Source organism: Pseudoalteromonas sp. McH1-42 (genome assembly GCF_022347845.1).
GTDB classification, from domain to species: Bacteria; Pseudomonadota; Gammaproteobacteria; order Enterobacterales; family Alteromonadaceae; genus Pseudoalteromonas; species Pseudoalteromonas rubra_D.
In genome coordinates this window covers 1-57,671 of sequence record NZ_JAKRFU010000032.1, presented here as the reverse complement: position 1 = coordinate 57,671, position 57,671 = coordinate 1, and the positions used below count along the sequence as shown (strand labels likewise).

At 48.8% G+C, this 57,671-nt stretch carries 45 protein-coding genes and 3 tRNA genes (1 of these 48 running past the window's edge); 26 read left to right on the top strand and 22 right to left on the bottom strand.

The features are described from left to right. Nucleotides 1–564: the 5' end (the start) of a TonB-dependent receptor gene (locus MHN31_RS22180; protein WP_125562810.1), read on the bottom strand. It extends 1,764 nt beyond the left edge of the window; only the first 564 of its 2,328 coding nucleotides appear in the window; its start codon is at nucleotides 562–564; its stop codon lies beyond the left edge, outside the window. A 206-nt stretch (nucleotides 565–770) separates the two neighbouring features. Between MHN31_RS22180 and MHN31_RS22175 the strand changes: the two genes are divergently transcribed. The 6 genes from MHN31_RS22175 to MHN31_RS22150 all read left to right on the top strand — a co-directional run bounded on the left by MHN31_RS22175 (nucleotide 771) and on the right by MHN31_RS22150 (nucleotide 8,880). Further along, nucleotides 771–1,412 carry a LysE family translocator gene (locus tag MHN31_RS22175; RefSeq protein ID WP_239445349.1) on the top strand — a complete coding sequence of 214 codons (642 nt, stop codon included), beginning with the start codon at nucleotides 771–773 and terminating at the stop codon, nucleotides 1,410–1,412. A 407-nt stretch (nucleotides 1,413–1,819) separates the two neighbouring features. Beyond that, a complete protein-coding gene (locus MHN31_RS22170; protein ID WP_194867941.1) occupies nucleotides 1,820–5,119 on the top strand; it encodes a glycosyl hydrolase in 3,300 nt (1,099 codons plus the stop codon). A 202-nt stretch (nucleotides 5,120–5,321) separates the two neighbouring features. After that, nucleotides 5,322–5,777, top strand: coding sequence for a GNAT family N-acetyltransferase (locus tag MHN31_RS22165; RefSeq protein WP_239445348.1), 456 nt, complete (start codon nucleotides 5,322–5,324; stop codon nucleotides 5,775–5,777). Between the two features lie 114 nt (nucleotides 5,778–5,891). Then, on the top strand, nucleotides 5,892–6,539 hold the full coding sequence (locus MHN31_RS22160) for a GNAT family N-acetyltransferase (RefSeq protein WP_239445347.1): 648 nt from the start codon (nucleotides 5,892–5,894) through the stop codon (nucleotides 6,537–6,539). Nucleotides 6,540–6,601: 62 nt separating this feature from the next. Beyond that, complete coding sequence (locus tag MHN31_RS22155; RefSeq protein ID WP_125562802.1) at nucleotides 6,602–6,979, top strand: MmcQ/YjbR family DNA-binding protein; 378 nt, start codon at nucleotides 6,602–6,604, stop codon at nucleotides 6,977–6,979. 62 nt (nucleotides 6,980–7,041) lie between these two features. Beyond that, nucleotides 7,042–8,880 carry a winged helix-turn-helix domain-containing protein gene (locus MHN31_RS22150; RefSeq protein WP_239445346.1) on the top strand — a complete coding sequence of 613 codons (1,839 nt, stop codon included), beginning with the start codon at nucleotides 7,042–7,044 and terminating at the stop codon, nucleotides 8,878–8,880. Nucleotides 8,881–9,014: 134 nt separating this feature from the next. Here the strand turns inward: MHN31_RS22150 and MHN31_RS22145 are convergent, their stop codons facing one another. Continuing rightward, entirely contained in the window at nucleotides 9,015–9,758 is a 744-nt protein-coding gene (locus MHN31_RS22145; protein ID WP_239445345.1) for a DUF1295 domain-containing protein, read from the bottom strand. A 44-nt stretch (nucleotides 9,759–9,802) separates the two neighbouring features. Further along, nucleotides 9,803–11,071 (bottom strand): sterol desaturase family protein, encoded by a 1,269-nt coding sequence (locus tag MHN31_RS22140; protein ID WP_239445344.1) that lies wholly within the window; start codon nucleotides 11,069–11,071, stop codon nucleotides 9,803–9,805. 387 nt (nucleotides 11,072–11,458) lie between these two features. Between MHN31_RS22140 and MHN31_RS22135 the strand changes: the two genes are divergently transcribed. Next, entirely contained in the window at nucleotides 11,459–12,994 is a 1,536-nt protein-coding gene (locus MHN31_RS22135; RefSeq protein WP_239445343.1) for a hypothetical protein, read from the top strand. A gap of 95 nt (nucleotides 12,995–13,089) precedes the next feature. Here the strand turns inward: MHN31_RS22135 and MHN31_RS22130 are convergent, their stop codons facing one another. From MHN31_RS22130 to MHN31_RS22115, 4 genes are all read right to left on the bottom strand, one after another. After that, nucleotides 13,090–13,461 carry a hypothetical protein gene (locus MHN31_RS22130; protein ID WP_138538612.1) on the bottom strand — a complete coding sequence of 124 codons (372 nt, stop codon included), beginning with the start codon at nucleotides 13,459–13,461 and terminating at the stop codon, nucleotides 13,090–13,092. A 329-nt stretch (nucleotides 13,462–13,790) separates the two neighbouring features. After that, nucleotides 13,791–15,449 carry an SUMF1/EgtB/PvdO family nonheme iron enzyme gene (locus MHN31_RS22125; RefSeq protein WP_239445342.1) on the bottom strand — a complete coding sequence of 553 codons (1,659 nt, stop codon included), beginning with the start codon at nucleotides 15,447–15,449 and terminating at the stop codon, nucleotides 13,791–13,793. Nucleotides 15,450–15,713: 264 nt separating this feature from the next. Continuing rightward, entirely contained in the window at nucleotides 15,714–17,306 is a 1,593-nt protein-coding gene (locus MHN31_RS22120) for an ABC-F family ATPase (RefSeq protein WP_239445341.1), read from the bottom strand. Nucleotides 17,307–17,379: 73 nt separating this feature from the next. Further along, nucleotides 17,380–18,132 (bottom strand): HAD-IIB family hydrolase, encoded by a 753-nt coding sequence (locus tag MHN31_RS22115; protein WP_239445340.1) that lies wholly within the window; start codon nucleotides 18,130–18,132, stop codon nucleotides 17,380–17,382. Between the two features lie 95 nt (nucleotides 18,133–18,227). Here MHN31_RS22115 and MHN31_RS22110 point away from each other — a divergent pair, with 95 nt between their 5' ends. Beyond that, nucleotides 18,228–19,067 carry an AraC family transcriptional regulator gene (locus tag MHN31_RS22110; protein WP_239445339.1) on the top strand — a complete coding sequence of 280 codons (840 nt, stop codon included), beginning with the start codon at nucleotides 18,228–18,230 and terminating at the stop codon, nucleotides 19,065–19,067. On the opposite strand, the gene MHN31_RS22105 is transcribed toward MHN31_RS22110, so the two are convergent. The 6 genes from MHN31_RS22105 to MHN31_RS22080 form a co-directional block, all read right to left on the bottom strand. Beyond that, nucleotides 19,064–21,553: a hypothetical protein gene (locus MHN31_RS22105; RefSeq protein ID WP_239445338.1), complete on the bottom strand. Its 2,490-nt coding sequence runs from the start codon at nucleotides 21,551–21,553 to the stop codon at nucleotides 19,064–19,066. The two genes, MHN31_RS22110 and MHN31_RS22105, sit on opposite strands and share 4 nt — an antisense overlap. Nucleotides 21,554–21,598: 45 nt before the next feature. After that, a complete protein-coding gene (locus MHN31_RS22100; protein ID WP_049863537.1) occupies nucleotides 21,599–22,099 on the bottom strand; it encodes a DUF4402 domain-containing protein in 501 nt (166 codons plus the stop codon). Nucleotides 22,100–22,117: 18 nt separating this feature from the next. Then, the gene (locus MHN31_RS22095; protein WP_125562784.1) at nucleotides 22,118–22,618 is read right to left on the bottom strand and encodes a hypothetical protein; all 501 of its coding nucleotides are present in this window, start codon (nucleotides 22,616–22,618) and stop codon (nucleotides 22,118–22,120) included. Next, nucleotides 22,618–23,382, bottom strand: coding sequence for a hypothetical protein (locus MHN31_RS22090; protein ID WP_125562782.1), 765 nt, complete (start codon nucleotides 23,380–23,382; stop codon nucleotides 22,618–22,620). Before MHN31_RS22090 ends, MHN31_RS22095 begins: the two co-directional genes overlap by 1 nt. A 135-nt stretch (nucleotides 23,383–23,517) precedes the next feature. Further along, a complete protein-coding gene (locus MHN31_RS22085; protein WP_239445337.1) occupies nucleotides 23,518–24,957 on the bottom strand; it encodes a hypothetical protein in 1,440 nt (479 codons plus the stop codon). A 223-nt stretch (nucleotides 24,958–25,180) separates the two neighbouring features. Next, on the bottom strand, nucleotides 25,181–25,675 hold the full coding sequence (locus MHN31_RS22080) for a DUF1993 family protein (protein WP_239445336.1): 495 nt from the start codon (nucleotides 25,673–25,675) through the stop codon (nucleotides 25,181–25,183). A gap of 379 nt (nucleotides 25,676–26,054) precedes the next feature. Here MHN31_RS22080 and MHN31_RS22075 point away from each other — a divergent pair, with 379 nt between their 5' ends. From MHN31_RS22075 to MHN31_RS22050, 6 genes are all read left to right on the top strand, one after another. After that, entirely contained in the window at nucleotides 26,055–26,744 is a 690-nt protein-coding gene (locus MHN31_RS22075; RefSeq protein ID WP_010386899.1) for an ABC transporter ATP-binding protein, read from the top strand. An 8-nt stretch (nucleotides 26,745–26,752) separates the two neighbouring features. Further along, the gene (locus MHN31_RS22070; protein ID WP_239445335.1) at nucleotides 26,753–28,084 is read left to right on the top strand and encodes an ABC transporter permease; all 1,332 of its coding nucleotides are present in this window, start codon (nucleotides 26,753–26,755) and stop codon (nucleotides 28,082–28,084) included. Nucleotides 28,085–28,093: 9 nt separating this feature from the next. Continuing rightward, on the top strand, nucleotides 28,094–29,299 hold the full coding sequence (locus MHN31_RS22065; protein ID WP_194867930.1) for an FtsX-like permease family protein: 1,206 nt from the start codon (nucleotides 28,094–28,096) through the stop codon (nucleotides 29,297–29,299). Nucleotides 29,300–29,441: 142 nt separating this feature from the next. Next, nucleotides 29,442–30,776 (top strand): ABC transporter permease, encoded by a 1,335-nt coding sequence (locus MHN31_RS22060; RefSeq protein ID WP_125562772.1) that lies wholly within the window; start codon nucleotides 29,442–29,444, stop codon nucleotides 30,774–30,776. A 10-nt stretch (nucleotides 30,777–30,786) separates the two neighbouring features. After that, nucleotides 30,787–31,995, top strand: a complete 1,209-nt coding sequence (locus MHN31_RS22055) for an FtsX-like permease family protein (RefSeq protein ID WP_125562770.1) — start codon at nucleotides 30,787–30,789, stop codon at nucleotides 31,993–31,995. Between the two features lie 163 nt (nucleotides 31,996–32,158). Then, entirely contained in the window at nucleotides 32,159–32,533 is a 375-nt protein-coding gene (locus tag MHN31_RS22050; RefSeq protein ID WP_010386894.1) for a hypothetical protein, read from the top strand. Nucleotides 32,534–32,546: 13 nt separating this feature from the next. Here the strand turns inward: MHN31_RS22050 and pbpC are convergent, their stop codons facing one another. After that, on the bottom strand, nucleotides 32,547–34,739 hold the full coding sequence (gene pbpC / locus MHN31_RS22045; RefSeq protein ID WP_239445334.1) for a penicillin-binding protein 1C: 2,193 nt from the start codon (nucleotides 34,737–34,739) through the stop codon (nucleotides 32,547–32,549). A gap of 20 nt (nucleotides 34,740–34,759) precedes the next feature. Continuing rightward, entirely contained in the window at nucleotides 34,760–39,265 is a 4,506-nt protein-coding gene (locus MHN31_RS22040) for an MG2 domain-containing protein (RefSeq protein WP_239445333.1), read from the bottom strand. A gap of 254 nt (nucleotides 39,266–39,519) precedes the next feature. Here MHN31_RS22040 and MHN31_RS22035 point away from each other — a divergent pair, with 254 nt between their 5' ends. Then, complete coding sequence (locus MHN31_RS22035; RefSeq protein ID WP_239445332.1) at nucleotides 39,520–40,956, top strand: mannose-1-phosphate guanylyltransferase/mannose-6-phosphate isomerase; 1,437 nt, start codon at nucleotides 39,520–39,522, stop codon at nucleotides 40,954–40,956. Further along, the gene (locus tag MHN31_RS22030) at nucleotides 40,943–42,394 is read left to right on the top strand and encodes a phosphomannomutase (protein ID WP_239445331.1); all 1,452 of its coding nucleotides are present in this window, start codon (nucleotides 40,943–40,945) and stop codon (nucleotides 42,392–42,394) included. Before MHN31_RS22035 ends, MHN31_RS22030 begins: the two co-directional genes overlap by 14 nt. Here the strand turns inward: MHN31_RS22030 and MHN31_RS22025 are convergent. Then, the gene (locus MHN31_RS22025; RefSeq protein ID WP_239445330.1) at nucleotides 42,372–43,247 is read right to left on the bottom strand and encodes an AraC family transcriptional regulator; all 876 of its coding nucleotides are present in this window, start codon (nucleotides 43,245–43,247) and stop codon (nucleotides 42,372–42,374) included. The genes MHN31_RS22030 and MHN31_RS22025 overlap by 23 nt on opposite strands. Nucleotides 43,248–43,446: 199 nt before the next feature. Here MHN31_RS22025 and MHN31_RS22020 point away from each other — a divergent pair, with 199 nt between their 5' ends. Then, nucleotides 43,447–44,001, top strand: a complete 555-nt coding sequence (locus tag MHN31_RS22020; protein ID WP_125562760.1) for a zf-TFIIB domain-containing protein — start codon at nucleotides 43,447–43,449, stop codon at nucleotides 43,999–44,001. 23 nt (nucleotides 44,002–44,024) lie between these two features. Here MHN31_RS22020 and MHN31_RS22015 read toward each other — a convergent pair whose 3' ends face one another. The 4 genes from MHN31_RS22015 to MHN31_RS22000 all read right to left on the bottom strand — a co-directional run bounded on the left by MHN31_RS22015 (nucleotide 44,025) and on the right by MHN31_RS22000 (nucleotide 47,823). Next, entirely contained in the window at nucleotides 44,025–45,095 is a 1,071-nt protein-coding gene (locus tag MHN31_RS22015) for an acyltransferase (RefSeq protein ID WP_239445329.1), read from the bottom strand. 276 nt (nucleotides 45,096–45,371) lie between these two features. Next, nucleotides 45,372–46,418: an MBL fold metallo-hydrolase gene (locus MHN31_RS22010; RefSeq protein ID WP_194867992.1), complete on the bottom strand. Its 1,047-nt coding sequence runs from the start codon at nucleotides 46,416–46,418 to the stop codon at nucleotides 45,372–45,374. A gap of 168 nt (nucleotides 46,419–46,586) precedes the next feature. After that, a complete protein-coding gene (locus MHN31_RS22005; protein WP_239445328.1) occupies nucleotides 46,587–47,402 on the bottom strand; it encodes a sterol desaturase family protein in 816 nt (271 codons plus the stop codon). Next, entirely contained in the window at nucleotides 47,389–47,823 is a 435-nt protein-coding gene (locus MHN31_RS22000; protein ID WP_125562753.1) for an SRPBCC family protein, read from the bottom strand. The genes MHN31_RS22005 and MHN31_RS22000 overlap by 14 nt, the downstream gene beginning before the upstream one ends. Before the next feature lie 75 nt (nucleotides 47,824–47,898). Between MHN31_RS22000 and MHN31_RS21995 the strand changes: the two genes are divergently transcribed. After that, nucleotides 47,899–48,912, top strand: coding sequence for an AraC family transcriptional regulator (locus tag MHN31_RS21995; RefSeq protein ID WP_239445327.1), 1,014 nt, complete (start codon nucleotides 47,899–47,901; stop codon nucleotides 48,910–48,912). A gap of 63 nt (nucleotides 48,913–48,975) precedes the next feature. On the opposite strand, the gene MHN31_RS21990 is transcribed toward MHN31_RS21995, so the two are convergent. Beyond that, the gene (locus tag MHN31_RS21990) at nucleotides 48,976–49,149 is read right to left on the bottom strand and encodes a hypothetical protein (protein WP_239445326.1); all 174 of its coding nucleotides are present in this window, start codon (nucleotides 49,147–49,149) and stop codon (nucleotides 48,976–48,978) included. Between the two features lie 184 nt (nucleotides 49,150–49,333). Beyond that, nucleotides 49,334–49,855 carry a flavodoxin FldB gene (gene fldB, locus MHN31_RS21985; RefSeq protein WP_125562749.1) on the bottom strand — a complete coding sequence of 174 codons (522 nt, stop codon included), beginning with the start codon at nucleotides 49,853–49,855 and terminating at the stop codon, nucleotides 49,334–49,336. A gap of 108 nt (nucleotides 49,856–49,963) precedes the next feature. Between fldB and xerD the strand changes: the two genes are divergently transcribed. From xerD to MHN31_RS21945, 8 genes are all read left to right on the top strand, one after another. Next, nucleotides 49,964–50,860, top strand: coding sequence for a site-specific tyrosine recombinase XerD (gene xerD, locus MHN31_RS21980; protein ID WP_125562980.1), 897 nt, complete (start codon nucleotides 49,964–49,966; stop codon nucleotides 50,858–50,860). 61 nt (nucleotides 50,861–50,921) lie between these two features. Further along, nucleotides 50,922–51,653: a bifunctional protein-disulfide isomerase/oxidoreductase DsbC gene (gene dsbC / locus MHN31_RS21975; RefSeq protein WP_125562747.1), complete on the top strand. Its 732-nt coding sequence runs from the start codon at nucleotides 50,922–50,924 to the stop codon at nucleotides 51,651–51,653. A 130-nt stretch (nucleotides 51,654–51,783) separates the two neighbouring features. Next, nucleotides 51,784–53,508, top strand: a complete 1,725-nt coding sequence (recJ, locus tag MHN31_RS21970) for a single-stranded-DNA-specific exonuclease RecJ (protein ID WP_194867920.1) — start codon at nucleotides 51,784–51,786, stop codon at nucleotides 53,506–53,508. 187 nt (nucleotides 53,509–53,695) lie between these two features. Beyond that, a protein-coding gene (gene prfB, locus MHN31_RS21965) for a peptide chain release factor 2 (RefSeq protein WP_125562743.1) occupies nucleotides 53,696–54,794 on the top strand; the annotation gives its coding sequence in 2 pieces (ribosomal slippage) (nucleotides 53,696–53,770 and nucleotides 53,772–54,794; 1,098 coding nt in all). 27 nt (nucleotides 54,795–54,821) lie between these two features. Continuing rightward, nucleotides 54,822–56,363 carry a lysine--tRNA ligase gene (gene lysS / locus MHN31_RS21960; protein ID WP_010386862.1) on the top strand — a complete coding sequence of 514 codons (1,542 nt, stop codon included), beginning with the start codon at nucleotides 54,822–54,824 and terminating at the stop codon, nucleotides 56,361–56,363. 559 nt (nucleotides 56,364–56,922) lie between these two features. Further along, nucleotides 56,923–57,015, top strand: a tRNA-Ser gene (locus MHN31_RS21955). Between the two features lie 194 nt (nucleotides 57,016–57,209). Further along, nucleotides 57,210–57,286, top strand: a tRNA-Arg gene (locus MHN31_RS21950). Between the two features lie 64 nt (nucleotides 57,287–57,350). Next, nucleotides 57,351–57,427: transfer RNA gene (locus MHN31_RS21945), tRNA-Arg, on the top strand. Nucleotides 57,428–57,671: the final 244 nt, after the last annotated feature.

Below are 57,671 nucleotides of genomic sequence, written 5' to 3'. Positions count from 1 at the left end.
CAGACCCATGCCCCCGGCAAAGGCATACTCTTGCTGGCCATGTTGACCCACCGTTGCTTTTAGCTTTGCACTTGGTTCATAAGTTGGGTCTTGTGAGCGCATCATGATGGCACCCGCCAGCGCGTTGCGCCCTTGTAGGGTTGATTGTGGACCACGGAATACTTCAACCTGTGCCAGATCCCACACAGACAAACCGCCGCTTTTTACCATGCGAAACGGCAGTGGTGCACCATCCAGGTACATACTGGTCAAAAAGCTGTTACCCCCACCGGACACTGAGAATGAATCGACGCCACGGATACTGAAACCCTGGTTAAAGTCACCGGCGACATTTGGCATCATTGCAAATACATCATTGATATTCTGCAAGTTATTCTTTTCCATATCTTTGCTGGTAACAACCGCAACACTACTTGGGGTTTCCTGCAAAGTACGGTCAATCTTCTGACCTTGTACTACGATAACATCCAGTTCTTTTGCTTCGTCTGCAATGGCTGAAGTTGATGCCGTGGCGGCAGAGATCAGCGCCAATCCGACAGATTTAGCCAAAATATTCAGTTTCATACGTCACGCTTCCAGAGAGTAAGAGAGTTATAAATAATTTTTCCCGGGAATAATACTGGATTATTCTAAAAATACAAATGATATCCAATATCATTTGCGTATATGGACCCAAATAGGCTTTTTCTTTCTCTGGTTGATATGTAATCGATTGACGCGATGTCCCGATAAGATATAGGCTCAGTAAACACCCACGATAAGGAGCTTGTATGTTTCCTCTTGATGTTTTCCTGACCTACACCCTGGCATGCCTGCTATTAGTGATCTCACCGGGACCAGACAATTTATTGGCGATAGCGCGCGGTTTGAGTCAGGGGCGGCTGGCGGCCATTGTGTCCGGGCTATCGTCAGGTGCCGGGATCTTGTTTCATGTTCTGGCTGCAACCTTTGGCCTGACTTTGCTGATCCAAACCTCGGAGATAGCCTTTTATGCGGTCAAGCTGGTTGGCGCGGCTTACCTTATTTGGCTGGGTGTGAAGGTGCTCCGGACCCGCCAGTTGTTTTCGCTGCACGATGCGCCAGCTCAGCCATTGCTACGAATCTTCTCAACGGGTTTTTTATCTGCCGCACTAAACCCTAAGCCGGGTATTTTTGTGCTGGCGTTTGTGCCGCAGTTTGTGAACCCTGAATTGGGCTCAGTAACAACTCAGATGCTCGGCTACGGTGTCTGGTTCGCTTTGCTGACAGCGGCTGGGTTTGCACTGATGGGGATTTTTTCATCGCATTTATCGGTGTGGTTACAACAGAAACCTCGTTTTGTGTTGGGCCTGAACGTGGGAGCCGGTGCGACATTTATCGCCTCTGGTCTGGCTGTAGCCTTGATGAAACAAAAGCAGCCAGCTGGTGTTTAGAGTGTGCCCGTACTAATACCTGTCTTTGTTCGGGTATGCGGAGTTCAACCATTCAGGCGCTGCTGAGCCATTGCTCGGACTAATTAACAGTAATTTACAAAATCGGTCGCACCAGGCGCTACCGAATCTGAGAGGGGCAGCAAGAAGCTGCTAAGATAGACTTGGCCCAATATAATGCGCACTTTCCCTATAAGAGTTACTTTTCTAGTTAAATCATGCCTATAAATACCATTTTGTTGTATAGAACTAACCTTTAGGTTTCTTGCCTCGGGCTTTTATCGCGTTTTATTTGAGCGCCAACGCACACTTATTGCACCAATCAAGGAAGTAACATACGGTTAATAAGTTTCTCAAAGTGTTATGTTGTAACACTCTGGGTAATCCAAAAATAAAAATAGGGAAAATGTATGCATCAACTAAAACTTGGCCGCACTATGCGTATCGCATTGTTCGGTGCAGCCACTGCGCTCTGTAGCTTACCTGGGCTAGCTGCCAAAGGAGACGAAGGGGTACTCTCTGCAGCCACTTTTAAAGGGTTAGAGCTGAGAAATATTGGCCCTGGCTTTATGTCAGGTCGTATTGCTGATATCGCCATTGATCCCCAAGATACTAGTGTCTGGTATGTAGGGGTTGGCTCCGGCGGAGTATGGAAAACGCATAATGCAGGCGTGACCTGGCAACCCGTTTTTGATGATCAGCCCGTTTACTCAATCGGTGCAGTAGTGTTGGACCCAAATAATAGTAATACCGTTTGGGTAGGCACGGGTGAAAACGTCGGCGGTCGCCATGTCAGCTTTGGTGATGGTATCTATGTCAGCCATGATGGTGGCGCAAACTGGACCAATATGGGGCTGAAAAACTCCGGTCATATTTCTGAGATCATTGTACATCCAACGGACTCAAATACACTCTGGGTTGCTGCACAGGGCCCACTGTGGAGCAAAGGTGGTCAACGTGGTCTGTACAAAACCACCGATGGCGGAAAAACCTGGGATAAAGTGCTGGGTGATAATGACTGGACCGGCGTGACCGATGTGGCCATCGACCCACGTGATCCTAACGTATTGTATGCTGCTACCTGGCAACGGCACCGTACCGTCGCTGCCTATTATGGCGGTGGTCCGGGTTCCGGCTTACATAAATCCACAGATGGTGGCAAAACCTGGCAAAAGTTGGCGCAAGGGTTACCGAAAGGAGAAATGGGCAAGATAGGCCTTGAAGTTTCCCCAATAGACCCGGATGTCGTGTACGCCGCCATTGAATTGAATCGCCGTACAGGCGCCGTGTATCGTTCGGCTGATCGGGGTGCGTCTTGGGTTAAAGGAGCCGATGCCGTTGCTGGTGGTACCGGACCACATTACTATCAGGAACTCTACGCCAGCCCTCACCATTTTGATCATATCTACCTGGCTGGTGTACGTTTGCATGAGTCCAAAGACGGTGGCAAATCTTTTAAACGGATGGAAGAAAAGGATAAGCATGGTGATAACCATGCCATGGAATTTATTGCCGGTGATAAGAACTACATGATGGTGGGGTCCGACGGTGGTTTATATGAAAGCTTCGACAGTGGTGTGCACTGGCGCTACCACGAAAATCTGCCGGTGACTCAGTACTATAAGCTGGCGCTGGATGACGATAAGCCGTTTTACAATATTTACGGTGGGACACAGGACAATAATACACAGGGTGGCCCGTCTCGTACTCTAAACAGCCACGGTATTCTCAACACTGACTGGAAAGTGGTGTTGTTTGGTGATGGTCACCAGCCAGCCACAGAGCCGGGTAACCCGGATATTGTGTATGCGCAATGGCAGCAGGGCAACCTGACCCGCTACGATCGCACCACAGGTGAGATAGTTTATATTAAGCCTCAGCCGGGTAAGGGGGAAAAGCCTGAACGCTTTAACTGGGATGCCCCCATTCTGGTTAGTCCACACAAACCTTCACGGTTGTACTTTGCCTCACATAGGGTTTGGCAGTCGGAAGACCGTGGTGACAGCTGGACACCTATCTCGGGTGATCTGACTAAGAATCGAGAACGAATTCATCAGCCTATCATGGGTGGTAAGCAGGGCTGGGATGGTGCCTGGGACATGTTTGCGATGTCACAATACAGCACTATTACATCCTTGTCTGAATCTCCCCTGGTGGAAGGTCTGCTGTATGCCGGTACCGACGATGGCCATATTCAGATCACTGAAAATGGGGGTAAGTCCTGGCGTAAAGTGGATGTTAAGCGATTGCCTAAGGTACCAAATACGGCATTTATCAATGACATCAAAGCCGACTTGTTCGATCCTGACACGGTTTATATTGCGCTGGATAACCACAAGTTCGGCGACTATAAGCCTTACTTACTAAAAAGTACTAACCGTGGTAAGTCCTGGAAGTCAATTGCTAGCAATTTACCTGACAAGCACCTGGTTTGGCGTGTAGTACAAGATCATGTCGACCCGGATCTGCTGTTCGCTGGGACTGAATTTGGTTTGTTCTTTACTGTCGATGGCGGTAAGCGTTGGGTGGAGCTGACGGGTAATGTTCCGACGATTTCGTTCCGCGACTTGGCTATCCAGCGTCGTGAAAATGACCTGGTGGGGGCCAGCTTTGGCCGGGGTTTCTTTGTTCTGGATGACTATCGGGCGTTGCGTAACCTGTCAGAAGACAAGCTGGAGCAGGGATCTTTACTATTCCCAACCCGTGATGCGCTATGGTATATCGAGCGCAGCCCGCTCGGTGGTGGTGAAGTGGGCACTCAGGGTGGTAACAAATACCGTGCACCGAATCCGGATTTTGGCGCCACCTTTACCTACTATCTGAAAGACGACATCAAGAGTCTCAAGGCACAGCGCCAGGCAACAGAAAAAGCACTGAAAGAAGACGATAAGTCGGTGGGTGTACCAGCATGGGAAAAACTTGAAGCTGAGGTGCGTCAACAGCAACCTGCCATTTGGTTCACTATTCGTGATGAGCAGGGTAATGTGATCCGTAAGGTACAGGGTAAGGCCAAAAAAGGCCTGCATCGGGTTAACTGGGATCTGCGTTGGCCTGCGCATCAGGCCATAGGCGTACAGGGCAATTATTTCTCACCTGACCCGCAAGGCCCACTTGTGACGCCGGGCACTTACAGCGTTAGCATGAGCAAAGAGGTTGATGGCCAAATCACCCAATTAGAGGCACCACAAACCTTTAAAGTGGTGCAGCTGCACCAGCGTAATGCCCTAAAGGCCATTGATGGCGAAAAAGTGGCCGCATTCTGGAAAGAGTTGGCTAATGTACAGCGCGTAGCCAGCGCTACTGGTCAGGCATTGGGTAAAGCCGTGAAGCGACTGGATATGCTTGAACAGTCGCTGGATCGTACCTCAGTCGCCCCTGGTGAGTTTGATAGCCAGTTTGCGACTATCCGCAGCCAGTTACTGGCACTGGATAGCCGCCTGAATGGTAACCCTGCTAAAAACCAGGTGGGTGCCTGGAATGACGAGGCCACAGTAGGTGACCGTTTGTTCCACGCACTGATTGGCACCAGTTACTCGACGTACGGTCCGACCCCTGCTATTCGTACTAGTGTGGATCTGGCAACGGAAGAACTCAGAGCGATCCGCAATGAACTGCAGACTATTCTGAGCGAGACTATTCCTGCGTTTGAGCAGCAATTGCAAGCCAAAGGGGCACCTTGGGTCCCAGGTCAGTCATTGCCAAAGATTTAATCTGTCACTACATTTAGAAAACGAAGAAAAGGGCTCAGCTGAGCCCTTTTCTTTTATCACGTGAAGGAATACATCTGTGTACATGTTCAGCTCGAGTTGGTTAAATTAATAGTCGCTCTGTTAAGTAAATCAGAGTCCTGTGGTGCTTTTACTGGCCTGGGACACACGCTTACTGAAATTAAATTAAGGACGAGGTGCAAAAATGACAAACATCCGATTGGCAACACAGCAAGATTTATCCGGTATTGTGAAATTGTATAAAGAGTTACGTGGACATGATCCTCATATGAGCGAGCAGGTGCTTGAATCGACTTGGGCTGAGATGCTGAATAACCCGGGAGTGAGTATCGTGGTTGCTGAGGTAGACGGCCAGCTGGCATCAACTTGTCAATTGGGTGTGGTACTGACACTTACCAACGGGTGCCGCCCATTTGGCATCATTGAACATGTCATTACCGCGGAGTCGTTTCGTCGTCAGGGGCTTAGTGAGCAGGTGCTCGAAAAGGCGTTGTCGTGTGCCTGGGAGCAGGATTGTTATAAGGTGATGTTGTTGTCTGGCGCGACCAGAACCAGCGCGCATAAGTTGTATGAAAAGGTGGGATTCAAATCGGGTGTAGAAAGTGGGTTTGTTATTAAGAGCCCGGTTCAGACAGCGTAAGACTCTGCTACGTTGTTGCTATGTGGCATGGATGTGTCACTCGGTGTGTGGCATAAATTTGTCTGTATGATGTTCGTCTCATAGGTGTTATCCGCCAAAGTTACTATTTTATTTATGAATATCTCAAATTTATGGTCCACCGGACTTGAGCAGGACAAACCCCAGGAAATGGGGGCCGTGCTGGCCGAGTATTTTAACCCTTATTTAAATAAGCAATTTGCACTCAAGCTGATCAGCCCCGATGATTTGCCCCGCTTTTGCCGCTGGATGAATGATCCCCGGATTGCGCATTTCTGGCAACAGGCCTGGAGTGAAGAAAAACAATGGCAGTACTTGAGTGACAAATTAGCCGATGCCCACACTTTGCCTTTGATAGGATACCTTGACGAGCAGCCTTTCGCTTATCTGGAGGTATATTGGGCGGCGAAAGACAAGCTGGCACACTACTATGAAGCCGACACTTATGACCGCGGGATACATTTGTTAGTGGGTGAGCAAAGTTGCCGAGGACCAAATAATTTTCGAGGCTGGATGACCAGCCTCAGTCATCTGATCTATCAAAGTCAGCCACAGACTCAGCGCATTGTGCTGGAACCCAGAGCCGACAATGCGCGCCTGATGACCCGCATGGCAGAGCTCGGTTATGACAAACAATTCGAGTTTGATTTCCCCCATAAACGTGCTGCATTATTGATGGCTCATAAAGCGCATTTCTATGAACATATCTTCGCGGCATACGGTGCGTGCGAACCTGCTGTTTAGAACATTGGCATACGCTATGTGAATGTGTATGGTGTGCTTATATATCTGTAAAGGAATCGATCATGGACCATACACAAGCCCACACTTACCTGCTCAATAAACCCTTTTCTTCTGTCGGGCAACCCTTTGGACCAGGTGTGGATGTGTTTAAAGTGAAAGACAAAATGTTCGCCACCTTGTCACCGGGCAGATATAACGAAGGTGAAACGTGCCATTGGTGGCTAAATTTGAAGTGTGACCCGGATGAAGCACAGGCATTGCGGGATATTTTTGAGGCTGTGATCCCCGGTTATCATATGAATAAGCGACTTTGGAATACGGTGATCCTGGACGGCTCAGTGCCCCGCGGAGAAATTGAGCGCATGATCGATAACTCATTTCTACTGGTGGTGCAGAAGATGTCCAAAAAACAGCGAGAGGCTGTATTGCTGCACCTTTAGTGTTTTAATCACAATTGGGTTATTCTTGTTTCCGAGTAGGATAATAACAATTACATAACACTATGCGCTACCAGTTCGATGACTTTGAGTTCGACAGTATTGATTTGATATTGCTTCGTGCGGGCACCGCACTTGCTATTCGCCACAATGAAGCAAAATTACTGGCTCTGTTACTGGCAAATACCCACAGAGTGTTGAGTAAAGAGGAAATTCTGGATCAGGTCTGGCAAGGCAAAGTCGTCTCTGAACAGGCGGTGTTTCAGAATATCAGTCATTTACGCGCCTTATTTGGCAACGATGCGATCAAAACCTTTGCTAAGCGAGGTTACCAGTGGCAGCGCCAGGTAACAGCGGTGAACGCCGCCCCGATATCACGCCCTCTTACCACTGCGGACACTGTTCATACGCCTGTGACCGCGACACCCGCTGACGCTCCATCACGCCACAGAGTCAGCAACTGGCTGGGGGTATCACTTATTTCCTTATTGGTGTTGCTGGCGGTTATCTTTGTGATGCAGCGCGATGAAGCGCAATCGACAAACTTTTCAATAACTTATTTGCCATTTGAAGGCACAGAACCTGAGCTGTGGCAACTACAAGACACCACACAGCTGAATTTTACGTCCCTTACTACGCTTTCTGCGGCGCATTTCAGGACATCGCAGGAACTGGTGTATCCAGAGGTGGCAGAGCAGCATCCGGTGATCCTCACAGCCAGTGCGCGTCAGATTGATGCGCTTTGGTATCTGACTTTCTGGCTCAAAGGCCCGGCAGGTCAGTGGCAGGGGGGGCTGCATGGTGCAACCCCAAAAGCCGTGCAGCAGAAGCTCTATCAGCATCTCAGTCAGCCGGTCGTTGCATCTTTGTTGCAACATGCCCATTCACCTGACCTTAAGCTGGCCATGCTGACGCAGGCCCATCAGCGGACACCTGAAGATTTGATCCTATTGGGGGCATTGGTCAATGCGTATCTGGATGTACAGGAATTAGAGAAGGCGATGGCCATGGCTGAAAAACTGGCCGTGCTGGCCAAAGCACAGACTAATTCACAGCAAGAGGGTCGCGCTCTGGCGTATCAGGGTGAGATTTTGTTACGCAAAAACCTGGTCGACCTCAGTCTGATAAGACTGGACGCCGCATTGCAGGCGCTGGAGATCAGCCAGGATCTGAGAGCTCAGGCAGACGTCTTGCACAGTCGTTCCTGGTTGCATCATTTGCAGCGGGATTATGAGCAGGTTAAAGCGAGCCTGCTGCATTCCGCACAACTGGCCCGACAGACACAGGACATTGCCAGAGAGTTAGATGCGCTGACTTACTTGTCGATAATGGCGAGTAAAAACCAGCAAGATGATGATAAGTATCTTTATTTAAGGCTGGCAGAGGAAAAAATGCGGCACTATGAGCTGCCGGTTTACCACTTTGCTAAAGTGCCTTTCCACTATGCTATTTTTGCAGACAAGCCCGCTGACAAAGAACCACACTATCGGCGCGTGCTGGAATATACGGCACTGACACCGAATCATTGGGTGGCTCAGTCCAGCCGTAAATTTTTGGTTCGTTATTATTTGCGTGAAGCGCGTTTTGAGGAGGCTGAATCACTGATCTCCAGTGTACGTCAGGATAATGCAGAAAATGCTTATCTGTCAGTCATGTACGCGGCAGCCGTGCAAACTCAGGCTGAACTTTTGCCCCTGGCGTTGCGTGCCTTTGAGCTGGCTCAGTTGTCAGGAGATCGCCGGATTGGTCTCGATGTGGCGTTGCTGTTATGTCAGATGCCAGTTGAGTCTGGTGTGAATAGCGATTTTTATGCGCAGTATATCAGTGAGCATGCGACGTCAGACTGGCGAACGCAGAATGAAGCACAGTTGCTGGCACTCAATTTGATGGCCGCAGGCAGATAGGTAGGGGATGTACATGTCAGACTCAGAGACAATGAGAGTTTCTCATTTAGAACAACTAAATAGCAAAATTTTTGCCTTGTTATCGACCCTATTTTCTCGCCTCAAAATAGATCACTTAATTAAGCAAATTGGTATTAGTAGACAAAGGGGATCAGCTTTTTGGTTTTGGCTGAGTATTGGTCGAATTTCTCGCCATAACGCTCAGACAAGTAGCCATCAAGTGCCGGAATATGGAAACTGATAAACGAGTACGCCATAAAAAAGGGCAGCAACAGCGTCCAGAAGTTATAGCTGAGTAAGCACCAGCCCGTGAACAGCACGACATCACCAAAGTAGTTGATGTGCATTGAATACTTGAACAGACCCTCTGTGTAGCATTGGCCTTTGTTTGCTGGATTTTGTTTCCACCATTTTCGTTGGATCTCAGAACCACTGTTCAGATATGAGCCAACGGCCAGCAGAACCAGCGCCACGATGTCCAGAGTACCAAATGGGATCACTTCGCTTCTGAATGCACCACCGCCGACCAGTAACAGGCCTATTTCGAAAAAGGCCATGAAGCACAGCAAACCCAAAGCTTCTCCCCAGTCAATTCTGCGTTGCAGCAGGTAGAGTACTGTAATGGCATGGCGCAACCAGTAGACAAACACACAGGCCAGCATGAGCAGGGCTCTGTCGTTATCAACCAGCGTCCATTGTTGGCCAAATACTTGGCCAATCAGAGTCCAGCCGTCAGCTACTGCCAGCCAGGCACAGAAGAGCACTAAGCCAAAGTGCAGGCCGACAAAGGTCCACCTTTGCGCTATGGTGCGGCCATGCTCGCGATTGACACCACCACCGGCACTTTGACTGTCCGAGTTCTGATTTATTGTTTCCATATTTTTTCCTTCAATCATATTAACTTAGCTTTAGTCGATATCATCTACTGGAGCTCTGCGCTGAGTTCCACTGGCGCAGTTGGACGGGTGCGATAGATGACGTAGTTACACAGAGATATTAGTGCCAGTGTGGCAGTCCCTAGGGTGATCCAGGCCGCTTGACCGGTCTCGATGGCCCAGTACAAAATGAGGCCATATAACACTTGTGTGACGGCCTCCATAGGCAGGCCTAGCTTGGCGCCATCGAACACTAAGCCGTTAAAGTGACAGAGCCAGAAAAACAGCAGGGACAGGCTCACTAAAGGCAATGTGGGTAGCTCGCCAAAATAACTCATCAGATAGGTAAACAGCACCACAATACTGCTAAAGCGCACGAAGGCAGTCCATTTGGTGCGTTTACAGATGTAAGGGTCTTTTGGCTTAAAGTCTTTGGACTTTACTTTGGCGGTGAGCGAGTAGAAATCGGCTTTATTGGCGTTTTTAGGAAGCCAGGCTGGTGGCGCAAAAATAGAGCACAACACCTCAAACACAGAACGTGAGCATTTAATTTTTTGCCAGATGGTTTTGAGGTAATAAGAGTTGATCACCAGTGGACTAAAGCTTGGGTATGATTCACGCACACCGTACACCACCGGATCGCTCTCCAACTCTCGCTGATAGGTGCCAAACAGGCGATCCCAGATGATTAAGATGCCCCCATAGTTTTTGTCGATATACTGACGGTTACGCGCATGATGGACGCGGTGCAAAGAGGGGGTATTAAAAATTTTGTCTGCGCGAGGGGTTTTTTTCAGGTATTTGGTGTGAATACAAAATGCCCAGATAATTTGGGTATAGCTGGCGGCCAGAAATACTTCCAGCGAAATGCCCATAAATGCCATAGGGATAAAGGTCATCCACATGGTCAGTTCGGTGAAATAGCTGATCCGAATGGATACGCCAAAATTAAAATTCTCCGCCGTATGGTGTACCAGATGGTCGGCCCAGAATAGCCCTATCATATGATGGAAGCGGTGGTTCCAGTAATACAAAAAGTCATAAACTAAGAATGCGAGTAAATAAATCAGCGGGTTGCTCTGATCCAGATCGACCAGTCTGTACTCGTTGTAGACCAGGGTGTACAGGGCAACCACGGCGAGCAAAAAGATAAACGACAAGCCCAGATTGCCCAGTGCAATGGTGGCATTGGTTAGGGTGTCATTGAGGCGGTAGTTTTTTTGCTTTCGCAAAAAATTGATGGTTGCCAGAATAAAAAGCGGGCCCAGATAAAAGGGCAGGGTATACATTACTTCTTCGGTAAAGTTGAGATCCATGTTAATCCCTTAGTGTGTTGTCTTAATTAGTTGAGGGCAGCAGCCAACAGGCTTGCTGTCTTTTTATGATGCATATGTCATAAGCATCGACATATGGAATAAAATAACTTTGTAAATTTATATTAACATTGATTTATCCTTAATTTCACTAATTTTGTTTGCTGTTCCTTGCCATTACACCTTACCCCCTTTGTATACAGGGGTTGTAGGCGAATGCCCAATAGAAAATGGTGGTTAACATTGTGTTTTTTAAATGTGAATAGAAAATGGATGTGGAATAAAGAATCCCTGCTGTTTTATGCTCAGGAATAAAAATAGAGTGTTTGCTCAATGTTTTTCAGTTCAGGCCGATACGGTGTGCGGGATATAAAAAAGGAAATGAAAACAATGACTAAATATGTATTACCTCTGCTAGGGTTGATGGCGTCTGCCGCAGCGGTTCAGGCTTCAGACACAACAACACTGGTCAGTCAGAATTTTGATGATGGCTATGTCGGTTTGTTTGTAGCAGACGGCGCATTGAGCCAGTTTGCAGCAACTCCGCTGTCACCCATCAGCGGCGCAAAGAGTCTGGCGATGACCAGCGAAGGCCATTATCGGGTCGGTACTGAGGCGCTGATCATGCGAACGCTCCCCGAGGTGAGTCGTTTGAATGCGTCGTTTGATATTGCGATGCCACTATCCGATAGTGAAAGCCGCAACCCCTACACCCTAGTGCAGTGTGTGTTTGAGATAGAATATGCCGATGGCAATGTGTACGAGTCTTATGTTTCACGTAATGATGAAGTACCCACGTATCAGGACAGTATTTATTCTCATGACTGCCAGGTAACCTTGCCAGCGGGCAAAGCCATTCACAAAGTTACTTGGTTTCTTGACAGCTACGCTTTACCCAATGAAATCGTCTACCTGGACAATCTTGAGATAACACTCGAAGAGGGGAGCCATCAAAGCAATGCCGAAGTGGAATTGTTCTCACCAGGGCAAGACTTCTCGACGCTCACCGAGGCGCAGGTTGACGCCTTTTTTAGTCATGCTCCCACTTTGACGCATGCTAATGGGGTGGCAAGTTTGCGTTTAAACCAGACTGCATCCGGCAGTTATGCTACGCGCTTTCACCTTGCTGCGCCTGACTTCTCTCATACTCACCCTGAGTATATGATCTATCAGGCTAGCATTACCAACCCAGGTTCGCAGCCGGTAAATGCGCAGCTTTATAGCAGTGCCAGTTATCAAAAGCAGTTCCGCAATGTTGATCACAGTGCTGCCTTTGCGCCTAGTTATTACATTGCACCAAATAGTACCACCGTGGTGCCGATTATTGTTGACCTGGGTAGTGATGGCTTGACCACAGAGATTACCTCTACTGAGCTGCGTATTACCGCGGACGGAGCTGTGTCCTTAAATAGTCTGACGCTGCTTTCCGGTACCAGCTTGTCGGATGGTTTGGTGACGATCTCGACGTCAGGGTTTGAAACTGATACCGGCGGATTTACAACACGTTCGCCGCAAGACGTTACCCTGAGCAATCAGAATCTTCAGGTCATCAGTGGTGAGCAAAGCCTGGGGTTTGAGATGAGTCCGTGGCGCCAGGCTAGCTTTACACATTACTTTGGCTGGGGCGAAAAATATTATGCGGATAAAGTCTATACCCAGTTGGCTGTACAGCTGATGGAAGCGCAAAAAGACACGCCCGTCAGAGTGTGTACAGACGTATATTACATGAATGGTGCACATGATAGCCATTGTGAAGAGCGCATGCTGGGGGTGGGCAGTTTTCAACTGCATGAAGTTTACCCGGTCGACTCTTCGCGGCCGCTTTATCGCATGATTGTCCGGGTTCGGTCCTATGGTAGCGTTAGTATTAAAGGGGAAATGGATAATTTTGTGCTTGGATACTGGCCTGCAATCCCACCGCAGTAATCGTGGATCCTGTAAACGGGCACAGGTAAGTGTGTGCCCTTTTACCTACAGCATGGTTATCACAACGCCCTGCTGAGCGCGAGCCTGATTACCCTTCACTGAATTTTATGGTAGATACCATAAAATAGCGTTTCCCAGGACTTGCCCTCATTGCCTGAGGACTGCCAGTGCTGGTGTACTGTGTTATTCTTTTTGGGTTGCCAGGTGATGCGGTGTAAAACAGGCTTGCCTTCACTGTCCAGCCCCGGGCCTTGCAATACCATGCCGTCATTGTAGCGGTTGCCATTGAGTTGCAGCAGCAAACCGGCATTGTCGGTCCAGCTTTGATGCCAGTGTTGCTGTTGTTTATCGAAGATATTTAAACTCTTACCTTTATACCCGGAAACTGCCTGATATTCCTCTAAAATGACACAGCCGTTGAGTATTTTGGTGATTTTACTATTGCCTGCAAACTGCCCCTTTGACATGACTCGCCATTCCCCTATCCAGAAATCAAAAGCATGATACTGAGGACTGTCACAGAGCGAGCGTGCACCTATGCTTGATGAACAGAGAAAGAGGGTGAGTAAGAGGCAATATTTGATTAGCATGTTAAGTCATAGTCCATACAGTCTGCTGGTTAATCAAAGTTAGAAACGCTTTTTCAGGCCTATGTTAAAAAGTAGCGCTTATTTCAATGAATGGGCAAACTTATGGGGCGCGTTTTCGTTATGTTATTGCAATTTGTGGAGGAATACTGACCTTAACAGAGCAGATTGCAAGTGCGGGGGAAACTTAGTTTCCCCCGCTTTAATGGTTAGTCGCGATTCAGCGCTAGCCAGTTGAGTTTCCAGTTGGTGTCGTGGGACTGAAGTTTCAGCGTATGCTCGCCTGCACTCAGGTAAACACGCTCTCCTTGTTGGGTTTGCCAGTCATGATAGCCACCGGTGCCCCTGACCGCGTGTTTTGAGACCGTTTTCCCGTTGATTTTGACAGAAAAGCCTTTGCCATCGCGTGGTCCGGCAATCCGATAACTCAGACGATAGTGACCACTTTGATTGACTGTGATCTGGTAGTCAATCTCAGCACCTTCGGCAATGCCACCGCCACCGGTCAGATTGAATCTCCCCTCCGTATCTGAGGTTCTGTCGGTATTCGCGCCAGTGACGGTGTGCGCATATTCAGCTTCGATGCGGCCCGGAACTGTAAGCGCTTTACCTTGGGTTTTGACCAGATTACTGTAGTTGCTTTGCAGGTTGCGACGTACGGCTACCACAGCATATTCGTAAATATTGGGCGAGGCATTGGCATCGATAAACTGCGTGTCGATGACGTTGTCGGCAATCAGTTCAAACATAGAGCCTGCGCTGTAATTACGATAAACCCGGTAGCCAAAAATATCTGTTTCTTTGCTACTATCCCAGCTGAGCATCGCTTTACCATCGATTTGGGAAAGCGTCAGGTTAGTAACAGGCTGGGGATAAGCAAACTGCTGATCCCGGCGTTTTTGTTCCTGCTGTTGCGCAAAGGCAAGCTGCCGCTCGAATTGACGAGTTGCTTTGCCGGGCTTGGGCGCCTGGCCATCCAATGCGATGCGAAAGCCCTCGGCGGCACCCGCAAAGTCTTCAGGCATCCCACCGCGTTGTGTTACAGGCCAGATATTCCAGTGCCAGCTACTGCCGCGTGTAGAGCGTGTTTCACACTGGTCTGACTGGAATGTTCGACCATCAGAGTGGGCATTATTGTAGTTGTCTTGATAGCAGTCACCCATAAACTCTGCGACATTGCTCAGCATGTCATGCAGACCATATGGGTTGGGTTTGTACATGCCGACGACGCTGGCATAGGTCGCATGATCAACACAATCGGCAAAGCCATCAACGAAGTTGACATAAGAGCTGTTAGTGGAGCGTTGTAGCTCATTTTCTCCGCTCAGGTCGGCGGTGTTCTCATATTGACAAACAGAAGGGTGTTTCGGGTCATTGCCAAAATAAAATCGGCTTGTGACAGCGCCGCGAGCTGCATATTCCCACTCTGCTTCACTGGGCAAACGGTAGGGTTTCCCGGTCGTTTTTGCTAACCAGTCAACATAGGCTTTTGCACCTGCCCAGCTTACGCAGATAGCAGGCTGAAATTCATTGTGGGTCAAGCTGTTATTATCCCAGCTACCGGGCGTATTGCCGATGAACCAGTTGTCCAGTTGGTGATAACAGGCCTGTGGAGCCTCAAAGCCGGTGGCCTTTATAAAGCGTCGATACTCTCTGACGGTGACCTCGTATTTCCCCAGGCTGAACTCGGGCAGGGTAACAGTACGGACGGGTTGACTGTTTTCGTTTTCTTTACTGCCCATGTCAAAGCTGCCCGCCGGGACAGTCACCATGATGGGTTCAATGGGAGTAAGGGGTTTGCCAGCTAGTGCGGGTACACTGGCCAGTAGCACTAAGCAGGTAGAATAGGGAAGAGTCGCTTTCATCATTATTTTTCCTGTAAAAAAGACGGCTTCACCATGCCTAACCTGAACGGGAGAAATCCTAGCGAATTTTTACAAAGTGAGGAAAATAGAAATATTCTAGAACGATTTGGCGATAAGGCTGGGTTTAAGTTTTTGACTTTTATTCTTATTTTTATTTAACACACATGGTGAAAACGAAATGGAAAGTGGGACGGAAATGGCAGGAGTGCAATTGAAAAGTGATTTGTGTGGAGAGTCTGGCCGCAGGGCGCGGCCAGACAGTCCTTTTTATTGCTCTGCGGCCTGCTTCGCCAGGTACTCGTCGTACGTGCCCTGGAAGTCAATGATCTGACCGTCTTTGATTTCCCAGATACGAGTCGCCAAAGAGGAGACGAACTGGCGGTCGTGCGATACGAAGAACAAGGTGCCTTCGTATTGCTCCAGTGCCATATTCAGTGATTCGATAGATTCCATGTCCATGTGGTTAGTTGGCTCATCCATCAGCAGAATGTTTGGCTTGTGCATCATCAGTTTGCCAAACAGCATTCGGCCCTGCTCACCTCCGGAAATCACTTTCACTGATTTCTTAATGTCGTTTTGCGAGAACAACATACGACCGAGGAAACCGCGAACCACCTGCTCGTCGTCACCTTCCTGTTGCCATTGCTCCATCCACTGGAACAGGTCCAGGTCTTTCTCGAACTCGTCCGCGTGATCCTGAGCATAGTAACCAATGTTGGCATTTTCTGACCATTTAAACGCCCCCGATTTTGGCGCCATGCGGCCAGCCAGGGTATTCAGCAGGGTGGTTTTACCCACGCCGTTTTCACCGATGATCGCGATTTTTTCACCCACCTCAACCAGGCCATTGAGGCCGCTGAACAGCACGTCTTCATAGCCTTGTGACAGGGTTTCCAGCTCCAGTGCATTCCGGAATAGCTGCTTGGACTGTTCGAAGCGAATAAACGGATTCTGACGGCTCGACGCTTTAACTTCTTCCAGCTGGATCTTGTCAATTTGCTTGGCACGCGATGTAGCCTGCTTCGCTTTTGAAGCGTTTGCCGAGAAGCGTGATACAAACTGTTGAAGTTCAGTTATCTGGGCTTTTTTCTTAGCGTTGTCAGCTAGCAGACGTTCCCGCGCCTGAGTGGCTGCAAGCATATATTCGTCGTAGTTGCCCGGATAAATGCGTAACTCGCCGTAGTCGATATCAGCCATATGCGTACACACAGAATTCAGGAAGTGACGGTCGTGCGAGATGATGATCATGGTGCAGTCGCGCTGGTTTAGTACATCTTCCAGCCACTTGATGGTATAGATGTCGAGGTTGTTGGTTGGTTCGTCGAGCAGCATGATGTCCGGTTCGGCAAACAGTACTTGTGCCAGCAGCACTCGCAGTTTCCAGCCCGGTGCCACTTCTGACATAGGTCCGTAATGTTGTTCTGTCGGAATGCCCACGCCTAACAGCAGCTCACCCGCTTTGGCTTCAGCCGCATACCCATCCATTTCGGCAAATTGGGTTTCCAGATCCGCCACTTTCATGCCGTCTTCTTCACTCATCTCCGGCAAAGCATAAATGCGATCACGTTCTTGTTTGATTTCCCACAGCTCTTTGTGGCCCATGATAACGGTATCGACCACTGAGAATTCTTCGTAGGCAAACTGATCCTGGTTCAGCTTGGCAATGCGCTCATTCGGGTCATAAGACACGTTACCTGCGCTGGCTTCAAGCTCTTTGCTGAGGATCTTCATAAAGGTTGATTTACCACAGCCATTGGCGCCGATAAGACCATAGCGATTACCGTCGCCAAATTTAACCGAGATATTTTCAAACAGTGGCTTAGCGCCAAACTGCATGGTGATGTTGTTACAAGACAGCATAAGGGGTGCTCATTAAATTCAATTGCCGCGATTTTAGCATTAAATCGCGGCAGGGGGGGAGCAAGGTGCGGGTTTATACACAAAGATTATTTGCTAACTGGTGTAGGGTCAACGCGACTGTTTGCTCGGTTAATTGAACGTACTCACAATTCGGTGTGATCTGTTCACCGACAACATAAGCTTGCTGGGCGGCTTCCAGCATTGCAATGTCGTTGACATCGTTACCAAAACACACGGTTTGCTGCATATCCAGGCCAAGCTCTAGCAGCGCTGTGAGCTTGTTGCTGCGTGCGGGCACCAGATCAAAACAATGGTGGCCATTATGATGATAGATTTCAAAGCTGTTCAGGGTCTGCTTACACATGTGCTTGACCTGATCATGATGCGCATCTTCCAGGATCAGGAGTTTGACTATGGGCTCATGTCTTAGGGTCTGATTGCAGCCTGGCGGGATACCGAGCTCGGCCACATGCTGATGAAAATGATGAGGCTTATCGGAGATGGCATACTGCCAGTGACCATCAAATAAATACGCTATCTGGTGGTTGTCGAGCCAAGCAAGTAAGGCTCCCACCTGAGCCGGGTCGAAGCTGTGTGCTTTGACCACCGCTTTGTTTTGACTGAACATAGCGCCATTGCAGCCAATAATAGGGTGGTGCCAGAAGCACTCAGGCAAGACGGGGAGCGTATCTCTTAGTGGTCGGGCTGTGGCGAAGTATACGTTACCACCACTGCGCTCAAGTGCTAACAGGCCATCCCTTATGTCGTCATGCATGCGTTGGGCTTGGAATACGGTCGTGCCATCTAAATCAAAAACAAAATTCATCGTTACATCCAGGTACAAAAGAGAGCGTTTACTTTGCCAAACTAACCACTTAATATTTTAGTTATTAGCTCATTGTTTATATATATTGGCTCCAATTGACCGTCAATACCGGAAAACCCGTACCGATCCGATTTGCACTGAATCAATCTGTACAGGTTAAACACATCGAAAAACAAAAGGTCATGTTTGAGTGGCATCAGCATGATTGCTTCGAACTGATCCTGACTATCGGAGCACAGGGCAGTGGATTTATCGGTACTGCCATTCATGAATTTGATGACATTGACCTGGCGTTGGTGGCACCCGGAGTGCCCCATACCTGGGACAGTCAGGCACCCAATGATACGGCTGAGCTGGTTGTGGTCGTGCTATGGCCTAAGGCACTATTGGACTGCGCCATTGCGGAGCTGGCAGACTTGCAAGGCTGGCTTGAGCGTATTGAAAGTGGGCTGGTTTTCAGTCGGGATGCTGCTGAGCAGGTGCGTGAACAGTGTCTGGCGCTTCACAAGGCAAGCCCGGTTGGTCGGTTGACTTTGCTATGTGAGATACTGACGGAGCTGCGCGCCTGTCCTGCCAAAGGGATCCGGCTTGCTCATTCGCGTATCTCAGAGCGGTTAGCGCGTGTTCAGGCCTTCATTGCCAGTCAGGTTGACAATCCACCCAGTCAGGCTCAGTGTGCAGCGCATATCAATGTCAGCACCGCGACGTTAAAACGGTGGTTTCAGCAAGAACTTGGCTGTTCTTTTTCTCAATATTGCGCGCTACTGCGTTGTCAGCGTGCCCAGCATTTACTGGCAACTGAGCATCGGCCTATTGGGGTGGTGGCACAACAATGCGGCTTTGTCAGTGCAGCCTACTTTAATCAGTTTTTTAAAGCACAAACAGGCATGACACCCAGTGCCTATCGGCGTCAGTTTAGCTGGCGTAAGCGTTAGCTTTTGGGTTGCGTTGGGGGAGTTGGAAACAGTGTCAAATCATCCAGTATGACCAGCTGTTCGCTGTTTTCATCCAGCGTAAAGCGTAACTGGCAAGGGTCACAGGTAAGCGCCTTTTGGTCCAAGTAGTGTGGAGAGACTTCTAGGTGATATTTTCCCTGCTTTAACTTGTCAAAAAAGAAAAAGCCATCTGATTCTGTGTAGATGATGGTTTGTTCACCGCTGGTTTCTCGGGTCAGTTGCAGCGCTACCCGGCCAGTGAGGTCTGCAAGTTTGCCGTCGTCATTACGCAGGGAAATGATGCCCTCAGCTTCGAATTGCAGGTGAAAAGGAACGTCAACAATGGGCTGAGCACCTGGATGCAGGTCGGCTTCTATGAGTCCAAACTGAGGTTGTAAGTACAGGACGTCCAACTCATTGTGTTCTACTTCCAGTGTCACAGGACGATTTGCGGGTAGGTGAAGCACTGTTCTGGCTTGTGGATGAGAAACAGTGTCAACCTTGTTGCCATGCATCATCACGGCAATATCAGGTAAATATTGGTCTTGTTCATCAAAACGTTGGTTGTTATTACGATCGTAAAACGCGCGCAGCTTGACAGAGCTGCTCTGTCGGCCACTTTGGCTGCTGATGGTGCTAAGCGGTCTTGATCCGTAAAACGAAAATGAGCAAGACAAGCCGAATTGCCAGCCATTGCTTTCATGGTAGGTGGCACTGGCATTGACAGCCATCGCATCGAAGGTTTTCGACAATGTAAAAGACGTGGCATTACGGCGCTGAGTGAAGGAGCGGCGCAGTTGCAAAGAGCCGTGATAGCCGTTGAACTGATTGGCGTAACTGAGCGCCAGAGCATGTTGTTCAAACAAGCCGGTTGACTTGTTCCAATTAAACCTCGCTCTGCCCCAGCTGCCAAACAAGCTACCAATCATAGAGTATTGCTGCTCATGCGCGTCATCTCCCCTAATTTGACTGACGTTTGTGCTAACACTTCCTGAGTCTGCCTGGTAGCTGAGGTAGCCATCAACAGATTTATAATGTAATTCATTTATCTGGCTGAGGCCTAAAGTTGAACTAAGCTGCCAGCGATTGAATGTCTGCTCATAATTCAGCGTATTGATATTTTCCTTACCAAACTGACCATAACCACGCTGGGACGCAAGGCTTAAAGTTTGTGTGGTACTCAGTGGGGTCAGCCATTTCAGATCATAGTGGAACTGCTCATGTCCGCCCGCTTTGAGGCTCCATTTGGCATCGCTTGATCTATTTGCCCGCTCCCAGCCCAGATACCATAAGAATGTTTTCTGGCGGGGGTTTTCCAGCCATTCGCCACCAAGGTTTATTTCGTCCCGGGCACTGGCGACATAGTTCAATTGTGAGTTGAGGTATTTTTCCTGTGGGTTAAAACGTCTTTTTTTGAGTATGGATGCTTTGGTTGTGTAGGCCGTTAAGTTGGTATACCACTGCCCGGGTTTATAGCCAGAGTGCGCCTGATGGGAGACTGCCCGGCGAACGCGTTTTCCGTCTGGCGACTGGATCATCAAGTGATAACTGTGATTCGAGTTAAACACCTGGAGCGGCCGAAAGCGGTACTGACCATTGGCTGTTACCCGCACCAGGTCAAACAGCACATCATTGCGATAGAGCTCGACGTCACTGCCAGGTTCCGCATAGCCCTGGATGATGAGAGGTTTACTCGCGCTGCTGTGCGTCGCCCCATATTGCACGCCCAGACCGCTTCCGCCGGTTTGCAGCAGTGCGCCTGTGATACCCTGCAAATCGCCAAACTGATATTCGCTCAGCTCTGTGAGACTGCGGGAGAGCTGGAAACGTCCGTTGCGTTTATCGTTGTCTGAGTCAGTGAGTGTTATTTGTGCCTGATGGTGCGCCAGATCCTGGTTGACTGAAACATAGGCCGAAGCACTGGAATTTTGTTTGCTATCAGATGCAGACAGTTGCACATCGACATAAGGTGCTGTGTACCATTGATACTGGTCGTTCAAAACAAGCTGGTTGGCGCGTTTTCGCTGCATTGCAGCAAGGATATTTTTTCGCGCCTCGCGTTTTTTTTCCTGTGAACTGGGGTGTCTTTCCTGAGTGTCAAAAACCAGCACCTGAGTGCGCGTATTAAACTCTGAATCAATGCCGAGTGCCGCCAGTATGTCAAGCCGGATATGAGGCTCTCCATCTAACGTAACCCAGTGTGTTTCATCCAGTTCAATATCGATTTTCTCACCCCAAAGTTCACCGGACAAGCGTTTGCCTGGAGGGTCAATAAAGAGGTGGCTAACGAGCAAGGCATTGAGATTATTCTGGGATAAATAATAATCTTCGTAGTTGTCGGTGAGTAACTCTGCCCCTTCGGGAAAGTTTTGCTGGTCGACATACAGATCAGCAAATACAAAGTCGGCAATATCGCCTACTTCCCGGGCTGAAGTGTGCGAGCAATAAAATGACAATAGAAAGAATAAAACGTATAGATACTGCATGGTAAAGGCCCGGCTGGGCCGGGCCTTTAAGGGAACTTGGTGATATTACTGGTAAGCTGCAACAAAGTCATAGCTAAATGATTTGGTACCAGGTGCATTGATTGCGACATCTTTATCGTCCAGTACAATGCTGGCTGCGAATGAGACGCTGGCTTCACCTGCGTTATCAAGCTGAGCACCTGCTGTCATGTCTGTCATGGTAAAGCGAAGTCCATCCTGCGTCTGATCTGGCGCGGAAAATGTGTAGACAACTTGTGCGTGAGGCGTGCCTGATACGGTAAAAGTGGCGCGTTTACCACCAACGTTGGCATCGTTACACAGGGCGGATGCGATTGGGTTTGGCATTGGTGTTTCTATGGCGTAACAAGAGTCACCGTTTTTCGACGCTTCGTTCACCAAAAGCTCAGGAAAGCTCATAGCGGTTGTTTGTGCAATTTGTAGTGGTGCGCGCTCAACCACCAGGTTAACATCAACCTGATAAGTCGCTGCGGCTGAACCAAAACTCATAACTAACAGTGCAAGTGTGCTGGAGGCTTTTTTAAACATTGTTTATTTCCTTAATTATTATTGATATAGCGCAGTAACTGTGTAGCTGAAAGCGTATTCTCCGCTGCCTGTTTCATGAGCGTTACTGAGCGTTATAATACCTCCTGCACTAAATGTGCCAACTCCACTTTTTTTTATTCTTACGCGCTTACTAAAGCCTCCTGATTTATTCTGTACGGTAAAGGTAAGACCTTGTTTGGTTTCATTGCCAAAAACGTGTATGTCCACGTAGCTTCTGGGCTCACCGCTAATTTCAAACTCTGCTTTGTAGCCTCTTAATCCCGGACAAAGTGACTTTTTTACGGCTTTTTTATTTTTTTTGCCATTGGCCTTACAAAAAGCCCCATCCCAGGTTGCGGGTGTCTGTTTTAGCTGGGGAAACGTCATGGGCGCCAATAAATTGATACTGACCCCATTAAATTGACCGGCCTGGCGTTGCTGCTGCTTCAGATATGTCAATGTATCGACACTTTGCGCAGACGCGACTAACCACACTCCAGTCAATAAGCCGACAGCCATTACTTCAGCAGGTCCTCTGTGATGGTGACGTCGAGTGATTTTAGCGGTTCTTTAGATTCCACATCTTCCAGCTGAATTGTCAATTTTTTGCTGGCAACCTCTTTATATTCAATCGGTAGTGTCATATCTCGTTGACTGAGCTCTGGGTATAAGCTGAATTGATTCACCCGAAAAAGCTCTTCTTCAGCCTCTTTGACGACCAGGTTTGCACTGGTATGCCCCGGGCCTTGTTTGTTCAGTCTGACTATCAGGTTGCTGGCATCTTTACTGAATGTAATGTCGCCAATCGACAACTCAGTGACTGAGGAAGTGTTTTTGATGAAAACGGGAATGACAACCTTGTAATTGGCTTTAACCTGAATAGCGCCACTTTGCTCCGTCGGGTCATCACCACTAAGTGCTTCAACCATGAGGTGTGCACGAAACTCTCCTTCCGGGATTTTGCCTTTTTTCATTAGTCGAACTTTCTGAAATTGTTTGGGCAAAACATCTTTGGCAACACGCGGCCCGACTCGCAAGTAAGGCTTGGCAGAAAACTCATATTGCTGTGCAAACTTCAATATGCCTTCTTTATCCATTTGCATGTCGATAAGCGATATCCGGTAGCTTTGCAGGCTATCAGAGGTGTTATAAATGCGCAGCTCGCCACGGCGCATGTCCTGATCCAGAACTACCCTATGTCTGTCGAGTTTAAAGGTTGAGGCCCATGCCTGGGAAACGAACACCGTTACTAGCAGTACCAGTGTGAAAAATCTTTTGGTCATACATCGTGCTCTGTGAGTTATTAGTGTAATGAGCTTGGCTAAGTGTTCGGTATCATATCCTAATTAGATTTGGCTGCAACCTTTGCACAGTGCGCCCGACAAACAACAAACAAAGGCGCATTCCCTGTGTTCGTTTTACTCTTCAACAGAGTGGTTATTGTTGACGGCACTATTCTGTGTGGACTGGTTCGTATCAACGGACGAGATAGTCGCTTGGCGCATACTGCCAAAGTAAGTGAGGTTACCCAGGTAATCAGGTACTTCGCGTTCACTGTTAAATTCGCGAATGCGCTCAATCTGTTGATCATGAAATGCTTGTAAAATTGGAGTGATTGCCTGATTGGCCCAGTTTTCTAACGCATCTGAGCGGATAAACTGATCTTCAAATTGCGCTGCATCATCCAGTAGCTGACTCCACAGTTGTCGTTGAATTTGTGGCGGCGTATCTGCCACATGTTCCAGTGCATCATTGATCCACCCCAGTCCATATTCATCATAAGCGGTCAAAATATCAGAATAGAGACGTCCACGATCAGAGTCACTTGGCGGCAGGTCTTGTTGCACCACCATGTCGTTGTTTTCGCTCTGGTAGTACTGACGGTGGGCAGACAGGTCGACTTGCTGACTCAGGTAAGCAAAGATATTCGGCTCGCTGTCTTTGTCAGCTTCATCCAGCATCTCGAGCATGCTGTGCTTCTCAAAAGGTTTAATGACTGTGGCCATATCCAGTACGCCCCGACTTTGCTCAAAGGTACTTTGTTGCAGGTGGGTATTCAGCGTACTGAGATCTTCGCCTTTGAACTTACCGCTGATTAGTAAATCACTGAAGGTGTGCAGCAGCTCAACCTCTTCCACGGGTTGACTGAATTTGTGTTTCCAGAACTTATCGCGGTCATATGAGGCCATCAGCAAATGCTCCTGACCATGCTCATCAAGACTCACTGGTGAATTTGGGGCCTGATAGCTTGCACCTTGTTCGCGCAGACTGGCAAGGGTTGCAATGGTATCTCCCAGCACGTCATCAGACAAAGCCGCGAGTGCGTCGACGAGTTGGTCTGGCACCTGGTTTCGTCTCTGTTCAGAAAAAATAGGGGTACTGCCAGCGTCTATTAATATATCTGCAAGTTGAGACAGCGCTTCATCATCTAGCCGTTCAGCGATGGACAGCAGAGATTTACTGGGTTTAATGTGCTCGAGTTTATTCCTTTGCTCGGGTGACAGACGGTCAAGTTGGGCGAGAAACGCATTGATGTCTTCTGTGTCGCTCAGGTCGCCATAAGCATACTCTTTACTCAGCTGACCATGTTCCGTGTCTGCACTATGCTGGCTGACAATATGAAAACGCTTAAAGCCAACATAGTCAGACCGCTCAGCACTGGGTCTTGGATAAGTGAAAGGCGAGGCTGGACGGTTCGGGGTTTCCGGGAGCAATGTTTTTAAGTGCTCGTCTGTGATAGGTGTTCCTGAGTCGGCAATCTCTGCGTGATCTGTAGCCTGTACTTCCTGAGCACTGCGGGTTTGCCGGTCAAAGAGGTGGTCTGTCCGATTGGAGTAAGTGTGAAAGTGTAGCTTCATAAATAACTTTATCCTTGTTACTTAAAGTTGGACATACTATCGGCAAACAAGCTCATAACTTTAGGAAGGTTGAGGGCCGTTAGGGGTTATCCGGGAGTCTTTAGGTGTGCTGTTCGTTCACTCGATTGGTTGCGTGAACTACGTCAGAACAGTAAAGCCAACTCCGAGGGACAAAGAGGCACCTTTGTCATCATCCCTGGGTTTGTTGGCTTGCCAGGCCTGTTCAGGAAGGAAATGAAAATCCGGCGGGGTAGCGATGAAAGCCATCAAAGTCGCCTTTGCCCAGGGGAATGCCTGCGGCGCGCAGTATTGCGTATGCCATTGAGAAGTGAAATAAAAAGTTGGGCCAGGCATAAAGCTGAAAGTACTTCTCAGGCTCCAGAGTATGGTTGGTAAATCCCGCCACAAAAGTAATACTTGTGGGCATCTCATCCAATGAGACGTCTTGTAATTGCGTTAGATAGTCCAGAGTGTCGTCGATTTCTTCTTGTAAATCTGCGAGGCTCACAACGGGGCGCTTGAAGTTCGCGACTTCTCGATTAAATAAAGGACAGCAGCATCGTAACGAGAGTGCGGCGGCGGTTGAAACTTGCTGGTGAAATGGAAACATGTCAGGGCTTAGACGACGCATTAGTAGCTCATCTTTAATGTCGTCGCGTGCCAGTATTGCTTGCAATTGATTCAGATAATGTACGAATGGCTCAATAATATCGGTCATGTTTCCCTCGTTTAGACAAGTCAAATAAGCGAAAAACTATGTGCGCGACAAGCTGGTAAGCAGCACTTTGTTTTGTTAACAAATCTAAGCGCCTAAAAATACGCTTAATTATTACTTTCAAATACCTACAACAAATGTAGTAGATAAAATCAGAGACAGTTTTAGTTTAACGGAACGTTTAAAAAACGTGACTTTAAATGTTTTTTTGTGTACCTTCTTGAGTTCGCTGGCGGATAGCTTATGTGCTTAATTTTAGACACAAGCTTCTCAAGCTGCCAGCGCGTTGTCCTGAGGGCAGGCATGTCTTGTGTGCCTGTCGCTGTAGGAGTGAACGAGCTCCAGAATTACAAGAATAAAGACAATCCATAAGGAAATTTTAATGCTTAAAATGTCAAAACTGGCGAAGGCTTATTACACGGATACGGTAAAAACTCAAGCACTGCAACCATTTGACCTGGAAGTTCAGCAGGGCGAGTTTGTTGCTGTTATTGGTCCTTCAGGGTCAGGTAAAACAACCTTCCTGAACATTGCTGGATTGCTGGAAGAATATTGCGAAGGGCAGTATTTGCTCGATGGTAACGATGTCACAGGTCTGTCCGATAAGCAAAAGTCGCGCTTACGAAATGAGAAAATCGGTTTTATCTTTCAGGGATTTAATCTGATCCCTGAACTGAATTTATTCGACAATGTTGAAATGCCACTGCGCTATCGCAGCTTTAGCGCCAGTGAGCGCAAGCAACGTGTTATGGATGCCTTGCAGCAGGTCGGTCTGGCAAGTCGAAAAGATCATTACCCACAACAACTCTCTGGTGGCCAACAGCAGCGTGTTGCAATCGCACGTGCGTTGGCGGGCAGCCCGGCATTTTTGCTGGCAGATGAACCCACTGGTAACCTGGATTCAAAAATGGCTGATGGCATCATGTCTCTGCTTAAGGACATCAACGCCAAAGGCACGAGTATTTTGATGGTGACACACGACACGGAGCAGGCCAGTCAGGCACAGAGGATCATAGAGATTAAAGACGGTGTACTGAGTGAGCGTCTTGCCCCAGAGCAGGCGATTGCTTAGGAACACATATGTTAAGTTATTATTTTAAGCTGGCATGGCTCAGCTTACGCAAAACGCCATTGCTGAGTGTGCTTATGGTGAGCACTATTGCTTTGGGTATTGCTGCAGCTATGGTGACATATACTGTGAGTTATATGATGACCAAAGATCCGCTGCCAGAGAAAAGTGATAGGGTGTTTACCGTGCAGTTAAGCTCCTGGGGTCCTGATCAGCCATATTTGATGGTCGATGGCCAAGAAGAGATACCCGCAATGGTTTCTTACCGGGATGCCCGGAGTCTCAAAGCAGCCGCCAAGGCGAAACAGGAAACAGCTATCGGATTGTTTAAAATAATGAGCCGGGCTGAGGAGCAAAACCGCCGGGATGCGCAGATGCGCATGATACGTACCACTCACAACGATTTCTTTTCAATGTTTCAGGTGCCATTTTTATACGGTAATGCCTGGTCTGAACAGGATGACAGCTCGGGTAATCCGGTGGTTGTGATCACCAAAGCTCTGAACGATGAGTTGTTTGGAGGAGCCAATTCGGTGGGCCGCCATATTGTGATGGGCGAGTCGCTGATGCAAATTGTGGGCGTTATGGACGACTGGTTTCCCATCCCGAGGTTCTATTATTTATCTTCACAGGCATATCAGAACCCAGAGGCGCTGTTTGTGCCGCTTGAATACCAGATTAATCAACAGATTTTTTCTCATAACGACGTAACCTGGTCCTGTTGGCAGGACGTTGAAGATGTCGATTTTAGTGTCTTTATTGCGTCTGATTGTATTTGGCTGTTTTATTGGGCTGAGCTGGAGTCTGCCGAAGACAGAGCTGATTACATGGATTTTATCAATGCTTATGTTGATGAGCAGAAATCGACAGGTCGTTTTGCCAGGGAGAATCTTAGCCGGTTATTCACCATTGATGACTATCTGCGCTGGGCTGAGGTCCTCAGTAACGAAAACGACATGGCAGTGTGGCTGGCATTTGCCTTTTTATTGGCCTGTTTGCTCAACTGTATGAGCCTGATGATGACAAAGTTTTACGGTAAGGGCAGTGAAATCGGACTGCGGCGAGCAGTAGGAGCCAGTCGTAACGACATCTGTTGGCAATTTCTCTGTGAGGCATTTCTGATTGGTATCTTAGGAGGGGTATTGGGGTTGATATTTGCGCAGCTTGGATTGCAGCTAATCCAGCAAATATTCACTTATCTCAATGTCACCGTTATGCAAATGGACCTGAATATCATGCTGATGACTTTGATTCTGTCTGTCGTGACCAGCGTGTTATTTGGCTTGTGGCCAATTTATCGTGCAGCGCAGATCCAGCCATCCAGTCAGCTTAAGAGTTTGTAGGAGGAAGTCATGAAGGATTTTACCGTCATTCTTAAATCTCTTTGGCACAGTAAAACGTCTCCTTTGCTGTTGGTGTTACAGATAGCCGTGACATTTACCATTTTTGTCAATGCCGTTTATATGGTGATGCAAAAGCACGAAAAAGTGACAGCACCCAGTGGTGTCAATGAACAGCAGGTGTTTTCCTTATTTATTAACTTACAGGAAACCGGTGAGGCTCGTGTTGCTGAGTTTGAGCAAGTAGTACGCGATATTAAGAGCCTGGACAGTGTTGATAATGCTATCCCTGTGACCTCTGTGCCACTGAGTGGGTTTGGTCGCTCCGTCGATATTGGCTATGGCCCGGCTGATGAAGATAAGCTCACCTCAAGCGGATATTACGGCAGTAACTATGACAGCCTCGATACCTTGGGTTTGCAACTAGTTGCAGGTCAATGGTTTGAAAGAAGTGACGTCTCGCACTCTTTTTTTGGTGCACGATCAGGCGGAAAGGTTCTAATCTCCAAAGCACTCGCACAAACATTACACCCGGATAACTGGCGCGAAGTGCTGGGCAAGACGCTGTATGTGCACAATGAACCACAGCAGGTGATCGGTGTTGTGGACGACCTCAAGGCGGTCTGGAGCTTTTGGCGACTTTTTGATCATGCTGTACTGTCCCCCACATTTGAGGTTCGGGACAAAGTGGGCATTATGGTAAAAGCACAGGCAGACACGCTTGATCAGGCAATACTGGATGTTAAAGATCTGCTGCTCATGACGCCTGGCAGGCAAATTGATAAGCTGAAGCCGTTCACTCAGACCCGAGAGGAAAGCTACCGAACAGACGTTGCTGAATTGCAAACGTTGCAGCTTGTTCTGGTGGGGTTATTGATCCTGACTATGCTGGCCATTTTCGGTCAGGCCCGGTTTGCCATTCTGAAGCGCCGTAAACAAATTGGCACCCGTCGCGCGCTGGGGGCGAATCAGTTTCAGGTGTTGCGTTACTATATGTTAGAGAATTTTATAGTGACTTTGATTGGTGTGGTCCTTGGTATGATCTGTGCTGTGTTGGTCAATACGCAGCTGGTGAGCTATTTCGGTCTCATGCCGGTACCAGCTGATTATTTGACGGCGGGCGCAGTGATAATTCTGCTTGCTGGTCAATGTGCTGTGTTTCAGCCTGCATGGCAGGCTGCGCGTGTTTCGCCAGCGCTGGCGACACGCAGTGTTTAAAGTTCAGGTCACATGATGTGACCTGAATTGAAAGGAAATACAATTAAAATAATAAAGGAATAAGTATGCTGCCCAATTCAACTCGGTCAAACTTGTTTGTACCTATTTCAGCCACTTTTCAATCTGTCCCTTGGGGGTGGGTATGTTAATCGGTTACTACTTTAAACTTGCCTGGCTTAGTCTCAAAAAGACGCCTTTGTTAAGCATTCTGATGATTGGCACGATAGCGATGGGGATTGCAGCCACCATGATCACCTCGACCGTCAGCATCATGATGGCACAAGATCCCTTACCCGAAAAAAGTGATCGGGTTTTCTCCGTACGCCTTAGTAGCTGGAGCCCGGATAAAGCGTATCAATTGGCAAAAGGAGAGGAAGTGATCCCACCTATGCTGACCTATATGGATACCATGAATTTGTTAGGGGACAGCAAAGGCCTGCGACAAAGTGCGGCGGTGATGTACAAAAGTATGGTGCGCAGCGAAAGTCAAACTGACAAAGAGGCCAAAATGTTGCGCTTCAACTCCGTCAACAATGACTTTTTTGCCATGTTTAACGTGCCGTTTTTATATGGTGCCCCCTGGTCAGATCAGGAAGACCGAGATGGGGCTGCATTGGTGATCCTGGACAAGCAAACAAACGACCGGTTGTTCTCAGGTGCTAATTCAGTCGGGCAGCACCTGTATATCGGAAATCATCTGGCAAGAATAGTTGGAGTCATTGACAGCTGGTCTCCGCTTCCGCAGGTATTTCATGGGCCACATCATGCGCATAATTTGCCTTTCCCTTTGTTCACCCCCTTTCAGTTTCAGGTCAACAATAACCTGTTGTCGAAAGGTGAAATGGGCTGGCAATGCTGGGCGCCATTGGGTGATGGCACACTGGAAACTTTCCTGGCATCTGAGTGCGTATGGATCCGCTACTGGGTTGAACTGGAAGCGGCTACGCAACGCGGCGACTACATGGATTATATTAATGCCTATGTGGAAGAGCAAAAAAGTGGTGGGCGATTTGCGCGGGAGAATCTGAGTAAGATTTTCAATATTACTGAGTCGCTGATTGAAGATCAGGTGGTGGAAGACGACGACTTTATTGCTGTCTGGCTAGCCGCTGCATTTCTTGTGGCTTGTCTGCTTAATTGTATGGGCCTGATGTTGATAAAGTTTTACGGCAAAGGCGCAGAGGTGGGTTTACGCAGAGCTGTGGGGGCCAGTAAGCAACACATCGCACTGCAGTTCGGTTGTGAAACTGTGTTGATTGGCATTTTAGGGGGATTCCTGGGGCTGGCCTTGGCACAACTGGGTCTGCGCATAACTGCAGATATATTTGCACATTTGCCCGCGGGTCTAATGCAGATGAGTTTGCCACTGGTGGTGATGACCGTTGTTCTGGCGGTGCTGAGTAGCACTTTGTTTGGCTTGTGGCCAATCTATCGGGCGGCGCAAACGCAGCCTTCAGCTCAGTTAAAGAGTTTATAGGAGCCAGACAATGAATGACTTAAAACCGATACTGACCACATTGTGGCGTGCTAAATCCGCGCCGCTCTTATTGATATTGCAAATTGCCGTAACTTTTACGATTTTGGTGAATGCGGTATATCTGATCATCCAAAAGGAAGCACTGCTGATTGAGCCAAGTGGACTGGATGAAGATGTGATTTTCACATTCCAGACCAACGTACAAAGCAGTGAACCGGAAGAAATGATCGCGCTGGTTAAACAGGATTTACGGGATATTCGTAGCTTATCCAGTGTTGAAAATGTGACTGTCATGAATGCATTTCCTTTGAGCGACTGGGGTAGCTATGCACTGACCGGGTTAGGTCCAACTGATGAAGACATGAATATCTACACGGGTTACTACACCGGAGATGAGCATGCCATCGACACGATGGGGCTGGAGTTAATTGCAGGTGAGGCACCGACAGAAGGTGAGGTACAAGACTCGATAGATTTTAGTGCAAATGTCACACAAGCGATTGTGTCTAAAGGGTTTGCTGAGCGCTTTTACCCGGATGACTGGCGTGCGATATTGGGCACTACTGTGTATTTGAATTATGAGCCTTATATTGTGAAGGGCGTGGTCAAAGAGTTGAAATCTGTCTGGCCTGGCTGGTACTCTCATGCCAATACGGTATTGGTTCCGTTACGACACATCAGCAACAATTATAAGGTCCTGGTGCGCGCCCGGGCAGGGGATCTTGAGCAGGCAAAACTACAAGTCGTAGAGCAGCTAATGAAGACACCGGGTCGCCATTTGGATAAACTGATGGACTATCAGCAGATGCGTGAAGATAAGTTCAAATCCGAGACTGCGGCAATCAAGACTCTGTACTGGGTCATTGTGGGGCTGGTGCTTCTGACATTGCTGGGCATTTTTGGTCAGGCGCGTTTTACCATTGTAAAGCGTCGCAAACAAATAGGTACGCGTAGGGCACTGGGCGCCAGTCGGGGAGACATTTTACGTTACTGTATGGCAGAGAATGCGATTGTGACCTTTATCGGCATTGTGCTAGGTGTGATCTGCGCGCTGCTTGCGAATGTTCAGCTGGTTAATCACTTTGATATGGCGCCAGTACCCGTTATTTATTTACTTCAAGTCGCAGGGGTTATTCTGATTGTTGGTCAACTGGCAGTGTGTCAGCCTGCCTGGATGGCGGCCAGAGTGTCTCCGGCGCTGGCAACTCGCAGTGTCTAACAGACTCAGGCAACACACTTAATGTAGTAGCCTCACAGCCAGGTTAAACTTTCCCCAAAAGGGGGCTTATGCACTCTTTTGGGGTTTTATTAATGTCATTTTATAGTCATTTTGTAATTTTGTTCTAACATTATATGAAACTAATGTTATCAGGAACGGGATTATGCATCAGCCAGACTTACTTCCAGTCGCAGATATCTTCTCTGAATCAATAAATAACAGTGGCTGTTACGGTGTTGTTAAGTACATAAAGGGAAGTCAAAGTGTTTATGTTAAACAGGTGTTTATTAATCGGCTTGGTAGCGGGGTAAAACCGGAGCTCAGCGCCGACGACATCGAATTCTTCCGCTATCTGGATTCCATTTTGCGTTATTGCTACGTACTGGTGTACGTTAAAAACGCCACAACGGGTGATTATGACAGTGCCATCTTCCTTGATGATTATGAAGCCATCCAGGGAATAAGCAAAGAAGAAGCACAACAACGCCTGGTTGATTTACACACTGTGGTGGGCTATCTAAAAACCGCAATGCAATAATGTGGTACCTATCTTAGGGATGTATGACAATGTTTTGTTGGTCACAGTGCTCAGCAAAGCAAGCCGTGATCACCACATTGCCCTGATAATCAGACAAAGGCAGCGTGGTTGAGGCATGTGGTTCATGATTGATATACCAGCGAACTGCATTATTTTGCGGATCACCTCCCCCCGATACCGTTAACTCTATTTTTGATACTTGCTGACGATAATAATGCTGACCAGTGCGTGGCTGGACGATACGTATCTGGTCGTTGCCAGCCTGTTGAGTGGGGGTATTATTCCGTGCTAGCCAGCTGGCAAGGTCGTCAGGCCAGCCTGGTTCTGTAACAAAATGTCCCTGGCTGTGCATTGTGGGTGGTGTCATGCCATTGAGGGTGTAGGCTGATAATTGTGTATGGCAAGCCTTGTCAGGGGTATTTTGATGTGCCAGACCACCCGGCCAGCAGATCTGTACTGGCTTGACCTGATCAGGTAAAGCCAGGCGATGTACATCTGCTGGAAGTAAGTCGAATACGTCAAACATCAAAGGCGCAGCGCGTGTTGCTCCCAAATATCCGACTATCGGGCTGGCATCAGGGCGACCGACCCAGACTGCCACCGTGTAGTCTGCGCTGACGCCAACTGCCCAGAAATCCCGGTAACCATAGCTGGTGCCGGTTTTCCAGGCGATTTTGCGACGATTGCTGGGGACGACCCGATCCGGTGCCGACAACTGACTAAGCATCTCAAATGTGATCCAGCTGGCAGCAGGAGAAAGCAAAGAATAATCCGCGCGCGGATAACGGGGGTTATGTGCGACAAGAGATAACTCACGTACTTTGCCCTGACTTGCCAGTGCGCGATATAAGCGCGCCAGTTCGATCAATTCAATCCCGGTGCCACCCAGTCCGACAGCGAGGTTAGCATGCTGATGATGCAGCTTAATCCGGGCATTGCTCAGCTGCCGTTCAAAGCGCTCGGCACCGATCCTATGTAGCAACTGAATCGCCGGCACATTGAGAGAGTGCTGCAAAGCTTTGCTGGCGCTCACTGGCCCATTAAATTGTCCGGTCAGGTTTTGCGGCTTATAGCCATCAAAGTTGCTGGGGATATCGCTCATCAGGCTTTGACTGTGGATCAGGCCCAGATCCAGTCCCAGCCCATAAATAAAGGGTTTTAATGTTGAACCGGGGGAACGCACCGCGCGGATCATGTCGACATGAGCGAACCGGCTGTCATCGTGAAAATCAACAGAACCTTGGTATGCCAATACTTCAGCGCGCTGATTATGCACTATCAGAACGGCAGCTGAACTTTTGCCGGTTAATCTGTGTTTTGTATTCGCCAGTAGCTTGCTGAGGCGCTGTTGTAGCGTATGATCTAAAGTGGTACGGATCACATGTTGACGTGGGTATTGGCGTTTGAGCTCACGGCTTAACAACGGCGCCAACGGGGGGTGGGTGTCAGAGGATAAGAGAACTGGCTCCTGACTCAATAGCGTGAGCTGCTCGGTATCCACAAGTTGGCTGTCGGCCAGTCGTCGAAGTACTTTGTTACGCATAGCTCTGGCACGATCAGGGTAACGATCCGGGCGGTTGTAAGACGGTTTTTGGGGTAATACGACTAATAAGGCTGATTGGTTAATCGATAAGTACCTGGCAGGTTTATTAAAGTAATGTCGCGATGCGGCTTCTACGCCCTCGATATTCCCGCCAAATGGTGCCAGGTTGAGATACAAAGTCAGGATCTCTGTTTTGCTATAGTGCCATTCCAGCTGTATGGCTCTGGCAATTTGCTTTAGTTTCCCAGAAATCGAGCGTTCATGTGGGTCAAGTAGCCGGGCTACCTGCATGGTCAGGGTTGAACCGCCAGAAATAATCCGGCCATTGGCCAGCCATTGCCACAGTGCTCTGCACAGTGCCAGTGGGTTGACGCCGGGGTGATAGTAAAACCAGCGATCTTCGTAATCTAGCAGGGCAGTTATATAAAATGGATCAACTTGCTCCAGAGAAATCTGATAGCGATGCACGCCTTGGTTGTCGCTAAAGGCGCGTAACTGTTGTCCATCGCGCGCCGTAACCACTGTGGCAGGACCATCCGGGTAGGGCTGGGGTAATGGGTATCGCCAGTCTAGCCAGCTCAGTAGCAGCAGACCCAACCCCCCAATTGCCAGAATAATTAGGCTGGGATTCCTGCACAGTCGTATTTGCCTAGCGGATATCACATTGGTGCCCTTGTGACATATCAGCGCTCGACCTCTAACTGATAGGGGTACTGCCAGTAAATGACATGTTTATGGGGCCGGTACATAGATTCCAGGTAACTGGGTGGTACCTGGTAAACCCCGGGGGTTTCTGCTCGGAGTACATAAGCAAACTGGTATTTTTGGGTCGTGAGCTTGAGTGCCGCAACATATCGATCATTACGGTACTCAGTGTGCTCTGTGGAGGTCAATGTGACGTGCTCAGGCAGTAACTGTGAAACCGGAAATCCTTGCATTAAAGCCGGGTTCTCAAGTACAAATCCTGCGGGTATACGCTCAATTAAGAGTGCATCCGGTACGGGCTCTTTGGTCTGTAAATCAAGCACTACGACCACGCGCTCGCCGACTTTAAAACGGGTCTTATCTAAAGGTTGGCCATTTAAGTCAAACAGGCGTCTGACCATCCGCTTGGTTTTCAGGGTGTTAAACGGACTAATCTCATTAGCGATACTGGGATCCAGTTTGAGACGGCCTTTCGCCATCAATTGGACATAAACTGGTTCGTCATGTGGGTTGCGTAGTGTCATCGTTTGCGCAAGTGTATGACTGATCACCGCAGGGTGCTGCAATTGCTGGTCATTGATTTCCAGTCGCACGGGGTTATCTGGGTCGGCCTTATTGACGTGTACGGCAGTACGCAGCAAAGCGGCACGCTCTTGCGTGCTGAGCCAGGTTTTCAGGGCTTGATCTGGCAGTTGCTCTAGCAAGCTTGCCTGTAGTGCACGTGACTGAGTGCGTAGTGCGGTATGCTTTGCCAGTTTCGTCAATATCAGGGCGGACTGTGCATCGTCACGCAGCACAGAGCCGTAATCGGCAATGTAGGTGTCAGTACGATTAAGTGTGCTGGCTTGCCTGAGCAGTAACGCTGCCTGTTGGGTCGCACCGACATTGGCCAGGGCCGACGCCATATGCAGTATGCTTAACCTGGACGGATAATCGGTGATCCGCAAGGACTCTAAGTCGCTGTAGCTTACCTGGCCGCGCTCACTGGCCAGATAAGCCGCAAAGCTTTTTGCCGCGGTTGCTTCATACGCGTCCTGGCTGAGGTCATCGACCAGGTTATCTCGGGTGTATCTGAGCATACGATAGTGTGCTCGGTTAAGCATACTTTGTGGAACTGTGCCTGGAAAACGGTTTTGCGCCTCAGTTAAAAACTCTGTGACGTAAGCACTTAACCAGGGATGTTCTGTGCCCTGGCTATCCCACAGAGCAAAACCACCATTGGGTTTTTGCATGGTCTTAAGCTGTTGCACTGCCTGACTGACCAGTGTGCGAGGGTCGTTTAGTTGTTCAGCTTCTGCCTGTTTGCTCTGCAGTGCTTGTTGTAAAGCACCATCAAGCTGCGGGTGCTTAAGTAGAAACGGCCAGGCTTTACTGGTGGTCTGCTCTGCACAGCCATAAGGGTAGGCACGCAAAGCGGTGGCATATTCCCGGATAGGTAATCTGGGCGTATGACTGGCGTAAAGGGTACCTGCATTTGCCTTATCGACATGTAATCCTTGCCAAAGTGCCGGGCTGATTTGATGGCTCTGTCCGGGAGAGAGTACCAGACTGGTGGCCTGTACTATGTCAGGCTCAATGGCTTTGACGGGCACAGACCAGCTGCGTGTTTGTGTGATATCCGCACTCTGCAACTCAATTTGCACGGTTGCAGTGTGTGACAAGGGAGCGTTGGCAACCACCAGGCGAAGGGTTTTGTGCCAATGTGCCTGGTCGTCCAGCGTCACTGTGAAAGAAGTGTCTGCGGTAAACTGAACAGGGCCAGAAGGCTGGAGGCTGACGGACAAGGTCTGCTTTCGGCCACTGACGTTATGCAAGTCCAGTGTGACGGAAGTTTCATCGCCCGGGACTAAAAAGCGCGGAACGCTGAGCTCTGAAATAACAGGGGTGCTGACCGGTCGGGAGTCGACGTAGTGACCTACCTGAGATTGATTGAAAGCGGTCGCGACGATTTGAACTTCGCCGTTGTAGTCTGGCATATCGAGCGTGATGCTCGCTTTGCCGTCAATCAGTTGCACCGGTTGAGTCATCAGGATCACGGTTTTGCTTTCGACCAGGTTATCATTTCTGTTATCACTGCGTTCATTGCTGTCACTGCCAAAGCGGGACTGTGCAAACGGGTCGGGGCGGTTATCATAGCGTCGAGAGTACAAATCAACCACATCACCTCCGTAACGACGTTGATTAAACAGGTAATGATGCGGGTCTACCGGGTAATAGCGGCTCAGGTTCAGGATCCCTTTATCAACGATGGACAAAGTTACCCAGCTATTGCTGGCCTCAGTTTCCGCCATATTGCTAGCCTGGATCTCGACTGTGAGCGGTTTGAGAGGCTCTATCTTGTCTGGTAAAGTCAGGCCAAGTACCAGCTCGCGATCTTTGCGCGCTAGCTTAACAGGGACAATCCCAAAATGACGCTGCAGCGCGCTGGATTGGCCACTGAGCAAGGTCGCACTGAGGTACAGGTCGTGACGAGCCAACGTTTGATCTAAAGGCACGCGCAGCGTCGTCTTTCCTTTGCGTACGGTGTGACTTTGTGACCACAGCACTTTATCAGTCTCCAGCGCCAATTGCAGTTGCCCATCAGCCGGGGCCTCCAATTCGACCGTTACGACTTCGCCGGCCCGATAATGGGTTTTATCCAGTTGCACAGTGAGATGTTGTGGTTTGGCCTTAAGTTGCTGATAACCCCGATACCAGCCAGCGTAAAAGTCATAAACGGTTTTAATCTGACTGTTTACGTCAGTGACGGTTAGCCTATAGTTGCCCCAGTTGACAGGGAAGCGCACTGTGTGAGTGTTCTGGTTTAGCTTGACGGTTTGTCTGGCTTCACTGCGCCACTGTGGCTGAGACTGACGACGCCAGCCTATGCCTTCCTCATAAAACCAGAAGTAACGACCCTGGTCGTAACTGAGTTCGACTTCCAGCTGACCACTTGTTAGCTGCTGACCATCTGGACTCAACAGCGCCAGTTCAAACTCTGCGTCCGTGGCGTATTTAAACTCCGCCTGTGCGGGTTTCACCGCTGGTAGCGGGTGGGATTTCCAGCTGGTGTAACTTAGCTGGCGTTGCACCGCTGCACCGCCGGACTCTAGCAGGCTTAAATTGACTTGGGTTTTTACTGGACTTTTGAGCGCCCCGGCAGGCACTGTGGGGAGGGTCAGTGCCAGTGTTCCCTGCTCGGATAAGTGCTGATCAGGCAGGGTCTGAAACCGATTGCTCAGGTAAAAATCTTCGCCCACAAAAAAATCGGCATAGGGACCCGTATAATGACGCACGGCACGATGAACCAAACTGGCTTTTAACGTATTGCCTGCGGCTGGGCTGCCAAACAAGTAACGCCCATGTACTGAGACCGCCATAGAGGAGCCTGCATTGACAAATGGCTGTTGTCCGCTGAAGGTTAAATCCATTCGCTCAGGCACAAACTCTTCCAATTGAAATTCAAAATGACCGATTGCGGACTGAGCAGTGGGGTCGAGCATTACCGACACTTTATAGCGTCCGGTAGGCCAGCTTTTTCCTGTATGCAGGCGCTTACTAAAGAAGCCGCCCTGTTGAGGGCTCAGTTGCTCGCGAAGCATTTCCTCTTGTAAGGGGTTGGTTACGCTTAGCGTAACGGGTTGATCGACAATTGCGACGCCATCGGCATCTCGCAAAAGAATGTTCACGGGTAAAGCTTCACCCGGTTTAACCAGATCTCGGTTGCTGTATATGTAGGCTTCCTGCTCCTGATAGGGTCGACCACCAATCTGGTATTCGGATAAATCCAGCGGGACTTCCTTGATGGGCAACAATGCCAGATCAGGTTCGTCCTGCTCACCGTACTCAGCAACGATGATGTCATCACGGTTCAGTGTGATGTCGAAATGCACGGCACCCTGGGTATCGGTTTTGGCCTCGCGCAGTAGTTCATGCTTGCGGTAGGCTTTAACCCTGGCGCCTGCGACTGGCAGCCCATTGGATAGCCGATTGACCTGAAAGCTGGCATGGCGTTTAAACACTTTGGCCTGTATACCCAAATCAGTCAGTAACAGGTGCTTTGCCTGTAAATCATTAAACATGCCAGGGGCTTTTAATACGATGATATACCAGCCGCTGAGCAGGGATTTGGGAATGGGTAATCGGGCTGACTGAGTACCTTTTTTGGTACTGGTGGGCAATGTAAATCGGTCAGCAAAGACACTGTCGTAGGCGTATTGCAGTCTATCCAGAGAGCTGGGATAGAGCTTGTCTGTCAGGTAGTAACGGCTAAGAAAGTCGTGCGCACTGTTGAGCCGCAGCAATTCCACATCCACAGCATCGATGTGTTGATAGGTAATTGGAATAGACTGGTTGGATCCTTTGGCGACCACAGGTCCCGAACCAACAATGGCCAGTTTAGGTTGCTGCATGACTTTGGCGTGAGCTTGAATGCCCGCTTGTAATAAGAAGACAAAAAAGAAAACAAACACAGCGATGGAATGAAAGGGGGTCTTACCCGACATGTTAAAGCTCCTTGGGCCTGCACAGGGTGCAGCTGGGTTTTGGATAGTTCCTTGGTTGCCAGTAACGGCGTCGTAAGATCATATCATACATCGGATTATCAATCTGGGGGTCAGTAACGCGATAACAGAGTGTAGTACATCAGCGTGAACCGTGAGTGAAGCACGAAGCATTGCCCCGGCAGATACACTGAGAGTAAAATGGTGAATTGGTACAGTTGAACAGTGATATGTGTAGTATGTCTGGGGGAGTAAATATGATATTACCGGTTATTTTGTGTGGCGGCTCCGGAACCCGGCTATGGCCCATGTCGCGCGAACGCTACCCCAAACAGTTTTTACAGCTGGGTTCTGAGCATACGCTTTTACAGGACACCTTGCTGAGGCTTGAGCCAGGCAGCAATCAGCCAGCATTGGTGATTTGCAATGAAGTACACCGGTTTATTTGTGCTGAGCAAATGCGCGCCATAGGCTATCAGGCTGGTGGGATTATACTAGAACCAGAAGGGCGCAACACGGCACCGGCCATTGCACTGGCAGCGCTCAAAGCCTGCAAAAATGGTGACGATCCAATATTGCTTGTACTGGCGTCAGATCATTACATTGGTGATGTCTCGGCATTCCGCCAGAGTATTGAACGGGGTTTGGCTTTGGCGCAGGGAGGCAAATTGGTGACCTTTGGTATTGCGCCCGACAGCCCGCATACAGGGTACGGATACATTAAATGTGGCTCGCCCCTTACTCATGATGCCGGCGATGATATAGGCGCTGAGGTAGCTGCGTTTATCGAAAAGCCTGACGAGCAAACAGCACAGGGTTATCTTGAGCAAGGCGGTTATTTCTGGAACAGTGGCTTATTTTTATTTCGAGCAAGTGATTACTTAAAAGAGTTGGCGCAGTACAGACCTGATATTTTGCAGGCTTGTGAGCAGGCGATGGCAGAGCCGCAAGTTGATCTGGATTTTACCCGAGTCAATCGTGAGGCGTTTTTAGCCGCTCCTTCTGAATCAATAGACTATGCCGTAATGGAGCATACCGAGCATGCTGCAGTCGTTCCCCTAAATGCGCAGTGGAACGACATCGGGAGCTTCGAAGCGCTTTGGCAAACACTGAGCAAAGACTCCCAGAACAATGCCCATATCGGGAATGTCATGGCGCTGAATACGCGGGATAACCTCGTCCTCGCACAGGATCGCTTGGTGGCGACAGTAGGAGTGCAGGATCTGGTGGTCGTTGATACCAAAGATGCCTTGTTGGTGGCCCACCGCAATCAGAGTCAGACGATTAAGTCATTGGTGGATGAGCTGAAAGATCGTGAATTAGCGCAAGTAACAGACCACAGAGAAGTTTACCGACCCTGGGGCAAGTATGACATTGTTGATCAGGATCAGCGCTTTTTGGTCAAGCGGATCACGGTCAGGCCCGGACACAGCTTGTCGCGACAATTGCACTATCACCGGGCGGAACATTGGGTGGTTGTGTCAGGCACTGCTGAAGTGGAGATCGGTGAAGAGCGTCGCTTATTATGCGAGGATCAGTCGGTGTTTATTCCTGCAACTGTGGTACATCGGCTCAGCAATCCCGGTAAAGTTGATTTACAACTGATAGAGGTGCAATCGGGCAGTTATTTGGAGGAAGATGACATTATCCGGTTTGAGGATGATTATACCAGAGGGCCGCATGACAACAGCTAATTGCACAGAGATCATTGCGCAAAGTGGTATTCAGTTTGGTACCAGTGGTGCCAGAGGGCTTAATGACGGGTTTACGGCTCAGGTGTGTCAGGCTTTTATGGTTGCTATGATTGCACAACTAAAACCACGTTATGGCTTTAGTGGTGTTGTGGTGGGGATGGATAACCGTCCTTCCAGCCCGAAGATAGCGCAATATTGTGTCAGTGCGTTACATGCTTTAGGGGTGACAGTGCAGTTTGCCGGGGTGTTGCCAACGCCTGCATTGGCCTTGTATGCACAACGAAGTAAGAGGGCTGCGGTCATGGTGACTGGCAGTCATATCCCCTTTGATCGCAATGGACTTAAGTTTTATCACCCCTATGGTGAAATAGACAAAGCCGATGAAGCGGCTATTGTGGCTTGTCGGGCTGTCCCAAGCCCAATAAACATGCAACCTCTGCCAGACCCCGATCATAAGATAAGTGCGCCGTATTTATCTCGTATGCTGGATGTTTTTCCGGCTGACTTATGCGCCGGGCTGACCATTGGTGTGTATCAGCACACCAGCGCCGGGCGTGATTTATACGTTGCTGTGCTAGAGGCACTGGGCGCGAAGGTAATTTGCCTGGGGCGCAGTAGTGAGTTTGTCCCGATTGATACTGAAGCTGTCAGCGAGCAGGATAAATCCCTTGCCTTGCAATGGACCAGGGAGCATCATTTAGATTTGTTATTCAGTACGGATGGCGACGGTGACAGACCCATGATAGCCGACCATTCAGGGCATTGGCTCAGAGGCGATATACTGGGCCTGTTGTGTGCCAAAGCACTGGGTATTGAGGCGCTGAGCGTGCCGCTGAACTGTAACACCTCACTGGAGCTGTGTGGAGAGTTCAAGCAGGTTAGGCGCACACGAATAGGCTCTCCATATGTGATTGAGCAACTGACTCATTTAGCTGACATATACCCCACAGTTGCCGGGTTTGAAGCCAATGGAGGGTTTTTGCTGGGCACAGATATTATGATTAACGGTAAAGCCATTGAACGTTTGCCGACCCGGGATGCATTACTCCCGCTACTGGCCATCTTGTATCTGGTCAAGCAACGAGGCACTACATTGGCACAGCTAACGCGTCAATATGCGATGCGTTATACTGCCAGCGATCGTTTGCAAGGGGTTACACGGGCCAGCTCAGACTCGTTGTTAGCCACATTGCAGACACAACCGCAGAGGCTTGCCGATGTGCTTAAGTGTGATTGTGTGGCCACCGTTGCGAGCACTCTGGATGGTGTACGTTTTTTGCTCGATGATGACTGTGTTGTACACCTGAGGCAATCGGGCAATGCGCCTGAGCTGCGCTGTTATACCGAAGCATCATCGCAGCAACAGGCAGGTGAATTGGTCAGGACACTGTTGGGGGCGTTGGCGCAGCAGTTGTCTACGCCTGCACCAGGCAGTTGATCCGGGTTAGCAAGTCCTGCGGTGCAGTATCACGAGTATCATTCAGGTACTCCTCAAATGGAGGGTAATCAACCAGCTCCAGCCCACTTTGCGGTAGCCATTGGCCAAACAGCCAGTTGTAGGATTGCTCCAGCTCACTGTAATCCCCTTTAAAAATCAGTGAGACCAAATTACCCGCAGGAATGGTGACGGCCTCAAAGGTGTCTTGATCGAACTCAGTGCCTGGGGGCAAAGTGATACAGGCCATGGCCCGCAGATTGTCCTGCACTACTGTTTGTGGATCGTCATAGTAAATGCCAAAGTAACGGGTCTGCTCATTAATTAGGCCTTTACTGCCTGCCATCATCCCGAGTTTTTCGAAGGTTTTTCCTATTTGCATATAGTCTCCCTGATGAGCGAGGCCAATAAGGGTTAATGCGTTTTGTTGCGTTTTTTCTACCTGGTACATGGTGTTGTACTCCTGTGGTTGAGCTGGATAAAACGCAGCGCTTTGCAGAGTATCGCTTAGCTGTTGCTGGCGAAATTGATTGGGGGTCATACCATAATGACGGCTGAATGCGCGGTTAAAGGCTTCAACGCTGCCATAGTTTACCCGTTTTGCTATCTGCTGCTGAGTGAGTGTGCTGCGAACTAAGTAGGATGCCGCTTTCAACATGCGCATACGTCTTACTGTGGCGTTCACCGGTTCACCCATAAACTCGCGAAATATGCGATGGAAGTGGTAACACGACATACAGGCCACGTCAGCCAGTGTGTTTACGTCCAAATCCTGATCAACATGATCATACATATAATCAATCACCCGCAGCAGACGCTGTTGATAGTGGTTGAGTGTGGCGATACGTGTTGTCATGATGCTTTCTCGCTTCGGTTATAGGCTAGTCAGTTTAGCACTTCAAGATGCACACCAGGGTTGTTGGCGACGAAACTCAGCGTATATCAGACAGGATTGATAATGTTTGCGCACTTGTCGAAATTCGCAAATTGAGGCTACAGGTCAATTGCTTTACACTGTTCTGGCTTATTAAATGGAAAACACATTGGGAGACATCATGAAGTGCACTAGTTGTGGCGAAGGCCAGCTGCGCCCGGGGTTCATTGAAGGCTTATTTCGGGCGCATAGCTGCGACCACTGTCAGGGGGATTGGATCCTGATAGAAGATTATGTTGCCTGGAAAGAGCGTAATCCTGACTATCAATTTGCGGAACATATTGAGTTTGGCGATGAGGCAGAAGATAGCAAACGCGCGCTGATTTGCCCTGTGTCCGGTACTTTGATGCGTAAATTCAGAATTAGTGCAAATAGCGCACATCGGGTTGATTACAGCGTAGCCACTGGCGGCATCTGGCTAGATAAAGGAGAATGGGACTTGCTGAAAGCTGAGGGGCTGGCTGGCGCACTAAATCAACTGGTTACTCAGCAGTGGCAACAGCAAATCCGCGAAGACACCAGCCAGCAGAACTTCGCCGATATCTATCAGGATAAGTTTGGTGACGAAACCTACCAGCGATTGCGCGAGACCCGTACGTGGTTGAATAATCATCCTCAGAAAGCCGACCTGAGAGCTTATCTGATGGCAGAAGATCCCTATTCTGCCGAGCGTTAGGCACATTGTGTTAATTAAGGTGGCTACAGTGAAGCTCGGTTAGCCACTTGTTCAGGCTGAACACTGCTTTTGGTGTGCTGTGTTAGCCAGCGTGCCATGGGCTTTTCAATCCCATAATGGAGTAATCCTGCCAGTACTATCATGCCAAGTGTGGTGAACACAACCAGACTGGCAATGTTGTGTTCGTTGCCAAAGCGGTTAAACAGCATGTAACCCAGATGCTGATGGAGTAGGTACAAAGGATAGGTGAGTATACCCAGGTAATACCAGCGACGAAATCTGAACGGGTGGCGTTTTGCCAGGGCGGTCAGGCACAGCAGCGCAAAGAATATCCCATTGATGAGGGCGATAATGGGTCCGTTAAAGGGAATATTAAACCAGCTTTGCATCAACGCACCAAACAACACCGACTGTGTCAGCATAAATGCCAGCGAGAGTACCAGCAGACCTGCACCTTGCCAGTTCAATCCATCACGGCGTACAAGATAAAACACGCAACCACAGGCAAAGTAGCCACTCCAGTGCGGAAACATCGCCACAAACATATTGATGTTACTACTCCAGGGCAAAAACAGCGCAAGCAAACTGACGCTCAGAACCAGGACCAGTATGGCTTTTAGATAGGGCATAAGCCCGCATGCGACAAGCAAGACCATACACAGATAAAACTTGAGCTCGATGTACAGTGTCCAGTAAGCGCTATCCAGCGATGCAACGGAAAATAGTTCCTGTGCCATGGTCAGGTTGGTCAGGTACTGCCCAAGCGAGATGTTAAACACATCTTTGCCCCAGAGCAAAGTGGCCAGCGCAGTGATGGTCAATGCTGCCCAGTAGGCAGGGTAAAGCCTGATAAAACGCGCGGTTAAGAACTCCCTGAGTGTGCGCCCTTGCAGGCTCATCAAGATCACAAATCCGCTGATGACAAAGAAAAAGTTAATACCCATATAGGTATAGCGAGTGACTTCACGGACTGCCTCAAAGTCGGCGATTGGAGCAAACCCTTCCATATGCCCGGTGTAGGTGTAGTGAAAGATCACGACACCCAGCGCACAAATAAAACGCAGCAGGTCCAGTTCATAGACGCGTTGTGTCATAACAGCTTTCCTTAATTGTTTTTATAGTGGCAGTTATGATGAGAGAGAGGATGGTTGTTTGTCTATAAATTAGCCACAAATGCGCGTGAAACATTTTCATGCGTGTGACAGGTTGTCAGTTGCATACAGAGAGTGAAATAACTCCTTACTGAGGAGGCTGCGGGTTTTTGATGCAAAGACGTTTAAGTTGTCATTACAGGCACTTGTGAAATAGTGAAACCCTCGCCAAACATCAAGCACGACATAAGTGCCAGTGACGAGGGTCTCAGGTTGGTTTTAGCGGTTCACTTGCGCCATTAGTGATTGCCACCAGGTTTGATTTAAATAGGCCTGATTAATGGTGATGATTTCTCCGGGCGTCGGTGTGTTGAGCACAACACCTTGCTGCTGCGCTGCGCTATGTACACGCTCCAGAGGGTCATACCAGCTATGAAAGGCCAGGTCAAAGGTTCCGTTGTGGATAGGGATCATAATTTTGCCGCGTAGATCCAGATGCGCTTGTACGCTTTGCTCCGGAGTCATATGAATATCGGCCCAGTCGGCATCATAGGCTCCCGTTTCTATCAGTGTGTAATCAAAGGGACCATAGCGCTCGCCAATATCTTTGAAACCGGGGAAGTAGCCAGAGTCGCCGCTAAAATAAAGACGTTCATGGTCGGTTTTTATGACCCAGGAGCCCCACAATGTGCGGTTTGCATCACTGAGGCCACGCCCGGAAAAGTGTTGGGTAGGGGTAAATGCCACCATCACGTCCTGATCATGCAGCTCTTGCCACCAGTCAAATGAATGAATTTTTTCAGCCTCGATACCCCAGCGGATCAAATCCCCTTCAACGCCAAGTGGCACTAAAAACTGAGTCGTTTTTGCATTGAGTTGTTTGACCGCCTGTTTATCCAGGTGATCATAATGATTGTGAGAGATCAGCACTTTATCAATGGGAGGCAATTCATCAAGCGAGATAGGTGGTTGATGAAAGCGGCTTGGCCCTATGAATGAAAAGGGAGAAGCACGTTCGGAGAAAACCGGGTCCAACAGCCAGTAAGCCCCATTCACTTTCAGTAGTACCGAAGAATGTCCGAGTTTAATGATATGCACGCCAACATCTGGTAAAGCGTTTAACTCCGCGCGGGTTAACTTTGAGACAGGCAATCTTTGCTCAGGCTCAGCGGCAACTTTGGCCTCGGTAAAAAACCGCCAGGTGATAGCCAACGTTTTGCTCAGGCTGGCAGGCATAGTCGGGTGTAGGTTTTTAAACCGGCCTTGTTGAAAATGCTCAGACTGGTAACCCTGAGATGGCACTTGTGCATTAAGATTAGAGATCATAGAACAGCCCCCTGTAATAGCGCCAAACATGATGGCAAAAATAACCAACCACTTTTTCATTGTGTGATCCAAAAGTAAACTACACTGTGCAGTTTACTTTTTTGGGTGGAAAAGTAAACTATTAAGTGTCTTTTTTTGATGAACTATGTGGGCTGTGGCTGCTGTTGCCTACTCAAAATGCCGTGGTGAAGACAACAGTTGATTTAGCTTCTCTTTGAATCCATTCGCTTTTTCAAGTTTGCAGAGCAATATCCGACACTCATGGAAATTGATAGATAGCAGCGTATCTTGTGGTGCACTACCGGTAATACCATAACGGATCCGTTCATGAGGTTGCACATCCGTGTAGGTGCCAAACAGTTTGTCCCAGATGATCAACACGCCTGCAAAGTTTTTGTCGAGATAGCAGGCGTTGCTGGCGTGATGAATACGGTGATGTGTGGGGGTATTAAATACTCGCTCCAGCCAGCCCAGTTGACCAACCAGCTGAGTATGAACAAAAAACTGAAAAGCGAGGTTAATGGCCACGACGGCAAGAACCAGCTCAGGCACAAAGCCGAGTATGATCATCGGGGTCCAGAATAGCCACATGCCAACAAAGGGATAGAGTAAACTTTGGCGAAAGGCCGTTGAAAAGTTCATGTGTTCAGAGCTATGGTGGACCACATGTGCTAACCACAGCCAGTGTACTTTGTGTGAGGCACGATGAAACCAGTAGTATAGAAAATCTTGCAGTAAGAAAGCGCCAGCTACAGTCAGAACTGTGAGGGGAACTTCAAACAGCGCGAATTGATGCAACCAATAGAACAGCGGCATTAGCACACTCAATGCCAACAGATCAGCGCCCTGATGGAGTAAGGCGAGTATCACGTTGTGCAGACTGTCTTTGAGGCGATAGTGTCCGGGAGCGATGCGATATTCCAGCACTATGGCAATCACAAAGACTGGACTGAGTAGTAGCAAGATCCACTCAACGGACAGCATAACTGGCCTCCAGACGCGTCAGTGCGAGGTTGATGTCACGGGTGATCAGGTGGCGAATAATAAAGCCTGGCAGGTACCAGGGTGGAGCAAAGCGCACATGGTAATCAATCCGGGTTGAGGTGTTATTGTCGATTTGACGCAGCCGGATCTCACCCTGGTGTTTTTTCACTGGGAAATCACCGACGATTTGATAGCGAATTGAACCTGGGTCGGCATGCTGGATCTGTTCATAGAATCTGAGCCCCAGCATACGTACTTCGCGAATACAGCCACTGCCACCCCGAATGGCTGGATGTACAGCACTGTGCACGACTTTGAACTGGGCATTAAAAAAGCGATCTAACCTTGGGTGATCAAGCAGAGTTTCCATTACCTCATGCGGCGTGGCGGCGATGTCTCTGTGGCAGCGAACATTGACCATGGCTTTTCCTTATTCACAGTTTTGTCTAGTGTAAGTGAGGTTTATCTGGCAATCTTGCGAATAGGCGACGTAATTTTGTCCAAATGCGACATGGAAAACACTTTAGATAAAAACTATTTCACCAGTGTGCAGCTCTATCTGGAGCAATTAGGCTGGCTGTACGAAAACAGCAATCAGTACGCAAGTAACACGGAGGCTGAACTGGGGGCGAGGATCCCTTTGGCTGAATATGAGCAGATATTGCAAGTAGGGGTTGAGCTGACTAAAGATCCTTTGTTTGGTTTTCACCTGGGCCAGCAGATCCAGTCTGCAGATTATGGCGTGTTGGGCTACCTGGTTGAAAGCTGCGAAAACTTGCATCAGGCGCTGATGGCGCTACTCAGATATGACCAGCTTGTGGCCAGCATCGGAAAAGCACAATTTCATCAACAGCATGATTGGGCCGTACTTGACTGGGTACCAAATTCACGGACCTCTCGTCATGTGATCTTGCGCAATATGACCGCCTGGGTTGCCTTAGTGCGTGCCTTGTTAACCCAAAAGGTCGCGCCTGAGCGCGTTTACTTAACCTGTTCTTTGAACAACACAGAGTGTTCAGAGCTGGCGCTGTGGTTCGGTTGCCCTGTGATTGGTAGTCAGCATTGCAATCAGATTGTATTTCAGCGCGCTTATCTGTCCTTGCCCTTCAGACGGGCGAATTGCGTTATGCATGAGGCGTTACAGCGTCTGTCAGACAAAGCACTGGCACAACTTCAGCAGCATCATACCGTGGCAACACAGCTTCGTATTATGCTGGTTGCCCGTCGCGATCTCAGTGATTGTCAGCTGGACAGGCTGGCTGGTGAGTTAAATAAATCGGTGCGTCAGGTACAAAGGCAGCTTAAGCAATGTAATACCAGTTACTCACAGTTACTGACCGAAGAGCGGCTCAGGCGGACTCGAGACTTACTGGGCACCATGCCACTGGCCGAGCTGGCAAGAGAGTTAGGGTTTAACGAACAGGCGGCTTTTAACAAGGCGTTTAAGCGCTGGTTTGGGTGTTCTCCGGGAAAGTTCAGCAAACGAAAGCAGAACACTGGGGATTCCTGAGTAGGATTGGATACGGAGTATGACATAAAACGGGACGTTTACAGTCCCGTTATTCTGCATGTTTTACCAAGTGATACAGACAGAGCCACCACCTTCTATTTGTTTGTCCATATGACAGGCTGCACCGCCTGAACATGCACCCTGACCACCGCCGATACGTGGCGTCATTTTGTTGTTGATTGATTGTGGTTGCTGAGACAAGCTCTTATAGTTCTTTTTGTTTAGGTTAAGCTTCATGATTAGTCCTTTTATAATTGAGTTAATGAGCGACAGCTGCTGCGACTAAGGCAAAATTGCAGTTGCTGTACAAAATCCATACTGAACTATAAAGAGATATTTGTATATATTTTTTGTTAATGGATGTAAGGGAGATGAGCTTGATCTGCCAACAATGCGTATGGCAGATCTGAGAGGGGATAAATTACAATGACTCGCTGTATTGAGTCATGATTTGTTCAATCCATGCCGCAATACGTTCATCGCTTTTTTCGTACTGGCTGTCTTCATCCAGTGCCAGGCCCACAAACTGGCTTTTGTCTTCAGTCAGTGCTTTGGACGCTTCAAACTCATAGTCGCTGCTATTGGGCCAGTACCCAAGAAAATTGACACCCTGTGGCGCAATTTTATCGTGTAGCATCCCCAGAGCGTCCTGGAACCATTGCCCATAGCCCTGTTGATCACCCATACCAAATAATGCGATGGTTTTCCCGGCGAGGTTGACCTGGTCGATGTCGTCCCAGTGAGACTCCCAGTCTTCTTGTAACTCGCCAAAGTCCCACGTTGAGATACCGAAGATCACAAAGTCGAACTGCTCTGCATTTTTCAGAGGCTCGTCTTTGATATTGTGGAGCGACAGGATGTCTTTACCCATGATCTCTTGCATCTTTTCTGCTGCCATTTCTGTGTAGCAGGTAGTTGAACCATAAAATAACCCGATCTGCATAGTAGTCTTCGCCCAATTGGCTGTTATTATATGGCGCGAAGTCTACCTTATGGTGTAACTAATTGATACAGGCGGCCCGTGACCGATATAGAATTATCTGACTCAGCCATGCACAGTAACAGTGAGCTGATTGAATCTTTCCTGGATGCGCTTTTTCTTGAGCAGGGACTCAGTGACAACACCCTGGCTGCCTATCGGGCTGACCTGGATAAGTTTGTCCGTTATGTTGTGGCGCATCTCGATGATAAACCATTGTTGGCCATCAATAACGCAGATGTGGAGGCCTATCTGGCCTATCGGGTCGACCAGGGGTTGAAACCGCGCAGTACCGCGCGGGCAATGAGTGCCCTCAAGCGCTTTTATGCCTATTGGGTGAGCAAACAGGTGCTTCCTGCCAGCCCTTTGACACATATCGCGCAGCCCAAGTTGTCGCAATCGTTGCCTAAAACCCTCAGTGAGCAGGAAGTTGAAGCTCTGCTCAGTGCACCTGATGTGGAAGATCCTATGGGTCTTAGAGACAAAGCGATGCTGGAATTGTTGTATGCGACGGGATTAAGGGTCACAGAACTGGTGGGGCTGCGGATGGAGCAAATTAATCTGCGCCAGGCTGTTTTGCTGGTTCGCGGTAAAGGTGGCAAAGAAAGGCTGGTTCCGATGGGAGAGGAAGCGTTGCACTGGGTCGAACAATTTCTAAAGGTTGGACGAGCTCAAATGGTGAAACATGCGAATGACTTTGTCTTCGTCTCTAAGCGTGGTATCGGCATGACCCGGCAAACTTTTTGGCATCGCATCAAACACTATGCTATGTTGGCAGACGTTAAGTCACCGTTATCGCCACACACGTTGCGTCATGCGTTTGCAACACATTTGCTCAATCATGGGGCGGATCTCCGCGTTGTACAAATGATGTTAGGCCATAGCGATTTGTCGACAACCCAGATTTATACGCATGTTGCCAGTGAGCGACTGAAATCGCTTCATCAGCAACATCATCCTAGGTCGTGATGGAATTTATTTGCAGTAATCCGGTCCTAGTGATTAACAAGAGCAATTTTACGAGAAAAACATGAAAAAGTTACTTTTAGCAGCATCGCTCGCTTTTAGTGTCGGTACCTTTGCCGAGACAATCAAAGAAGTTTCACCAATGGCGGTTAGCCCCATCGCATCTCAATTTGCGGATCTGGGCTTAACAGTCAAGAGTGTATCAGACAGCCCTATTTCGGGCCTTAAGACTGTGATCACAGATAAAGGGGTATTCTATGCAAGCCCCAATGGTCAGTATCTGGTTCAGGGGACCATGATTGATGTGACAAACCGTCGTAATATCACTGAGGATGCACTCAGTGGTGTACGTAAAAGTGGTGTCGCTGAGTACCAGGATTCGATGATTGTGTACAAGGCGGAAAATGAGAAACACCAAATCACGGTCTTTACTGACATAACCTGTGGCTATTGCCGTAAACTTCACCGTGAGCTGGATGATTATCTGGCGGCGGGCATCACCGTTAAGTATCTTGCGTTCCCCCGTGGCGGCCTGAGTGGTAACGGTTACAAGAGCCTGATGAACGTTTGGTGTGCTGACGATGCTGCATCTGCCATGACTGAAGCGAAAGCAGGTAACACCATTGCGGATGCAAAGAATTGTCAGGCACCGGTTGCTGAGCATTATCAGCTAGGTCAGAGTTTTGGTATTTCCGGTACTCCGGCTATTGTACTTGAAGACGGCAGTATGATCCCGGGTTATCAACCGGCAGACGCGTTGGCAAAAATGTTAGACCAGGCGAGCAAAAAATCTTAAATCTGAGGTATACTCTCAGCGTTTCTAAAAAGGCCTGCGGGCCTTTTTTGCTTTGTGGAGGTTTATACCAATTTCACTTAATTAAGCAAATTGGTATTACTTCACGTCATCAGGTAGTTCAGAGAGTGTTATGCAAACAGAGATCCGACCCAGATTACGTGTCGATGACAGTCATTTACCCACCCATCTTCACCCTGTAATTAAACAAATTTATGCCGCCAGGGGTGTAAAAGAGGCCCAAGAGCTTGATAACAGTGCCGCCACTTTGCTGGATTTTCGTTTGTTCCGGGACATGGATAAAGCCTGTGCCTTACTAGAAACAGCACTACAGCAACAGCAAAGTATACTCATTGTGGGCGACTTTGATGCCGATGGCGCAACTAGCACAGCTGTGCTGATGGAGGGGCTGCGCCTGTTTGGTCTGCAGCAAGTCGACTACCTGGTTCCTGACCGTTTTAGTCTGGGTTATGGCCTAAGTCCGGCACTGGCGGAGCAAATAGTTCAACTTGCTCCACAACTGGTGATCACCGTTGATAATGGTATCTCTTGCCTGGCAGGCATAGACATCGTAAAACAGGCTGGCATTGCTGTTCTGGTCACCGATCATCATTTGCAGGGTGAGCAACTGCCCAATGCCGACGCCATCGTTAATCCTAATCGGCACGACTGCCAATTCCCCTCGAAATCGATTGCGGGTGTTGGTGTGGCGTTTTACTTGCTGGTGGCATTTCGTCATCATTTGCGCTCTTCGGGCTATTTTGAGCGTCAGGGCCTGACTCAGCCTAACCTGGCATCCTTGCTGGATATAGTTGCTTTGGGGACGGTCGCGGATGTCGTTGCCCTGGATGCCAACAACCGTACTTTAGTACATCAGGGACTGGCGCGAATTCGCAAAGGGCAAACCCGGCCTGGGATCCGTGCTCTGATTGAAGTGGCAAATCGCACCGCAGCCCGGCTTAACGCCAGTGATTTTGGTTTTGCACTGGCACCGAGATTGAATGCTGCAGGGCGACTGGACGATATGAGTCTGGGTATCGCTTGTTTACTGTCTAAAGAAGAGCATCAGGCACGGCGCATTGCCGCACAATTGGATAGCCTAAACCAGGAGCGACGAGAGATAGAGCAGGGCATGCAGCAAGAAGCGCAGGCGGTGCTTGAGCGTTTGGTTGCTGCGCAGCAGAGTATTCCTGATGCGGTATGTTTATATCAGGATGACTGGCATCAGGGGGTGATTGGGATCCTGGCGGGCAGACTCAAAGAAAAATACCATCGCCCGGCGATTATTTTTGCTCAGGGCGACAATGACGAAATTAAAGGGTCGTGCCGCTCAATTGAAGGCTTGCATATGCGTGATTTGCTGGAGCAGATAAATACACGCCATCCGGACTTAATCGTGAAATTCGGTGGCCATGCGATGGCGGCCGGCTTGACCATTAGAGAAGCCGACTTTAGCGACTTTAAACGCACCTTTGAGGCCCTGGTCAGCGAGACCCTCAGCGAAGAGCATAAGCAGTCGGTATTACTGACAGATGGTGAGTTACCAGCTGAGTGTTTTAATATGGACTTTGCAATGTTACTGCAGCAGGCTGGGCCCTGGGGTCAGCATTTCCCTGAGCCGGTATTCAGCGGCGTGTTCGAGTTAGTGCAGCAGCGCATTGTCGGTGAGAAACATCTCAAGCTGGTGCTTAAACACCCCAGCGGTAAATTGGTTGATGCGATTGCGTTTAACATAGATGTGCGGGCCTGGCCAAACACCGCGGCACAGATGGCGGAGTTAGCTTATCAACTGGATATCAATGAGTTTAGAGGCAAGTTTACCTTGCAGTTGATAGTTCGGGAGATCCGTGCCTGCTAACATTTGCGAGAAAGGTATAAAATGTTCTCTTTAAGGGCTGATATCTGAGCCCATTATTTGTTAGTATTGGCCGTTTAGACCGCTTACATAATGTGTTGATACACAGTGGTCGCAAAATTTTCAGTCCGGTGGTCACTTTAGGTGGGCCATTGGCTGCGTCACCATCACGTAAATTGGAGTAATGTGAATGTTTGAAGTGAATCCTGTGATTAATCAAATCAAGGAAATTCGCGAGCGTACTGAACTTCTTCGGGGGTATCTTTGACTATGCTCTGAAACAAGAGCGGTTGGAAGAAGTTAATGCGGAACTGGAAGATCCAGCAGTCTGGAATGAGCCTGAGAAGGCACAGGCATTGGGTCGCGAAAAATCCAGTCTGGAAACCATCGTTGAAACCATAGACAACCTGGTGAGCGGTGCAGATGATGCAGAAGGCCTGGTTGAGCTGGCTGTAGAAGCCGAAGACGAAGAGACTTTTGCTGAAGCTGAGCAAGAAGTGCAAGGCCTGAATGCCCAGCTCGAAAAGCTGGAGTTCCGCCGTATGTTCTCTGGCGCACAAGACAGCAATGATGCCTATCTCGATCTGCAAGCCGGTTCCGGTGGTACAGAAGCCCAGGACTGGTGCAACATGTTGTTGCGTATGTATCTGCGCTGGGCAGAAGCCAAAGGGTTCAAAACTGAGATTGTCGAAGCAACAGATGGTGACGTGGCAGGTATCAAAGGCGCAACACTGCGTGTCAGCGGCGAGTATGCTTATGGCTGGTTGCGCACAGAAACCGGTGTACACCGCCTGGTCCGCAAGAGCCCGTTCGACTCAGGCGGTCGTCGTCACACCTCGTTCGCCTCTGCATTCGTATACCCGGAAATTGATGACAACATTGAGATTGACATCAACCCGGCAGATTTGCGTATCGACGTATATCGTGCCTCGGGCGCGGGTGGTCAGCACGTTAACCGGACAGAGTCTGCGGTACGTATTACGCACTTGCCAACGAACACTGTGGTGCAGTGCCAGAACGACCGTTCACAGCACAAAAACAAAGATCAGGCAATGAAACAGTTAAAAGCAAAACTGTTTGAACTTGAGCTGCAAAAGCAAAATGCGGAAAAGCAGGCTCAGGAAGATGCCAAATCTGACATCGGTTGGGGCAGCCAGATCCGTTCTTACGTACTGGACGACTCGCGTATTAAAGACCTGCGCACCGGTGTTGAGAACCGTAATACCCAGGCGGTATTGGACGGTGATCTAGACAAATTTATCGAAGCCAGCCTGAAATCAGGCCTATAATCAACAAGCTAAACTAAGAGCTAAAAAATGACAGAGCAAATCCAAGACGAGAATAAACTCATTGCTGAGCGTCGTGCTAAATTGGATGCAATTCGTGATAATTGCAGTGCCAATGGCCATCCGAACACCTTCCGCCGTGAAGACTATACGGCTGATCTACAGGCTAAGTTTGGTGATAAGTCTAAAGAAGAGCTGGTTGAGTTAGATCATCAGGTCTCTGTGGCTGGCCGTATCCTTGCTAAACGTGGGCCATTTTTGGTTCTGCAAGACATGAAAGGCCGTATCCAGGCTTACGCGTCTAAAGATGTACAAAAAGAGCTGAAAGCCAAATATGGTCAGCTCGACATTGGTGACATCATTGGTGTGTCTGGTCCGCTGCACAAATCAGGTAAAGGCGACTTGTATGTTGATATGGTTCAGTATGAACTACTGACTAAATCGCTGCGTCCGCTACCAGAGAAATTCCATGGTTTAACGGATCAGGAAGCCAAGTATCGTCAACGTTACGTTGATCTGATCACTAACATGGAAACGCGTGAGACCTTCCGTATTCGCTCTAAAGTGATTGAAGGCATTCGTCGCTTCCTGGCTGAACGTGACTTTATGGAAGTTGAAACGCCAATGCTACAAGTGATCCCTGGCGGTGCAACGGCACGTCCGTTTGTGACACACCATAATGCGTTGGACATCGACATGTATCTGCGTATCGCACCTGAGCTTTACCTGAAGCGCCTGGTGGTTGGTGGCTTTGACCGCGTCTTCGAGATCAACCGTAACTTCCGTAACGAAGGTCTGTCGACTCGTCACAACCCGGAATTCACTATGATTGAATTCTATCAGGCATACGCAGATTACAAAGATCTGATGAACCTGACAGAAGACATGCTGCGTACCGTTGCACAGGATGTACTGGGCACGACCATTGTGACTAATACAGTCAAGAACGCAGAAGGCGAAGTCCTTGAGACCATCGAGTACGACTTTGGTAAAGCGTTTGAGCGCCTGTCTATGGCTGATGCGATCATCAAATATGGTCCTGACGCTGAAGCCTCTGCGCACATCTTTAAAGATCCAGAAAACCACTTTGACGAGTTGGTGGCATACGCGAAGAAAGTACACGTGAAGATCCCTGAAAAATGCGTATGGGGTGCCGGTAAGTTCTTATGTGAAATCTTTGAAGAAACCGCTGAGCATAAACTGATCCAGCCAACTTTCATCACGGAATACCCGTGGGAAGTATCACCGTTGGCACGTCGTAATGATGAAAACCCATTTATCACTGATCGTTTTGAATTCTTCGTAGGTGGACGTGAACTGGCAAATGGCTTCTCGGAGCTCAATGATGCAGAAGATCAGGCTGCGCGTTTTGCGCGTCAGGTTGAAGAGAAAGACGCCGGTGACGACGAAGCAATGCACTTTGATGATGACTACATCCGCGCGTTGGAGTATGGCTTACCGCCAACGGCTGGTGAAGGGATTGGTATCGACCGTTTGGTGATGCTATTTACCGACTCTCCGACGATCAAAGACGTTATCCTGTTCCCGCATATGCGACCTCAGGCTGACTAGTCCGGTTACATTAAATGTACAATTGAGAAAAGCGCCTTAGGCGCTTTTCTTTTATCTATGTAAGACATCTCTGCTAAACGTCAGTTGAACTCTCAATATATTTATAAAACTTCAGTAAGAACAGGGGTTAGGCACAGAGAAGGTGTACCGACGTGTTATTGGCGAATGGTTGCTAGCTGGGTACGACTGGCATATCAGGCTTTTTAGCCTATACTGCTTTGGTTATGAAAGGATGCAAATGAACTCAGACCATGTCGCAACAAAAATCAAAATCACAGCACGAACAAGCCAGGATGAATTATTGTCGTAGCTGTATCAGCGAATTTCAGCGTTTAGGCTATGTAGATGCCTTTATTGCTGAAGAAAGCACGCGTAAGCAAACTCTTTTGGACCACTATAATATACAGTCAGGCCCTAAAAGTGACTAATTTATGACAAAATAATCGACAAAGTGCCTTAAAACAGGCCAAGCTGAACAATCTATCACCATACAGTGCTTTTTTACAAGAAAAGTATTTGACATATTTTCACGGTTCTATATTATACGCCCCACAAAGACGGAGAGGTGGCCGAGTGGCTGAAGGCGCTCCCCTGCTAAGGGAGTATAGGGTTTGTAGCCCTATCGAGGGTTCGAATCCCTCCTTCTCCGCCATTTATTAAAATGGTGTCTTTGTAGTAAAACGGACGCGTAGCTCAGCTGGATAGAGTACCTGGCTCGTAGCTCAGCTGGATAGAGTACCTGGCTACGAACCAGGCGGTCGGAGGTTCGAATCCTCCCGCGTCCGCCACTTCTCTTAAGTGGTTAAATAAAAAGAAGCACATATCAAGTGTTAAACATGATAAAACGGACGCGTAGCTCAGCTGGATAGAGTACCTGGCTACGAACCAGGCGGTCGGAGGTTCGAATCCTCCCGCGTCCGCCACTTTTCTTAAGTGGTTAAATAAAAAGACTACACCAATTCAGGTAGTAAAATAGAATTGAACAACGGACGCGTAGCTCAGCTGGATAGAGTACCTGGCTACGAACCAGGCGGTCGGAGGTTCGAATCCTCCCGCGTCCGCCACTTTCTCTTAAGTGGTTAAATAAAAAGACTACACTAATTCAGGTAGTAAAATTGAATTGATCAACGGACGCGTAGCTCAGCTGGATAGAGTACCTGGCTACGAACCAGGCGGTCGGAGGTTCACTCTCCACAAAAGACGTCCCGAGTCCGCCACTTCTTCTTCAGGAAGTGAGCAATCAACCGACGAAAGTCGGTTTTTTTGTGTCTGAGATTTGGTGTGAGTTACTTCAGCTGGATAGAGTAC

What these genes read in the sequence shown, in the direction of transcription:
- MHN31_RS22175 (WP_239445349.1), top strand. Translation starts at nt 771, where the DNA reads ATGTTTCCTCTTGATGTTTTCCTGACCTACACCCTGGCATGCCTGCTA.
- MHN31_RS22170 (WP_194867941.1), top strand. Translation starts at nt 1,820, where the DNA reads ATGCATCAACTAAAACTTGGCCGCACTATGCGTATCGCATTGTTCGGT.
- MHN31_RS22165 (WP_239445348.1), top strand. Translation starts at nt 5,322, where the DNA reads ATGACAAACATCCGATTGGCAACACAGCAAGATTTATCCGGTATTGTG.
- MHN31_RS22160 (WP_239445347.1), top strand. Translation starts at nt 5,892, where the DNA reads ATGAATATCTCAAATTTATGGTCCACCGGACTTGAGCAGGACAAACCC.
- MHN31_RS22155 (WP_125562802.1), top strand. Translation starts at nt 6,602, where the DNA reads ATGGACCATACACAAGCCCACACTTACCTGCTCAATAAACCCTTTTCT.
- MHN31_RS22150 (WP_239445346.1), top strand. Translation starts at nt 7,042, where the DNA reads ATGCGCTACCAGTTCGATGACTTTGAGTTCGACAGTATTGATTTGATA.
- MHN31_RS22145 (WP_239445345.1), bottom strand. Translation starts at nt 9,758, where the DNA reads ATGGAAACAATAAATCAGAACTCGGACAGTCAAAGTGCCGGTGGTGGT.
- MHN31_RS22140 (WP_239445344.1), bottom strand. Translation starts at nt 11,071, where the DNA reads ATGGATCTCAACTTTACCGAAGAAGTAATGTATACCCTGCCCTTTTAT.
- MHN31_RS22135 (WP_239445343.1), top strand. Translation starts at nt 11,459, where the DNA reads ATGACTAAATATGTATTACCTCTGCTAGGGTTGATGGCGTCTGCCGCA.
- MHN31_RS22130 (WP_138538612.1), bottom strand. Translation starts at nt 13,461, where the DNA reads ATGTCAAAGGGGCAGTTTGCAGGCAATAGTAAAATCACCAAAATACTC.
- MHN31_RS22125 (WP_239445342.1), bottom strand. Translation starts at nt 15,449, where the DNA reads ATGATGAAAGCGACTCTTCCCTATTCTACCTGCTTAGTGCTACTGGCC.
- MHN31_RS22120 (WP_239445341.1), bottom strand. Translation starts at nt 17,306, where the DNA reads ATGCTGTCTTGTAACAACATCACCATGCAGTTTGGCGCTAAGCCACTG.
- MHN31_RS22115 (WP_239445340.1), bottom strand. Translation starts at nt 18,132, where the DNA reads ATGAATTTTGTTTTTGATTTAGATGGCACGACCGTATTCCAAGCCCAA.
- MHN31_RS22105 (WP_239445338.1), bottom strand. Translation starts at nt 21,553, where the DNA reads ATGCAGTATCTATACGTTTTATTCTTTCTATTGTCATTTTATTGCTCG.
- MHN31_RS22100 (WP_049863537.1), bottom strand. Translation starts at nt 22,099, where the DNA reads ATGTTTAAAAAAGCCTCCAGCACACTTGCACTGTTAGTTATGAGTTTT.
- MHN31_RS22095 (WP_125562784.1), bottom strand. Translation starts at nt 22,618, where the DNA reads ATGGCTGTCGGCTTATTGACTGGAGTGTGGTTAGTCGCGTCTGCGCAA.
- MHN31_RS22090 (WP_125562782.1), bottom strand. Translation starts at nt 23,382, where the DNA reads ATGACCAAAAGATTTTTCACACTGGTACTGCTAGTAACGGTGTTCGTT.
- MHN31_RS22085 (WP_239445337.1), bottom strand. Translation starts at nt 24,957, where the DNA reads ATGAAGCTACACTTTCACACTTACTCCAATCGGACAGACCACCTCTTT.
- MHN31_RS22080 (WP_239445336.1), bottom strand. Translation starts at nt 25,675, where the DNA reads ATGACCGATATTATTGAGCCATTCGTACATTATCTGAATCAATTGCAA.
- MHN31_RS22075 (WP_010386899.1), top strand. Translation starts at nt 26,055, where the DNA reads ATGCTTAAAATGTCAAAACTGGCGAAGGCTTATTACACGGATACGGTA.
- MHN31_RS22070 (WP_239445335.1), top strand. Translation starts at nt 26,753, where the DNA reads ATGTTAAGTTATTATTTTAAGCTGGCATGGCTCAGCTTACGCAAAACG.
- MHN31_RS22065 (WP_194867930.1), top strand. Translation starts at nt 28,094, where the DNA reads ATGAAGGATTTTACCGTCATTCTTAAATCTCTTTGGCACAGTAAAACG.
- MHN31_RS22060 (WP_125562772.1), top strand. Translation starts at nt 29,442, where the DNA reads ATGTTAATCGGTTACTACTTTAAACTTGCCTGGCTTAGTCTCAAAAAG.
- MHN31_RS22055 (WP_125562770.1), top strand. Translation starts at nt 30,787, where the DNA reads ATGAATGACTTAAAACCGATACTGACCACATTGTGGCGTGCTAAATCC.
- MHN31_RS22050 (WP_010386894.1), top strand. Translation starts at nt 32,159, where the DNA reads ATGCATCAGCCAGACTTACTTCCAGTCGCAGATATCTTCTCTGAATCA.
- MHN31_RS22040 (WP_239445333.1), bottom strand. Translation starts at nt 39,265, where the DNA reads ATGTCGGGTAAGACCCCCTTTCATTCCATCGCTGTGTTTGTTTTCTTT.
- MHN31_RS22035 (WP_239445332.1), top strand. Translation starts at nt 39,520, where the DNA reads ATGATATTACCGGTTATTTTGTGTGGCGGCTCCGGAACCCGGCTATGG.
- MHN31_RS22030 (WP_239445331.1), top strand. Translation starts at nt 40,943, where the DNA reads ATGACAACAGCTAATTGCACAGAGATCATTGCGCAAAGTGGTATTCAG.
- MHN31_RS22025 (WP_239445330.1), bottom strand. Translation starts at nt 43,247, where the DNA reads ATGACAACACGTATCGCCACACTCAACCACTATCAACAGCGTCTGCTG.
- MHN31_RS22020 (WP_125562760.1), top strand. Translation starts at nt 43,447, where the DNA reads ATGAAGTGCACTAGTTGTGGCGAAGGCCAGCTGCGCCCGGGGTTCATT.
- MHN31_RS22015 (WP_239445329.1), bottom strand. Translation starts at nt 45,095, where the DNA reads ATGACACAACGCGTCTATGAACTGGACCTGCTGCGTTTTATTTGTGCG.
- MHN31_RS22010 (WP_194867992.1), bottom strand. Translation starts at nt 46,418, where the DNA reads ATGATCTCTAATCTTAATGCACAAGTGCCATCTCAGGGTTACCAGTCT.
- MHN31_RS22005 (WP_239445328.1), bottom strand. Translation starts at nt 47,402, where the DNA reads ATGCTGTCCGTTGAGTGGATCTTGCTACTACTCAGTCCAGTCTTTGTG.
- MHN31_RS22000 (WP_125562753.1), bottom strand. Translation starts at nt 47,823, where the DNA reads ATGGTCAATGTTCGCTGCCACAGAGACATCGCCGCCACGCCGCATGAG.
- MHN31_RS21990 (WP_239445326.1), bottom strand. Translation starts at nt 49,149, where the DNA reads ATGAAGCTTAACCTAAACAAAAAGAACTATAAGAGCTTGTCTCAGCAA.
- fldB (WP_125562749.1), bottom strand. Translation starts at nt 49,855, where the DNA reads ATGCAGATCGGGTTATTTTATGGTTCAACTACCTGCTACACAGAAATG.
- xerD (WP_125562980.1), top strand. Translation starts at nt 49,964, where the DNA reads ATGCACAGTAACAGTGAGCTGATTGAATCTTTCCTGGATGCGCTTTTT.
- dsbC (WP_125562747.1), top strand. Translation starts at nt 50,922, where the DNA reads ATGAAAAAGTTACTTTTAGCAGCATCGCTCGCTTTTAGTGTCGGTACC.
- recJ (WP_194867920.1), top strand. Translation starts at nt 51,784, where the DNA reads ATGCAAACAGAGATCCGACCCAGATTACGTGTCGATGACAGTCATTTA.
- lysS (WP_010386862.1), top strand. Translation starts at nt 54,822, where the DNA reads ATGACAGAGCAAATCCAAGACGAGAATAAACTCATTGCTGAGCGTCGT.